General features: G+C 67.7%; 52 protein-coding genes, 3 pseudogenes and 1 riboswitch (1 of these 56 only partly in view). Of the genes and pseudogenes, 25 read left to right on the forward strand and 30 right to left on the reverse strand.

Annotation, left to right across the window (positions count from 1 at the left end; genetic code table 11):
• Positions 1-113: 113 nt before the first annotated feature.
• From ABZ382_RS35155 to ABZ382_RS35180, 6 genes are all read right to left on the reverse strand, one after another.
• The gene (locus ABZ382_RS35155; protein ID WP_357098211.1) at positions 114-1,376 is read right to left on the reverse strand and encodes an acyl-CoA dehydrogenase family protein; all 1,263 of its coding nucleotides are present in this window, start codon (positions 1,374-1,376) and stop codon (positions 114-116) included.
• Positions 1,377-1,394: 18 nt separating this feature from the next.
• On the reverse strand, positions 1,395-2,273 hold the full coding sequence (locus ABZ382_RS35160) for an SDR family oxidoreductase (RefSeq protein WP_357098214.1): 879 nt from the start codon (positions 2,271-2,273) through the stop codon (positions 1,395-1,397).
• 21 nt (positions 2,274-2,294) lie between these two features.
• A complete protein-coding gene (locus ABZ382_RS35165; protein WP_357098217.1) occupies positions 2,295-3,158 on the reverse strand; it encodes a MaoC/PaaZ C-terminal domain-containing protein in 864 nt (287 codons plus the stop codon).
• 1 nt (position 3,159) lies between these two features.
• Positions 3,160-3,597 carry an SRPBCC family protein gene (locus ABZ382_RS35170; RefSeq protein ID WP_357098220.1) on the reverse strand — a complete coding sequence of 146 codons (438 nt, stop codon included), beginning with the start codon at positions 3,595-3,597 and terminating at the stop codon, positions 3,160-3,162.
• Positions 3,598-3,626: 29 nt separating this feature from the next.
• Positions 3,627-4,832, reverse strand: coding sequence for a lipid-transfer protein (locus tag ABZ382_RS35175; RefSeq protein ID WP_357098223.1), 1,206 nt, complete (start codon positions 4,830-4,832; stop codon positions 3,627-3,629).
• Between the two features lie 206 nt (positions 4,833-5,038).
• Positions 5,039-5,686, reverse strand: a complete 648-nt coding sequence (locus ABZ382_RS35180; protein ID WP_357098226.1) for a TetR/AcrR family transcriptional regulator — start codon at positions 5,684-5,686, stop codon at positions 5,039-5,041.
• Positions 5,687-5,928: 242 nt separating this feature from the next.
• Between ABZ382_RS35180 and crcB (ABZ382_RS35185) the strand changes: the two genes are divergently transcribed.
• Positions 5,929-6,426, forward strand: a complete 498-nt coding sequence (gene crcB, locus ABZ382_RS35185) for a fluoride efflux transporter CrcB (protein ID WP_357098229.1) — start codon at positions 5,929-5,931, stop codon at positions 6,424-6,426.
• Positions 6,423-6,782, forward strand: coding sequence for a fluoride efflux transporter CrcB (gene crcB, locus ABZ382_RS35190; RefSeq protein ID WP_357098232.1), 360 nt, complete (start codon positions 6,423-6,425; stop codon positions 6,780-6,782). Before crcB (ABZ382_RS35185) ends, crcB (ABZ382_RS35190) begins: the two co-directional genes overlap by 4 nt.
• Positions 6,783-6,820: 38 nt before the next feature.
• Here the strand turns inward: crcB (ABZ382_RS35190) and ABZ382_RS35195 are convergent, their stop codons facing one another.
• The 5 genes from ABZ382_RS35195 to ABZ382_RS35215 form a co-directional block, all read right to left on the reverse strand.
• Positions 6,821-7,057 carry a hypothetical protein gene (locus tag ABZ382_RS35195; protein ID WP_357098235.1) on the reverse strand — a complete coding sequence of 79 codons (237 nt, stop codon included), beginning with the start codon at positions 7,055-7,057 and terminating at the stop codon, positions 6,821-6,823.
• Between the two features lie 200 nt (positions 7,058-7,257).
• Complete coding sequence (locus ABZ382_RS35200; protein ID WP_357098238.1) at positions 7,258-7,695, reverse strand: ester cyclase; 438 nt, start codon at positions 7,693-7,695, stop codon at positions 7,258-7,260.
• Between the two features lie 108 nt (positions 7,696-7,803).
• Entirely contained in the window at positions 7,804-8,946 is a 1,143-nt protein-coding gene (locus tag ABZ382_RS35205; protein ID WP_357098366.1) for an MFS transporter, read from the reverse strand.
• Between the two features lie 367 nt (positions 8,947-9,313).
• Complete coding sequence (locus tag ABZ382_RS35210; RefSeq protein WP_213557881.1) at positions 9,314-10,531, reverse strand: NADP-dependent isocitrate dehydrogenase; 1,218 nt, start codon at positions 10,529-10,531, stop codon at positions 9,314-9,316.
• A gap of 356 nt (positions 10,532-10,887) precedes the next feature.
• The gene (locus ABZ382_RS35215; RefSeq protein ID WP_357098242.1) at positions 10,888-12,384 is read right to left on the reverse strand and encodes an MFS transporter; all 1,497 of its coding nucleotides are present in this window, start codon (positions 12,382-12,384) and stop codon (positions 10,888-10,890) included.
• 137 nt (positions 12,385-12,521) lie between these two features.
• Here ABZ382_RS35215 and ABZ382_RS35220 point away from each other — a divergent pair, with 137 nt between their 5' ends.
• The 4 genes from ABZ382_RS35220 to ABZ382_RS35235 all read left to right on the forward strand — a co-directional run bounded on the left by ABZ382_RS35220 (position 12,522) and on the right by ABZ382_RS35235 (position 16,430).
• The gene (locus ABZ382_RS35220; protein WP_357098245.1) at positions 12,522-13,259 is read left to right on the forward strand and encodes a TetR family transcriptional regulator; all 738 of its coding nucleotides are present in this window, start codon (positions 12,522-12,524) and stop codon (positions 13,257-13,259) included.
• A 33-nt stretch (positions 13,260-13,292) separates the two neighbouring features.
• Positions 13,293-13,404: riboswitch (SAM riboswitch) on the forward strand.
• 96 nt (positions 13,405-13,500) lie between these two features.
• Positions 13,501-14,850 (forward strand): bifunctional o-acetylhomoserine/o-acetylserine sulfhydrylase, encoded by a 1,350-nt coding sequence (locus tag ABZ382_RS35225; RefSeq protein WP_357098248.1) that lies wholly within the window; start codon positions 13,501-13,503, stop codon positions 14,848-14,850.
• 8 nt (positions 14,851-14,858) lie between these two features.
• Complete coding sequence (locus ABZ382_RS35230) at positions 14,859-16,010, forward strand: homoserine O-acetyltransferase (protein WP_357098369.1); 1,152 nt, start codon at positions 14,859-14,861, stop codon at positions 16,008-16,010.
• Between the two features lie 258 nt (positions 16,011-16,268).
• Entirely contained in the window at positions 16,269-16,430 is a 162-nt protein-coding gene (locus tag ABZ382_RS35235) for a hypothetical protein (RefSeq protein ID WP_357098251.1), read from the forward strand.
• A 116-nt stretch (positions 16,431-16,546) separates the two neighbouring features.
• Here the strand turns inward: ABZ382_RS35235 and ABZ382_RS35240 are convergent, their stop codons facing one another.
• Entirely contained in the window at positions 16,547-16,792 is a 246-nt protein-coding gene (locus ABZ382_RS35240; RefSeq protein ID WP_357098372.1) for a DUF3017 domain-containing protein, read from the reverse strand.
• Positions 16,793-16,902: 110 nt separating this feature from the next.
• Here ABZ382_RS35240 and ABZ382_RS35245 point away from each other — a divergent pair, with 110 nt between their 5' ends.
• Positions 16,903-17,367, forward strand: a complete 465-nt coding sequence (locus tag ABZ382_RS35245) for a tRNA (cytidine(34)-2'-O)-methyltransferase (RefSeq protein ID WP_357098254.1) — start codon at positions 16,903-16,905, stop codon at positions 17,365-17,367.
• Here the strand turns inward: ABZ382_RS35245 and ABZ382_RS35250 are convergent, their stop codons facing one another.
• On the reverse strand, positions 17,368-17,595 hold the full coding sequence (locus ABZ382_RS35250) for a DUF167 domain-containing protein (protein ID WP_357098257.1): 228 nt from the start codon (positions 17,593-17,595) through the stop codon (positions 17,368-17,370).
• 41 nt (positions 17,596-17,636) lie between these two features.
• Positions 17,637-21,008, reverse strand: coding sequence for an error-prone DNA polymerase (locus ABZ382_RS35255; RefSeq protein WP_357098260.1), 3,372 nt, complete (start codon positions 21,006-21,008; stop codon positions 17,637-17,639).
• Positions 21,009-21,261: 253 nt separating this feature from the next.
• Between ABZ382_RS35255 and ABZ382_RS35260 the strand changes: the two are divergent.
• Positions 21,262-22,185, forward strand: a pseudogene (locus tag ABZ382_RS35260) (SDR family NAD(P)-dependent oxidoreductase); the annotation flags it as partial.
• 34 nt (positions 22,186-22,219) lie between these two features.
• Here ABZ382_RS35260 and ABZ382_RS35265 read toward each other — a convergent pair.
• The 3 genes from ABZ382_RS35265 to ABZ382_RS35275 are packed head-to-tail and all read right to left on the reverse strand — an operon-like array spanning position 22,220 to position 24,542.
• Complete coding sequence (locus ABZ382_RS35265) at positions 22,220-23,215, reverse strand: sucrase ferredoxin (RefSeq protein WP_357098263.1); 996 nt, start codon at positions 23,213-23,215, stop codon at positions 22,220-22,222.
• Between the two features lie 13 nt (positions 23,216-23,228).
• Positions 23,229-23,789 carry a YdeI/OmpD-associated family protein gene (locus ABZ382_RS35270; RefSeq protein ID WP_357098266.1) on the reverse strand — a complete coding sequence of 187 codons (561 nt, stop codon included), beginning with the start codon at positions 23,787-23,789 and terminating at the stop codon, positions 23,229-23,231.
• Between the two features lie 24 nt (positions 23,790-23,813).
• Positions 23,814-24,542 carry an alpha/beta hydrolase gene (locus ABZ382_RS35275; RefSeq protein ID WP_357098375.1) on the reverse strand — a complete coding sequence of 243 codons (729 nt, stop codon included), beginning with the start codon at positions 24,540-24,542 and terminating at the stop codon, positions 23,814-23,816.
• Between the two features lie 276 nt (positions 24,543-24,818).
• Between ABZ382_RS35275 and ABZ382_RS35280 the strand changes: the two genes are divergently transcribed.
• Positions 24,819-26,387: a glycosyltransferase family 39 protein gene (locus ABZ382_RS35280; RefSeq protein WP_357098269.1), complete on the forward strand. Its 1,569-nt coding sequence runs from the start codon at positions 24,819-24,821 to the stop codon at positions 26,385-26,387.
• Between the two features lie 5 nt (positions 26,388-26,392).
• Here the strand turns inward: ABZ382_RS35280 and ABZ382_RS35285 are convergent, their stop codons facing one another.
• Together ABZ382_RS35285 and ABZ382_RS35290 are read right to left on the reverse strand one after the other, a co-directional pair.
• On the reverse strand, positions 26,393-28,045 hold the full coding sequence (locus ABZ382_RS35285) for a DNA polymerase Y family protein (protein WP_357098271.1): 1,653 nt from the start codon (positions 28,043-28,045) through the stop codon (positions 26,393-26,395).
• A 20-nt stretch (positions 28,046-28,065) separates the two neighbouring features.
• The gene (locus ABZ382_RS35290) at positions 28,066-28,818 is read right to left on the reverse strand and encodes a hypothetical protein (RefSeq protein ID WP_357098274.1); all 753 of its coding nucleotides are present in this window, start codon (positions 28,816-28,818) and stop codon (positions 28,066-28,068) included.
• A gap of 381 nt (positions 28,819-29,199) precedes the next feature.
• Here ABZ382_RS35290 and ABZ382_RS35295 point away from each other — a divergent pair, with 381 nt between their 5' ends.
• Entirely contained in the window at positions 29,200-30,360 is a 1,161-nt protein-coding gene (locus ABZ382_RS35295) for a serine/threonine-protein kinase (RefSeq protein WP_357098277.1), read from the forward strand.
• A gap of 20 nt (positions 30,361-30,380) precedes the next feature.
• Here the strand turns inward: ABZ382_RS35295 and ABZ382_RS35300 are convergent, their stop codons facing one another.
• From ABZ382_RS35300 to ABZ382_RS35310, 3 genes and pseudogenes are all read right to left on the reverse strand, one after another.
• On the reverse strand, positions 30,381-31,022 hold the full coding sequence (locus tag ABZ382_RS35300) for a response regulator transcription factor (protein WP_213557894.1): 642 nt from the start codon (positions 31,020-31,022) through the stop codon (positions 30,381-30,383).
• A 70-nt stretch (positions 31,023-31,092) separates the two neighbouring features.
• On the reverse strand, positions 31,093-32,391 hold the full coding sequence (locus ABZ382_RS35305; protein WP_357098281.1) for a PspC domain-containing protein: 1,299 nt from the start codon (positions 32,389-32,391) through the stop codon (positions 31,093-31,095).
• Between the two features lie 171 nt (positions 32,392-32,562).
• Positions 32,563-33,104, reverse strand: a pseudogene (locus tag ABZ382_RS35310) (helix-turn-helix domain-containing protein).
• Here ABZ382_RS35310 and ABZ382_RS35315 point away from each other — a divergent pair.
• Entirely contained in the window at positions 33,044-33,442 is a 399-nt protein-coding gene (locus ABZ382_RS35315) for a TauD/TfdA family dioxygenase (RefSeq protein WP_357098284.1), read from the forward strand. The pseudogene ABZ382_RS35310 and the gene ABZ382_RS35315 sit on opposite strands and share 61 nt — an antisense overlap.
• Before the next feature lie 157 nt (positions 33,443-33,599).
• On the opposite strand, the gene ABZ382_RS35320 is transcribed toward ABZ382_RS35315, so the two are convergent.
• The gene (locus ABZ382_RS35320; protein ID WP_357098286.1) at positions 33,600-34,403 is read right to left on the reverse strand and encodes an aldose 1-epimerase; all 804 of its coding nucleotides are present in this window, start codon (positions 34,401-34,403) and stop codon (positions 33,600-33,602) included.
• Positions 34,404-34,531: 128 nt separating this feature from the next.
• On the opposite strand from ABZ382_RS35320, the gene ABZ382_RS35325 reads away from it, so the two are divergent.
• Genes ABZ382_RS35325 through galK form a run of 5 tightly spaced genes read left to right on the forward strand, consistent with a single transcriptional unit; the run spans position 34,532 to position 39,563 of the window.
• Positions 34,532-36,235, forward strand: coding sequence for a sodium:solute symporter family protein (locus ABZ382_RS35325; RefSeq protein WP_357098289.1), 1,704 nt, complete (start codon positions 34,532-34,534; stop codon positions 36,233-36,235).
• A 35-nt stretch (positions 36,236-36,270) separates the two neighbouring features.
• Positions 36,271-36,543 (forward strand): hypothetical protein, encoded by a 273-nt coding sequence (locus tag ABZ382_RS35330; protein WP_357098292.1) that lies wholly within the window; start codon positions 36,271-36,273, stop codon positions 36,541-36,543.
• Positions 36,544-36,595: 52 nt separating this feature from the next.
• Positions 36,596-37,390 (forward strand): DeoR/GlpR family DNA-binding transcription regulator, encoded by a 795-nt coding sequence (locus tag ABZ382_RS35335; protein WP_357098295.1) that lies wholly within the window; start codon positions 36,596-36,598, stop codon positions 37,388-37,390.
• Positions 37,387-38,478 carry a galactose-1-phosphate uridylyltransferase gene (galT, locus tag ABZ382_RS35340; RefSeq protein ID WP_357098298.1) on the forward strand — a complete coding sequence of 364 codons (1,092 nt, stop codon included), beginning with the start codon at positions 37,387-37,389 and terminating at the stop codon, positions 38,476-38,478. Before ABZ382_RS35335 ends, galT begins: the two co-directional genes overlap by 4 nt.
• Positions 38,475-39,563 (forward strand): galactokinase, encoded by a 1,089-nt coding sequence (gene galK / locus ABZ382_RS35345; RefSeq protein WP_357098301.1) that lies wholly within the window; start codon positions 38,475-38,477, stop codon positions 39,561-39,563. Before galT ends, galK begins: the two co-directional genes overlap by 4 nt.
• A 62-nt stretch (positions 39,564-39,625) precedes the next feature.
• Here the strand turns inward: galK and ABZ382_RS35350 are convergent, their stop codons facing one another.
• The 3 genes from ABZ382_RS35350 to ABZ382_RS35360 form a co-directional block, all read right to left on the reverse strand.
• Positions 39,626-39,778: a DUF202 domain-containing protein gene (locus ABZ382_RS35350; RefSeq protein ID WP_357098304.1), complete on the reverse strand. Its 153-nt coding sequence runs from the start codon at positions 39,776-39,778 to the stop codon at positions 39,626-39,628.
• A 76-nt stretch (positions 39,779-39,854) separates the two neighbouring features.
• Positions 39,855-41,198, reverse strand: coding sequence for a family 1 glycosylhydrolase (locus ABZ382_RS35355; RefSeq protein WP_357098307.1), 1,344 nt, complete (start codon positions 41,196-41,198; stop codon positions 39,855-39,857).
• A 459-nt stretch (positions 41,199-41,657) separates the two neighbouring features.
• Positions 41,658-42,269, reverse strand: coding sequence for a TetR/AcrR family transcriptional regulator (locus ABZ382_RS35360; RefSeq protein WP_357098310.1), 612 nt, complete (start codon positions 42,267-42,269; stop codon positions 41,658-41,660).
• A 244-nt stretch (positions 42,270-42,513) separates the two neighbouring features.
• Here ABZ382_RS35360 and ABZ382_RS35365 point away from each other — a divergent pair, with 244 nt between their 5' ends.
• Complete coding sequence (locus ABZ382_RS35365) at positions 42,514-44,016, forward strand: glycoside hydrolase family 30 beta sandwich domain-containing protein (protein WP_357098313.1); 1,503 nt, start codon at positions 42,514-42,516, stop codon at positions 44,014-44,016.
• Between the two features lie 384 nt (positions 44,017-44,400).
• Entirely contained in the window at positions 44,401-45,018 is a 618-nt protein-coding gene (locus ABZ382_RS35370) for a TetR/AcrR family transcriptional regulator (protein ID WP_357098316.1), read from the forward strand.
• An 81-nt stretch (positions 45,019-45,099) separates the two neighbouring features.
• Here ABZ382_RS35370 and ABZ382_RS35375 read toward each other — a convergent pair whose 3' ends face one another.
• The 3 genes from ABZ382_RS35375 to ABZ382_RS35385 form a co-directional block, all read right to left on the reverse strand.
• Positions 45,100-45,924, reverse strand: a complete 825-nt coding sequence (locus ABZ382_RS35375) for a pentapeptide repeat-containing protein (protein WP_357098319.1) — start codon at positions 45,922-45,924, stop codon at positions 45,100-45,102.
• A 1,584-nt stretch (positions 45,925-47,508) separates the two neighbouring features.
• Positions 47,509-48,213, reverse strand: coding sequence for a hypothetical protein (locus ABZ382_RS35380; RefSeq protein WP_357098322.1), 705 nt, complete (start codon positions 48,211-48,213; stop codon positions 47,509-47,511).
• Positions 48,210-48,485, reverse strand: a complete 276-nt coding sequence (locus ABZ382_RS35385) for a hypothetical protein (RefSeq protein ID WP_357098324.1) — start codon at positions 48,483-48,485, stop codon at positions 48,210-48,212. Before ABZ382_RS35385 ends, ABZ382_RS35380 begins: the two co-directional genes overlap by 4 nt.
• Before the next feature lie 540 nt (positions 48,486-49,025).
• Between ABZ382_RS35385 and ABZ382_RS35390 the strand changes: the two genes are divergently transcribed.
• From ABZ382_RS35390 to ABZ382_RS35420, 7 genes and pseudogenes are all read left to right on the forward strand, one after another.
• A complete protein-coding gene (locus ABZ382_RS35390; RefSeq protein ID WP_357098327.1) occupies positions 49,026-50,222 on the forward strand; it encodes a CoA transferase in 1,197 nt (398 codons plus the stop codon).
• Entirely contained in the window at positions 50,222-51,628 is a 1,407-nt protein-coding gene (locus ABZ382_RS35395; protein WP_357098330.1) for an MFS transporter, read from the forward strand. The genes ABZ382_RS35390 and ABZ382_RS35395 overlap by 1 nt, the downstream gene beginning before the upstream one ends.
• Before the next feature lie 15 nt (positions 51,629-51,643).
• A complete protein-coding gene (locus ABZ382_RS35400; RefSeq protein ID WP_357098333.1) occupies positions 51,644-53,056 on the forward strand; it encodes an amidase in 1,413 nt (470 codons plus the stop codon).
• 59 nt (positions 53,057-53,115) lie between these two features.
• Positions 53,116-53,367 (forward strand): annotated as a pseudogene (locus ABZ382_RS35405) (DUF202 domain-containing protein); the annotation flags it as partial.
• A 119-nt stretch (positions 53,368-53,486) separates the two neighbouring features.
• Positions 53,487-53,855 carry a DUF202 domain-containing protein gene (locus ABZ382_RS35410; RefSeq protein ID WP_357098336.1) on the forward strand — a complete coding sequence of 123 codons (369 nt, stop codon included), beginning with the start codon at positions 53,487-53,489 and terminating at the stop codon, positions 53,853-53,855.
• Positions 53,856-54,356: 501 nt separating this feature from the next.
• Positions 54,357-55,025 (forward strand): hypothetical protein, encoded by a 669-nt coding sequence (locus tag ABZ382_RS35415; RefSeq protein ID WP_357098339.1) that lies wholly within the window; start codon positions 54,357-54,359, stop codon positions 55,023-55,025.
• Between the two features lie 120 nt (positions 55,026-55,145).
• Positions 55,146-56,012, forward strand: a complete 867-nt coding sequence (locus ABZ382_RS35420; protein ID WP_357098342.1) for an SDR family NAD(P)-dependent oxidoreductase — start codon at positions 55,146-55,148, stop codon at positions 56,010-56,012.
• A 334-nt stretch (positions 56,013-56,346) separates the two neighbouring features.
• Here ABZ382_RS35420 and ABZ382_RS35425 read toward each other — a convergent pair whose 3' ends face one another.
• Positions 56,347-56,697: the 3' end of an NB-ARC domain-containing protein gene (locus ABZ382_RS35425; RefSeq protein WP_357098345.1), read on the reverse strand. Its footprint extends 2,106 nt past the window's final position; 351 of the gene's 2,457 nt are visible here — the last part of the coding sequence; its start codon lies beyond the right edge, outside the window; the stop codon is at positions 56,347-56,349.

The following is a 56,697-nucleotide window of genomic DNA, read 5'->3' on the forward strand; positions in this document are numbered from 1 at the left end:
CCGCGCCCCCCCCCCCCGCGGCCCCGCCCGCCCCCCCGCCCCCTCCCCCACCCCCCCTCCCCCCCCCCGGCGCCCGCGCCGCCCCGGCCGGCCCCACCGCTCTCGTCCTGCGTTCACCGGCCGAGCAGGCCCTTGGCGACGTGGGTCACCTGGATCTCGTTGGAGCCGGCGTAGATCATCAGCGACTTGGCGTCCCGGGCCAGTTGTTCGACGTGGTATTCGGCCATGTAGCCATTGCCGCCGAATAGCTGGACCGCGTCCATGGCCACGTCGGTGGCGACCTCCGCGCAGTACAGCTTCATGGCCGACGCCTCGGCCAGGCTCGGAGGCTTGCCCGCGCGGTTGCGTTCCAGGGCCATGAAGACCATGTTCTGCACATTGATCCGCGCCACCTCCATCTTGGCCAGCTTGAGCTGCACCAGCTGGAAACGGCCGATCTCCTGCCCCCACAGCTTGCGGGTCTTCGCGTAATCCACACAGAGCCGGTGGCATTCGTTGACGATGCCCAGCGCCATGAAGGCCACGCCGATCCGCTCGGCGGTGAAACTGGACCGCGCGCTCTCGCGGCCGTCGCCGCCCTTGTGCTCCTCGGTCTCGCCGAGCAGCCGGTCCCGGCCCAACCGGACATTGTCGAAGAACAATTCGCCGGTGGGTGAGGCGTGCAGGCCCATCTTCTTGAACGGCTTGCCCTGGGTGAAGCCCTCCATGCCCTTGTCCAGCACGAAGGTCAGCACCCTGCGGTCCCGTTTGTCCGCGCCGTCGCCCTCGTCGAGTTTGGCGTAGACGACCACGGTGTCGGCGTAGGGGCCGTTGGTGATGAAGGTCTTCTGGCCGTTGAGAATGTAGTCCTCACCGTCGCGGCGGACGTAGGTCTTCATGCCGCCGAACGCATCGGACCCGGAGTCCGGCTCCGTGATCGCCCACGCCGCAACCTTTCTCATGGTCACCAGATCGGGCAGCCAGCGTTCCTTCTGCGCGAGGGTGCCGCGCGAGAGGATGGTGGTCGCGCCCAGGCCGATGCTCACGCCCATGGCGCTCACCAGCCCCATGCACACCCCGGACAGCTCGCTGACCAGCACCGCCATCATCGATTCCTGCCCGGAGAAGGGGCTGCCGTCGCCGGAGCGTTCCTTCTTCTCCGGCAGCGGCTCCCCGGCCGCCAGAGCTTCCTCCCGCTTGCGCTGCCGGGCCAGCAGTTTGGTGATCGCCTCCTCGCCGAGCGCGTCGATCCCGAACTCGCCGAACAGCTTCCGGATGATCGGGTACGGCAGCATCTCGCCGCTGTCGAGGGCGTCGAGATGCGGCCGCACCTCCTTGGTGATGAAGCCGCGCACCGCGTCGCGGATCAGCTCATCGGTCTCGGACCATTCGAACATCGTTGTCCGCCTTCCTGATCACGGCAGTCGCCCCGCGATATCGTCGATGGCCCACGGGCCCTCGGTCTCGATGGTCTTCACGTCGTGCCAGCCCGCCAGCTCCGAGATGGCGCCGCCCTGCACCGCGAACACCTTGCCGGTGATCGGGCACTTCTCGGTGGCCAGATACGCCACCAGCGGGGAGATATTGGCCGGGCTGAAGGCGTCGAACTCGCCCTCCTCCAGGCCCGCCTGCTGCGCCGCCATCATCTCGCCCATACCGGGGGTGGCCAGGGTGAGCCGGGTCCGGGCGATCGGCGCGATGGCGTTCACGCGCACGCCGTAGCGGGCCAGCTCGTCGGCCGCCACCAGGGTGAGCGCCGCGATCCCCGCCTTGGCCGCCCCGTAATTCGCCTGCCCCGCATTGGGAATCGTGGTGCCCGACGCGGAGGCGGTGTTGATGACCGCGGCCGCGGGCTGATTACCCGCCTTGGACTGTTCCTTCCAGTACCCGGCCGCGTGCCGCAGCACCGCCGCGTGCCCCTTGAGGTGCACGGCCAGCACCGAATCCCACTGCGACTCCTCCATTCCCGCGACGAAGGCGTCGCGCAGGATGCCCGCGTTGTTCACCACGACATCGAGCCGCCCGAACTCCGACACCGCCTGATCCACCAGGCTCTTCGCGCCCTGCCAGTCCGCCACGCTGTCGGTGTTGGCGATCGCACGCCCCCCTGCGGCGATGATCTCCTCGGCCACCTGCTGCGCCGGGCCGGCGTCGGCCCCCTCACCGGCATTGCTGCCGCCGAGGTCGTTCACCACGACCGCCGCGCCCTCCCGGGCGAACAACAGCGCGTGCTCACGGCCGATACCGCGCCCGGCACCGGTGATGATGGCAACCCGTCCCTCGAGTGCGCCCATGAATGTCTCCTCAGTTCTCGATCAGTCGGCGATCTCGGCGAGTCCGTCGCTCAGGACGGTGTCGTCGCCGCGCACGGTGCGAAAGGCGTAAGTGGTGATGCCGTCGGCGGAACCGACCTTCCAGATCCGCGTCTCCAGGTCGTCGTTCGGGAAGACCATCTTGGAGAACCGCACCGCGTACCGGCGCAGCTTCGCCACATCCGAACCCGCCACCTGCGACAGCACACCCCACGACGACATCGCCATGGTGCACAGGCCGTGCGCGATGATGCCGGGCAGACCGGCGTCCTTGGCCACCTGGTCATCCAGGTGCAGCGGCACCGGATCACCCGAAGCCGGTGCGTAGCGGTAGGTCTGGTCCGCGTCCACGTGCGCCGCGACCGTCGCCAGCGGCGGCCGCTCGGCCAGCTCGGCATCGAAGCGGTGCGCCGGAGCGGCCGCGCCGACCTGCCTGCCCGCGTCGACATTCCGGAAGAACGCGGTCAGATACTGCTCGTTGACCAGTTCCCCGGCATCGGAACGGGTTTCGATGTGGATGGTGATGGTGGACCCGTTGTCCTTGCCCTCGAAACCGATGGCGCGAGCCCGGGCGACCAGCCGATCGCCGGGCCGGATCGGGCGATGGAAGTGGAAGTCCTGCTCCCCGTGCACCACCCGCCCGAAGATGTTCATCGGAGCCACGTCGATGACCGGGGCCATCATGGCGTCGAACACCGGGACGATGGCGAAGACCGGCGGGGCCACATCGCCTTTCAGGTGCGCGGCGATGGGATCGTTGGTGGCGGCCGCGTATTCGGCGATGCACTCCCGGGTGACCTCGAAGGACTCCTCGTCGGACCAGGTGTTCAGCCCTGACTCATCGAATTCTACTGTCTCCGAAGCCATTTCAGGCCGCCGTCGCCAGCGCGTCGAGGGCGGTCAACGTCTTGTCCAGCTGGTTCAGGCCGTCCTTCTCGACCGCTTTGCCCAGCGCGCCCTTGATCAGCGCGCCCTCGAAGTCGCCGGCGACGGAGAACTTGCTGCCGCTGCCCTCGGGGGTGATGTCGAACGAGAACTGCACCTTCACCCCGGCCATGCCGGTGCCGCTGAGCACCAGCTTGTTCGGGGTCTCGACGCTCTCCACCACCCACTCGATCTTGTTGGCCATGCCGAGCATGAGGATCTTGGCGGTCAGCTTCGCGCCGGGCGCGAGCACGGCGGGCGGCTCTTCCATCCAGCGCTCGTGGATGGAGAACCACTTGTCCCAGGTCTGCGGATCCGAGACCACCGCCCACAGGGCATCCGGGGTCGCGCTGAGGTTCTTACCGGCTTCGATGTGTCCCATGATGTTTCGCTCCTCGTCGAGTCAGGTGATCAGCGCTCGGCGCGCTGGTAGGCGGTGACGACGGCCGCGCCGCCGAGCCCGATGTTGTGCTGCAGGGCGGCGGTCACGTTGTCGACCTGACGCTGGTCGGCGGTACCGCGCAGCTGCCAGGTGAGCTCGCTGCACTGCGCCAGACCGGTCGCGCCCAGCGGGTGCCCCTTGGAGATCAGGCCGCCGGACGGGTTCACCACCCACTTGCCGCCGTAGGTGGTCGCGCCGGAGTCGAGGAGATGACCGGCCTCGCCCTCCTTCGCCAGCCCCAGCGCCTCGTAGAGCAGCAGCTCATTGGCGGAGAAGCAGTCGTGCAGCTCGATGACCTGGAAGTCCTCGGGACCGAGACCGGCTTGCGCGTAGACCTTCTCGGCCGCCTGCACATTCATGTCGTAGCCGATGAGGTTCTTGGCGCTGCCGTCGAAGGTGGTGCCGAAGTCGGTGGTCATGGCCTGGCCGACGATCTCCACAGCCTGCCGCGACAGGTCGTGGCGGTCCACGAAGTCCTCGCTCGCCAGAATCACCGCGCCCGAACCGTCCGACGTCGGCGAGCACTGCAGCTTGGTGAGCGGGTCGTAGATCATTCGCGAGCCCAGGATGTCGTCGAGCGAATACTCGTCCTGGAACTGCGAATACGGGTTGTGCACCGAGTGCTTGTGGTTCTTGTAGCCGATCTTGGCGAAATGCTCGGCGGTGGTGCCGTACTTCGCCATGTGCTCACGCCCGGCCGCGCCGAACATCCACGGGGCCACCGGGAACAGCACCTCGGAGATCTCCGCCAGCGCCATGATGTGGCGCGCCATGGGCTGTTCGCGGTCGTCCCAGGTGGAACCGAGCGAGCCCGGTTGCATCTTCTCGAAGCCCAGCGCCAGCGTGCAGTCGGCCAGGCCGCCCCGAATCGCCTGCGCCGCAAGGTAGAGCGCGGTCGAACCGGTGGAACAGTTGTTGTTCACGTTCACAACTGGGACGCCGGTCATGCCCAGCTCGTAGACCGCGCGCTGACCGGAGGTGGACTCACCGTAGACGTAGCCGACGTAGGCCTGCTCGACCTCGCGGTAGTCGATTCCCGCGTCCGCGAGCGCCTTGGTGCCGGACTCCCGGGCCATGTCCGGGTAGTCCCAGGCACTGCCGTCCTCGTTCTTGCGCCGCCCCGGCTTCTCGAACTTCGTCATGCCGACGCCGACGACGTAGACCTTGTTCGTCATCGAACTCCTCACATAAGGGAACGAAAACAAACATACAAAGCTGTATGTAAGGCCGCAAGGGGGCCGCCAGATATTCGGTGCGGCATCCAAGATCGGCAGTTCGACGCGGTAACGATCGGCATACCGCCGATGCGGTAGCCGCACGCCCATCAACGCCGAGGGCCCCCACCGCACACCGCGATGGAGGCCCTCGACAGGGCGATCAGCTATTCGTCGGCGACCCGGAAATCGGGCATCAACGGCTCCGCCGCCACGCGCAGCTGCGCCGAGGCCCGCAGCCAGCGCCGGTGCGCCCGCTCGGGATCGGGGGAGATGAAGTTGGTGACCAGGATTCCGCGCAGCGTGTCCATGGCCGTGTAGGCGAAGTCGCGGACGTTCTTGCGGTCCAGCTCGTTCGGCACCAGCTGGGCCACCGCCATCAGCACCGCGTTGTTCACGAACGGCTCGACCTTCTCCATCTCCACCGCGAGCACCCGATCGGTGCGGCTGGCCACCCACAACTCGATGGCCGCGATGAACAGCGGGCCCTGATGCAGCTCCCACATGGCCTCGAGGGTCGCGGCGATCGGATCGTCCGTGCTGCGGACCCGCCCGATCTCCTTCATGGCCGCCTCGGTGCGGCGCTGCGCGAGATGACTGATCGCGGCGACGACCAGCTCACTCTTGGAACCGAAGTGATGCACCTGCGCACCCCGGGTGACACCCGCGCGCTCGGCCACCCGCGGCGTGGTGGTTCCGGCGTAGCCGTACTCGACCAGGCACTCGATGGTGGCGTCCAGCAATCGCGTGCGCGTCTCGGTGCTGCGTTGTTCCTGGGTGCGGCGCGGCGGCTTCGAGACGGCGGAGCTGGTCATGCCGGAAATCCTACACTTACATACACCCGTGTATGTTCGCGCTCGGTTCGCCGGCCGCCGGACGGCGTGGACGCGGTGACGTCACCCACTTCGGTTCCGCGTGACGACCCGAGCTGGTTACCCTGAGCGATGCGGCGGTGGGGCTCGCCGCTCCGGACACCGGAACAACCGCGGCGACACCGCCGACGACAGTCCCTACCCCACGAAAACACCGAACGTGTGCGCTGGAGTAGGAGACCCGTGTGACCCGAGAGCTGGACGCGACCGCCCAGGCGGCCGAACCCGTCGACCCCGACATCGATCTGCATCGACCCGAACAGCGGCAGGAACTGCCGCACTCCCAGGGCGCGATCCTGACCGTCATCTCGATCGGCGGCGCGATCGGCGCGCTCGCCCGCTACGGCCTCGCCCAGATCTGGCCGACTCCCGCGCACGGATTCCCGTGGGCCACCTTCGCCACGAATGTGCTGGGCTGCTTCCTGATCGGCGTGCTCATGGTGCTCGTCACCGAACTGCGCACCGCCCACCCGCTGGTGCGGCCGTTCCTCGGCGTCGGCATCCTCGGCGGGTTCACCACGTTCTCCACCTACGCCAACGAGACCCGCGCGCTGCTCGAACCCGGCACTGTCGCAACGGCATTCACCTATCTGGCGGCCACGCTGGTCTGCGCGCTCCTGGCCACCCTGCTCGCGGTGCGGCTCACCCGCGCGGCGGGCGGCTACCGGAAGGCGGCGGCATGACCGGGCTGCTGGTGATTCTCGGCGCGATGGTCGGCGCACCCGTGCGGTACCTCACCGACCGCGCCATCCAGACCCGCCACGACAGCGTGTTCCCCTGGGGCACCCTCACCGTCAATCTGGCGGGCTGCCTGATCCTGGGCGCGCTCACCGGCGCGGCCGCCTCCTCCCCCACCTTCGCCCTGCTCGGCACCGGCTTCTGCGGCGCGCTCACCACCTACAGCACCTTCGGCTACGAGACCGTCCGCCTCACCGAGGAACGGTCGTACCTGTTCGCCGCCCTCAATGTGACGGTCAGCCTGGTCGCCGGTCTGGGCGCGGCGCTGCTGGGCTTCACCACGGCACACGCCCTGGTCTGACCCGGCCGCTGCCGGGTCGTCCCAGAGCCGCCGGGCGCTCAGGTGTGCGAGTTGTACATGCAGGCGGAACAGGTCCAGCCCGCTTCGGTCATCGCACAGTCGGTGAGGCGGATGTAGGAGTTGCCGATCCGATCCCGGCACGCCGTGGCGCAGCCGTTGAGGTCCTGGCCACAACTGATGGCGTCGGCGGAGGCGATGGCGGGCACGGCGAGAGCGGGCACGATCAGCCCAGCTAGCAAACTCGCGGCGAGGACGGCGGTTCTGACTGCGCGCATGACGGGAAGTCCCTTCTCGGAAGAACGATGTCAGCTCAGCGAAACGCGTGCTACCGCTCCCTACTGGACACTCGAGCGGATTGCCAGCACTGTTTCAGCAAACAACATTCGCGCCGGTCACCGCAAGACCGGCGCGCACGTGATCGGGGCGGTGTGATCCGGCCCGCAGGCCGCACCACACCGCCCGGACAGCGGACGAATCAGGCCGTCGCCGACTGCGCCGCCGGAATGACACCGAGCTGCTGCAACATCCCGAGCGTGTCCCAGTTCGCCCAGCTCTCGCCGACCTTGCCGTCGGTCTGGAAGCGGGTGACGGTCATGCCCGCGATGACGACCGGCTTGCCGGTGGCGGGCATCCCCATCAGCGGGCCCTGGTTGGTGCCCGACGCCGTCCACCGGGTGAGGACGAAATCGCCTTCCGCGAACTGCTCGTTGACCAGCATTCTGGTATCGGGGAACGCGGCGAGGTACATCTCCGCCTGCCGCCTGAGCGCCGCGGGACCGTGCACCTCCGCGTGCGGATTCTGTGGATCGTGATCGATGGCGTCCGCCGCGATCACTTCATCGAAGACATCGAGATCCCTGTTGTTCCAGGCATCGAATATGCGCTTGGCCGTGGCTTTGTTCTGCTCTGACATGTCGTTCCCGTCCTTTCGTGCAGGAAACGTTCCACTGGTAATTCGGCGCCATATTCATGATCCACCCGCGACCTCAGAAGGCGAAGGGGCCGAACCGGAAATCCCCGGCTACCGGCGCTCCGGCCGGCGCGCGAGGGACACGGTCACCACGAAGACCAGCACGCCCAGCACCGCCAGCCCGGCGCCGACCACCGCCGGGGCGGTATAGCCCAGGCCCGCGGCGATCACCAGGCCGCCCAGCCACGCACCCGCGGCGTTCGCGATATTGAGGGCCGCGTGATTCAGTGCGGCGGCGAGGGTTTGCGCGTCGTGGGCGACATCCATCAGACGGGTCTGCAGGGCCGGAGCCAGCGCCGCGCCCGACGCGCCGACCAGGAACGCCCCGACCGCCGCCGTGTACGGATTGTGCGCCGCCGCAACATAACCCGCCAGAATCACCACCATCGCCAGCAGCGAGACGAACACCGCCCGATCCACGCCGCGGTCGGCCAGCACGCCGCCCGCGATATTGCCCGCCACCATGCCCAGCCCGAACAAGGCCAGCACCAGCGGCACCAGGCCGATCCGCACGCCGGCCACATCGGTGAGAGTGGTGGTGATGTAGGTGTAGACCGCGAACATGCCGCCGAAGCCGATCGCGCCGACCAGCAGGGTCAGCAACACCTGCGGACGCCGCAACGCGGTCAGTTCGGTCCGGGGATCGGTCATGCGAATGCCGTGCAGCTCGGGCACGAGCCGGGAGAGCGCGGCCACCGTCGCCAGACCGATCACGGCGACCACCGCGAAAGCGGCCCGCCAGCCGAGATTCTGGCCCAGCCAGGTCGCTGCGGGAACGCCGACGACATTGGCGGCGCTCAATCCCAGCATAACCGCGGCCACCGCCTTCGCCCGCTGCCCCACCGGGGCCAAGGACGCCGCCGCCAGCGAGGCCACCCCGAAATACGCGCCGTGCGGCAAACCCGAAACGAACCGCGCGAGAGTCAAGGTCGCGAACGTCGGTGCGACCACACTGGCCGCGTTGCCCAGCGTGAACGCCACCATCAAGGCCATCAACAGTCGTTTGCGCGGGACCCGCGCGCACAGCGCCGCGATCACCGGTGCGCCCACCACCACGCCCAGCGCGTACGCCGAAACGATGTGTCCCGCAGTCGGTTCCGACACCTTCATAGCGTCGGCGATATCGGGCAGCAGACCCATGGTCACGAACTCGGTTGTGCCGATGCCGAATCCGCCCGCGGCGAGCGCCAGCATGGCCGCCACGGGCCACCGTCGAGTCTCGCCGGAGACGACGGCCCCGCCCCCGGCGGGAGCGGTCCCGGCGGAAGCCGCGTCGGGCACGTCGGTCGCGGATACAGAGTTCGCCATGGAATTGCGCAACACCGTCCGCGGCGTCCCGCTTCCCCCTTCGCCCGTGAGTCCGCTCACCCCGCGGGCACCTCCCCCGGAAAACAGTTCGGGCACCCGCCCACCCACCGGTTCCGGTGGGGGCAGGTGCCCGTTGGGCGCGGTGGATGTTCTGGCCGGGACTGTGGTCCCGGCCGCCATCGTCACCGCTTCGCGCTGTTCACGTTCGCGCGGCTCTCCTCGGACGTCGGAACGTCCACCCGGAGTGGGGGTTTCAGCGAATCTCGCGAGCCAGGTTGGCGTCCAGCACGCCGAGGAACTCCTCGGTGGTCAGGTAGCCCTGGTCGCCGCCGACCAGCAGCGCGAGGTCCTTGGTCATCTGACCGGACTCGACCGTCTTGATGACGACGTCCTCGAGGGTCTGCGCGAAGCCGATGACCTCGGGGGTGTTGTCCAGCTTGCCGCGGTGGGCCAGGCCACGCGTCCACGCGAAGATCGAGGCGATCGGGTTGGTGGAGGTGGGCTTGCCCTGCTGGTGCTGACGGTAGTGACGGGTCACGGTGCCGTGCGCCGCCTCCGCCTCACAGGTGCGGCCGTCCGGGGTCAGCAGCACGGAGGTCATCAGACCCAGCGAGCCGAAGCCCTGCGCCACGGTGTCGGACTGCACGTCGCCGTCGTAGTTCTTGCAGGCCCAGACGTAGCCGCCCTCCCACTTGAGCGCGGAGGCGACCATGTCGTCGATCAGGCGGTGCTCGTAGGTGAGACCGGCCGCGGCGAACTCTTCCTTGAACTCGGTCTCGAACACCTCCTGGAAGGTGTCCTTGAACATGCCGTCGTAGGCCTTGAGGATGGTGTTCTTGGTCGACATGTACACCGGGTAGTTCTGCTGCAGGCCGTAGTTCAGCGAGGCCCGCGCGAAGTCCCGGATGGACTCCTGGAAGTTGTACATGCCCATGACCACGCCGCCGTCTTCCGGCATGCGCACGACCTCGTGCTGGATCGGCTCGGAGCCGTCCTCGGGCGTGAAGGTCAGGGTGACGGTGCCCGCCTGGTGCACCTTGAAATCGGTGGCGCGGTACTGGTCACCGAAGGCGTGACGGCCGATGATGATCGGCTTGGTCCAGCCCGGAACCAGACGCGGGACGTTCGAGATGATGATCGGGGCGCGGAAGATCGTGCCGCCCAGGATGTTGCGGATGGTGCCGTTCGGCGACCGCCACATCTTCTTGAGGCCGAATTCCTCGACTCGGGCCTCATCGGGGGTGATCGTCGCGCACTTGACGCCGACGCCATGCTTCTTGATGGCGTTCGCGGCGTCGATCGTGATCTGATCATCGGTCTTGTCGCGGGCTTCGATGCCGAGGTCGTAGTACTCGAGGTTCACGTCGAGATACGGATTGACCAGCTTGTCCTTGATGAACTGCCAGATGATCCGGGTCATCTCGTCGCCATCGAGTTCGACGACGGTCCCTTCAACCTTGATCTTGGACATGGATCTTCGTGTCCTCCTAGGAAGGTGGTGCTCCCATTGCACGGCCGGTGAGCACCGCTTGTAGCGGACCCCAGCTGTTCAACAGACAACGTATACGCATGACTCCTGGCACGGGACCTGTGGTGCCAAGTCCACGTACGCTGTGGCGTCAAGCAAGACAAGCGTACTGCTGCTATCGATCTCACCGCGCGGGCGGCCCCCACTGTGCGGGAATTGAGTGCGGTTACCGATAAGTAGCTTTTTGGGTGACTTACCGCACTTCCCAGCATGCGAAAAGCCGAGGGCCACGGCAACCCCCATTCCCGCCGAACAGGAACGCGGGTCGCCGTGACCCTCGGATATATCTTCTTCGCCGGTCACACGCCCACGTGGACGGCGTGCTCGTCGCCCTCGAGCAGGTTCTGCGGCTTGTCCCGGACCATGAACGCCGCGATCGGAACACACAGCGCGAAGAAGACCGCGCCGATCAGGAACGCCACGTTGTAGGAGTGGATCGAGGCCCGCTCCATCACGTGGTCGACGGTCACGTTGTTGCGCACGTACCGTTCGGCCACCTGCACCGAGATGGTGGTCAGCAGCGCGGTGCCGATGGAACCACCCACCTGCTGGGCGGCGTTCAGCAGTGCGCTGGCCACGCCCGAGTCCTCGGCGTCGACCTGGTGCAGCGCGGTGGTCTGCATGGACACGAACAGGAAGCCCATGCCGAGCGCGATCAGGATCATGGCGGGCAGCAGGGCGACGGCGTAGCTGTCGCCGTACTCCAGCCGCGACAGCCACACCAGGCCCGCCGCGCCCAGCACCGAACCCGCCAGCATCAACGGCCGCGGCCCGATCCTGGGCAGCACCGTCGAGGCGATACCCGCCGACACCACGATGCCCGCCGGGAACGGCAGGAACGCCACACCCGTCTTCAGCGCCGAGTAGTGCTCCACGATCTGTAGGTAGAAGCTCAGGTTCAGGAACATGGCGAACATGGCGATCGGCACCAGCAGCGCGATGAGATACGACCCGCCGCGGTTGATCTCACCCGGAATACGCAGCGGCAGCAGCGGATTCGCGGTCCGGGCCTCGATGGCCACGAATGCCGCCAGCAGCGCCACACCCACCACGAACAGGGCCAGCGTGGTGGAGGCGGTCCAGCCGTCGGAGGCCGCGCGGCTGAAGCCGTACACGATCGAGATCAGGCCGAGGGTGACCGTAACCGCGCCGGGCAGGTCGTAGCCGCCGGTTCGGGGTGCGGGCACGTCCTTGACCACGAAGGCGAACGCGCCGACCAGGGCCAGCAGTGCGACCGGGGTGTTCACCAGCAGCGACCAGCGCCAGTTCGCGTATTCGACGAGCGCGCCACCGGCGATCAGGCCGAGCGCGGCGCCCGCCGCCGACACACCGGCGAACACGCCGAAGGCCCGGGCCCGTTCCTTGGCCTCGGTGAACGTCACCGACACCAGCGACAGCGCCGCCGGGGCCAGCAGCGCGCCGAACGCGCCCTGCAGCGCGCGGCCCGCGAAGAGTTCGGCCTGGTTCTGGGCGAGTCCGGCCAGCGCGGAGGCCGCGGCGAAGCCGATCAGGCCGACCATGAGGATCCGCCGACGGCCCAGGTAGTCGGCGAGGCGGCCGCCGAGCAGCAGCAGGCCGCCGAAGATGAGGGTGTACGCGGTGAAGATCCACTGCTTGTCACCGTCGCTGATGTGCAGATCCTGCTGCGCGAACGGCATGGCGATGGTGACGATCGTGGCGTCCAGGACCACCATCAGCTGCGCCATGGCGATCACGCCCAGCGCCCACCAACGCCTGGAATCTTTTGCGGGACTTGCTTTTTCGTCTATACCGAGAGCGTCCGTCGCTACGGTCATGAGCCTCTCCTCTGGAGTTCGAAGGCACCTTTCACCATAGTGACCCCCACCGACAATTGGCGTCAAGGGAAAAATGTCGCAGCGCGACAGTTGTCATACTGGGACAGGAAAACGCATCAAGGACCTACGATGGAGGCATGTCGGAGTTGTCAAGTCACATCGGTGTGATCTCGCGTCACCGCCCCGGCCTGCGTGAGCGCAAGAAGCAGCAGACCCGGAACCGGATCATCGACGTCGCCCTGCGGTTGTGCGACGAACAGGGATTCGACGCCACCACCGTCGAGCAGATAGCCGATGCCGCCGACGTCTCCCCGCGCACCGTGAACCGGTACTTCGACAGCAAGGAAGCCATCGTCATCGCCCCCATCGAGGGGTGGGGACAGGCCCTCGCCGACCAGCTGCGCGCCCAGCCCGTCACCGGCGACGAGATGGAAGCGCTGCTCGGCGCGTTCCTGGCGGTCGTGGACCAGATCATCGACTCCGACGCGCCCGTGCCCTTCCGCTGGTTCCAGCAGATGCAGCGCATCACCCGCGACAGCGTCGCCGTCCGCGCGCTCAGCATGGAATCGGCCGACACCAAGACCCGGGCCATGTCCGAGGTGCTGGCCGAACGCCTGGGACTGCCCGAGGACCACCTGACCGTGCGGCTCATCGCCACCACCTGGCACGGCATCGTGCGGGTCGGCATGGAATGCGAGTTCGAGGACAGCGACGAGTTCCCGGACTGCACCACCGTCACCACCGCCCGCATGCTCGCCGACAGCGTCCAGACGGCATTCGACGAATTCCGGCGGGTCTGTTGTGGTGCGACAACGCCATTTCCCCCCGCAAACGGGGGAAATGCCGCCGAGAATGCGACAAACCCCACTGCGTAGATCGGGCCGGACGGCCGCTAGAATCCCGCATTAGGTCAAGAGCATCAGCGTTAAGGCCCCGGCTTGCTGATCGGCAACCCTCCAGCTGCGGTGGGGTGCTCCGGGTGCAGACCGGGCGTTCGAGGGCCGAACGCAAGCGCAACTAGGAGGTCTACCGAAATGTGTTGTTGTCGAAGCCCATTCGCTTCTCGATAACGTCAAACTTCCGCCATTCGGCGACCTTGTTTTTGGAGCAGAACACATGAGTGACTCGACCGCGCCCGCGGCCGTCCCCGCTGACGGCACCCTGGATCCGGCCAACTGGTCCTTCGAGACCAAGCAGATTCACGCCGGCCAGGCTCCCGATTCCGCCACCGGAGCCCGCGCCCTGCCCATCTACCAGACCACGTCCTACGCGTTCCGCGACACCGACCACGCCGCCGCGCTGTTCGGACTCGCCGAGCCGGGCAATATCTACACCCGCATCATGAACCCCACCCAGGACGCGGTGGAACAGCGCATCGCCGCCCTCGAAGGCGGTGTGGCCGCACTGCTGCTGGCCTCCGGGCAGGCCGCGGAGACCTACGCGATCCTGAATCTCGCCGAGGCCGGGGACCACATCGTGGCCAGCCCGCACCTGTACGGCGGCACCTACAACCTGCTGCACTACTCGCTGCCCAAGCTGGGCATCCAGGTCAGCTTCGTCGAGGACCCGGACGATCTCGAGCAGTGGCGCGCGGCGGTGCGGCCCAACACCAAGGCGTTCTACGGCGAGACCGTCGCCAACCCGAGCAGCTCGGTCCTCGACATTCCGGGCATCGCCGAGGTCGCGCACGCCGCCGGGGTGCCGCTCATCGTCGACAACACCGTCGCCACCCCGTACCTGATCCAGCCGCTGGCGCTGGGCGCGGACATCGTGGTGCACTCGGCCACCAAGTACCTGGGCGGACACGGTTCGGCGGTCGCCGGCGTGATCGTCGACGGCGGCTCCTTCGACTGGACGGTGCGGAACGAGGCGGGCGAATCCCGCTTCCCCGGCTTCACCACCCCCGACCCGAGCTACCACGGCGCGGTCTTCGCCGACCTCGGCGCTCCGGCCTTCGCGCTCAAGGCCCGCGTGCAGCTGCTGCGCGACCTGGGCGCGGCGGTGTCGCCGTTCAACGCGTTCCTCATCGCGCAGGGTCTCGAGACGCTGAGTCTGCGCATCGAGCGGCACGTGGCCAACGCGCAGGCGGTGGCCGAGTTCCTCGCCGGGCAGCCCGGCGTCGAGAAGGTCTACTACGCCGGACTTCCCACCTCGCCCTGGTTCGAGCGGGGCAAACAGCTGGCGCCGAAGGGCGTGGGCGCCATCGTCTCCTTCGAGCTGGCCGGCGGGGTCGACGCGGGCAAGAAGTTCGTGGAGGCGCTGGTGCTCCACAGCCATGTCGCTAACATCGGGGATGTGCGCTCGCTCGTCATCCACCCGGCATCCACCACGCATTCCCAGCTGACCCCGGCCGAGCAGCTGGCTTCCGGCGTCACGCCTGGTCTGGTGCGGTTGGCCGTGGGCATCGAGGGCATCGCCGACATCCTGGCGGATCTGCGTGCCGGACTGACGGCGGCGGCAAGTTGACCGTGAACATCGAATCGCGAGCGTCCCGGCACGCGGCGGAGCTGTTGCTGCCGCCGCCCGACGGGACACTCGGGAGCATCGCCATCGGCGATGTGGAACTCGAGAGCGGGGCCGTGGTCCCCGACGCGACGCTGGCCGTCCAGCGGTGGGGCGAACTATCGGCGAATGCGGACAACGTGGTGCTCGTGGAGCACGCGCTGACCGGCGACTCGCATGTGGTGGGCCCCGCCGACGTGCACCACAACCAGGCCGGCTGGTGGGACGGCATCGTCGGCCCCGGCGCGCCCGTGGACACCCGCGAATGGTGCGTCATCGCCACCAATGTGCTCGGCGGCTGCAAGGGCAGCACCGGCCCGGCCTCGCTGGCCCCGGACGGGAAGCCGTGGGGCACCCGGTTTCCCGCGCTGTCCATCCGCGACCAGGTGACCGCCGAGGCCAAGCTGTTCGACCTGCTCGGCATCGACCGCCTGGCCGCCGTGATCGGCGGCTCGATGGGCGGCATGCGGGTGCTGGAGTGGATGATCGGCCGGCCCGAACGGGTCGGCGCGGCCCTGGTGCTGGCGGTCGGCGCGCGCGCCACCGCCGACCAGATCGGCACCCAGACCACCCAGATCGCCGCCATCAAGGCCGATCCGGACTGGCAGGGCGGCGACTACCACGGCACCGGGCGCGCGCCCATGACCGGCATGGGCATCGCCCGCCGCATCGCGCACCTGACCTACCGCACCGAGGGCGAGCTCGACCACCGCTTCGAGAACCACGGCCAGGGCGACGAGGATCCGCGCGCGGGCGGCCGCTACGCGGTGCAGAGCTACCTGGAGTACCAGGCGGACAAGCTGATCGCGCGTTTCGATCCGGCCACCTACGTGCTGCTCACCGAGGCCATGAACCGCTACGACGTGGGTCGCGGCCGCGGCGGCGTCGCGGCGGCGCTGGCCTCGACGCCGGTGCCGTGCGTGATCGGCGGGGTGGACTCGGACCGGCTCTACCCGCTGCGCACCCAGCAGGAGCTGGCCGATCTGCTGCCCGGTTCCAAGGGGCTCGAGGTCATCCACTCCAAGGACGGGCACGACGGGTTCCTGACCGAGACCGAGGCGGTCGGCAAACTCATGCTGGAGACCATGGAACTGGCCCGCGCCCAGCGCGTGTCGGGTCACTGAGCCGACGCTGCCCGAACGGCGGCGCCACCGCTGCCTTCGCGCCGGTGTCGCCGCTGCCCGAATGGGGTGTCGCCGCTGCCCGAATGCCGTATGTCCGCTGCCCGGCCGCTGCCACAGCCGACGGCACGTTACGCGACGTATCGCGCCTGTTTCCAGCGAATTGTCCTGACGCGCTTTCGGTTTCGCGCGCATGACGCCTCCGTAACCGGTGCTCCGGAATACGTGTGCCGCGGGCATTTCAGCCGTAATGTATTCGGCATGACCGCCGCATTCGATGACATGGATCTCCGCGATCTCGTCGATCTGCTCTCCGATGACGAGCAGCGAGAACTTCGCCCGGCCATACTCCGTGTCCTACACAGACTCCCGGACCAGGAAGTGCTGCGGCGTGAACTCGGCCGCCGCATGACCTCGGTCTAGCTATCCCCCAGCGCCGCCGGTTCGCCCCGGCGGCAGAAAATCTCGCTCATCTTTTCCAGCGCCGCGACTCCGGTCGCGGCCCCGGCCCCGCGACCCGCGAGGCCCCCCGGCTCCGGCTACGTGACGCCGAGACTGCTGATGGTCGCCGCCAGCACGATGATCGCGACACCCAGCACGGTCAGCCAGACCACATCGAAACCCTTGCTGCGCACCGCGAGCAGACCCACCCGATCGGTGGGCAGCGTCAGCCGCAACGCCGCCGCGAGCAGCGTCGCGCCGCCGAAGAAGAACGTTCCGCGCCGCCAGCGATCCCAGGCCAGGAAGACCACGGCCACCACCAGCACCGCGCCCACCAGCAGCATGGGCAGATTCTCGCGGGCGAACTCCCCCGCACGACTGCTGCGACTCTGGGGTGCGGCATGGGCTGGACTCACCGCACGAGCTTAACCGCCGCTCTGCAATGCTGGATCCCGTGTTCCATCTCGTGTTCTTCGAACCCCGCATCCCGCCCAATACCGGCAACGCCATCCGATTGGCCGCCGGCACCGGCTGCGCACTGCACCTGATCGAACCGCTCGGCTTCGACCTATCCGAGCCGAAGCTACGCCGGGCCGGGTTGGACTACCACGACCTGGCCGTCGTCACCGTGCACGAGAGTCTCGCCGCCGCATGGGAGGCCATCGCCCCCGAACGGGTCTTCGCCTTCACCGCCGCCGCGACCACCCGCAACACCGATATCACCTACCGCGACGGCGATGTCCTGCTCTTCGGCCCCGAACCCACCGGCCTCCCCGAGGAGGTGCTCGCCGATCCGCGCGTCACCGACCAGCTCCGCATCCCCATGCTCCCCGGCCGCCGCTCCATGAACCTCTCCAACGCCGCCGCGGTCGCGGTGTACGAGGCCTGGCGGCAGATGGGATTCCCGGGCGCGGTCTGACTAGTCGTCGACCTCGAAACGTTTGAAGCGGGAGGTCGCGCCACCGGTGAGGCGGACCGCGGACTTGGGGACGCCGAAGTGGGCGGCCAGCAGTTCGATGGCGGCCTTGTTCGCCTTGCCCTCCACCGCGGGGGCACGGACGTACAGCTGCAGCGCGCCGTCGTCGAGGATCTCGACGAGCGGGCCCTTCTTGCTGCCGGGTTTGATGGTCGCCCGGACCACTGTCACGCCGCTCTCCTTCCCGCTCCCGCGAGCGATTCTCCCGGGTCTCAGCGGAAGTCGCGGGAGCGGCCCTCGATGCGCAGGTCCATGCGTTGCAGATGGTCGGCGACGATGGTGACCGCGCCCTCCGCGTTCTGCACCCGTCCGCGGATGAGCAGGGCGGGGGCGGTGGTGGCCAGGCGGCGGTAGCGGGCCCACAGGCCGACCGAGCAGACCACGTTCACCATGCCGGTCTCGTCCTCCAGATTGAGGAAGGTGACACCGCCCGCGGTGGCCGGGCGCTGCCGGTGGGTGACCGCGCCGCCGACCAGCACCCGGGTTCCGTCGCGGATGTCGAGGAGCCGGTCGGCGGGGACGACGCCGAGCGCGTCGAGCCGTTCGCGCAGGAATTCGGTCGGGTAGCTGCCGGGCGAGACCCCGGTGGCCCACACGTCGGCGGCGGCCAGTTCCAGTGCGCTCATACCGGGCAGGGCGGGGGCCGCGGTGGCCGCGCCGGTGCCGGGCAGCCGGTCGGACCGTTCCCCCGCGGCCGCGCCCGCCGCCCACAGCGCCTCGCGGCGGGTGCCGCCGAGACTGTCCAGCGCGCCCGCGGTGGCCAGCGACTCGGCTTGCGGCACGGTCAGTTCCACGCGTCCGGTGAGATCCAGGAACGAGGTGTAGGGCCCGAGTTCCCGGGCGGCCACGATCTGCTCGGCCAACTCGGTCCCGATGTGCCGGACCGCGGCCAGCCCCAGCCGGATCGCCATCCCCTTCGCCTCCAGGGTCGCCTCGGCCAGGCTGTGGTTGATGTCGGGCCCGTGCACCGTCACCCCGTGCCGCCGCGCGTCGGCGACCAGCGACTGCGGCGAATAGAACCCCATCGGCTGGGCGCGCAGCAGCCCGGCGCAGAAGGCCGCCGGATGATGCAGTTTGAACCACGCCGAATAGAACACCAGCGAGGCGAAACTCTGCGAATGACTTTCCGGGAAACCGAAATTCGCGAAGGCGTACACCTTCTCGTAAATGCGGTCGGCCACTTCCCCGGTGATGCCGTGCAGGTCGCGCATGCCCTGATAGAAGCGGGCCCGCAGCCGCTCCATCTTCTGTGTGGAGCGTTTGGATCCCATGGCGCGGCGCAGCTCATCGGCTTCGGCGGGCGTGAATCCGGCGACGTCCACGGCCATCTGCATGAGCTGTTCCTGGAACAGCGGCACACCGAGGGTGCGCGCCAGCGCGTTCTCCAGTGACGGATGGTCGTAGTCGGGTCTCTCCCGCCCGTTGCGGCGGCGAATGTAGGGGTGCACCGATCCGCCCTGGATCGGCCCGGGTCGGATCAGCGCCACCTCCACCACCAGGTCGTAGAAGTTGCGCGGCCGCAATCGCGGCAGGGTCGCCATCTGGGCGCGCGACTCCACCTGGAACACGCCGACCGAGTCGGCGCGGCACAGCATGTCGTAGACGGCGTCCTCGCCCAGGTCCAGCCGGTGCAGTTCGACGGTCTGGCCCTTGTGCTCGGCCACCAGGTCGATCATGTAGTGCAGCGCCGACAGCATGCCGAGTCCGAGCAGATCGAACTTGACCAGCCCGGCGGACGCGCAGTCGTCCTTGTCCCATTGCAGAACACTGCGATTCGCCATGCGCGCCCATTCGGTCGGGCACACGTCGGCGATGGGCCGGTCGCAGATCACCATGCCGCCGGAGTGGATGCCCAGATGCCGGGGCAGCCCCTCCAATTCCCCGGCCAGCGCGAGCACGTCGCCCGGGATGTCGGTGTGCTGTTCCCCCGCGACCCCGGTCCACCGGCTCACCTGTTTGCTCCAGGCGTCCTGCTGCCCGGTCGAGAAGCCCAGGGCGCGTGCGGCATCGCGCACCGCGGAGCGCCCCCGATAGGTGATCACATTGGCCACCTGCGCCGCGTACTCGCGCCCGTATTTGGCGTAGACGTGTTGAATGGCCTCCTCGCGCCGATCCGATTCGATGTCGACGTCGATATCGGGCGGCCCGTCCCGCTCCGGCGACAGGAACCGTTCGAACAACAACTTGTTGGCGACCGGATCCACATTGGTGATGCCGATGGCGTAGCAGACCGCCGAATTCGCCGCCGAACCCCGGCCCTGGCACAGGATGTCGTTGTCGCGGCAGAAGCTGACGATGTCGTGCACGACCAGGAAGTAGCCCGGGAAGTTCAGGGTGGCGATGACGTTCAGCTCGTGTTCGAGCTGCCGGTAGGCGGGCGCGTTCCCGGCGCGCGGACCGTAGCGGCGGGCCGCGCCCGCGAAGGTGAGCTCCCGCAGCCACGAGTTCTCGTCGTGCCCGTCGGGCACGTCGAAGGGCGGCAGTTGCGGCGCGATCAGCCGCAGGTCGAACGCGCAGTCCCGACCCAGCGCAACGGCATTGGGCACGGCCCGCGGGCAGGCCGCGAACAGTCGCGCCATCTCGTCGCCGGAGCGCAGGTGCGCGCCGCCGGTGGGGGCCAGCCAGCCCGCCATGTCGTCGAGGCTGGAGCGGGCCCGCACCGCGGCCAGCGCCATGGCCCGGCGGCGGTGCGGCGGGGCCGCGAAATGCGCTCCGGTGGTGGCGATCACGGGCAGCCCGGCCCGGTCGGCGAGGGCGAGCAGCCGGGCATTGCGCTCGTCGTCCTCGGGGATGCCGTGGTGGGTGAGTTCCACGCTCACGTGGTCGCGGCCGAAGCGGGCGATCAGGTCGCGCAGCGCCGCCTCGGCCGCCGCGTCGCCCTGCTGCAGGGCTTGTCGCACAGTGCCTTTCCGGCAGCCGGTGAGGATGTGCCAGTGCCCGCCCGCGGCCTCGGTGAGCCGGTCCAGGTCGTAGCGCAGGATGCCCTTCTCCCCCGCCGCCATGTGCGCGGCGGCCATCTCCCGCGACAGCCGCCGGTAGCCCTCCTGCCCGCGTGCCAGCACCAGCAGATGTGGTCCGGCGGGGTCGGGGGTGCCGGTGCGGGGTTCGGAATTCAGTGCGTCCGCGTCGTTTTCGCGGCCGCGCCGCCGGGAGCCCGGGCCGCGTCCGCGCGGCGCGAGATGCGCTCCGGCGCGGGCGGCGGTGCCGATGGACAGTTCGGCGCCGAAGATGGTCGGCATCCGCCATTCCCGGGCCGCCTCGGCGAACCGGACCACCCCGTAGAACCCGTCGTGGTCGGTGAGCGCGAGGGCTTCCAGCCCGAGCCGCACCGCCTCCTCCACCAGTTCCTCGGGCTGGCTGGCCCCGTCGAGGAAGCTGTAGGCGGAGTGGGTGTGCAGTTCGGCGTAGGGCACCGTGGACCGGGCGGCCCGCTCGATGTCCCCGGCCTCGTACTTCTCGCGTTTCCGCGACCAGGCCGGGCTGTCGCCGCCGTCGCCCTCGACCTGTTTGCGCGTGGGATCGGGTCGCCCGGACAGCACCCGTTCCAGCTCCGCCCATGTCGGCGGGCCGTTGCCCCATCCCATCGGCCCACCTCCTCCGCAATCCGACCGGTCTCGAGTATCGAACATACATTCGAAACCGATCGGTCTCTACGGCGGCACGCCAGATGACCGTGGCGCGGTAACTTACTTTGGAGTAAGTTCGAGGCAATTCCACCTGCAAGGGAGCAGAAATATGGCATCGCGAAGCGATTCGAGTAGGGGTGGCGGCGGAGCGACCGGGCCCGACACCTCGGCCGACAACGGCTACCTGGCCCGTCGGCGCGCCCGCCGCGATCTGACCGGCAAGCACGTCGTGATCACCGGCGCGTCCTCCGGCATCGGCCGGGCGGCCGCCCTCGCCGCCGCGCAGAAGGGCGCGCTCGTCATCCTGCTGGCCCGCCGCGCCGAAGAACTGTCCACCGTGGTGGACGAGATCACCGCCGCGGGCGGCGCCGCCTTCGCCTACCCGTGCGACGTCACCGACCAGGACTCCGTCGACCGGACCATCGAGACCGTGCTCGCCGCCCACGGCCACGTCGACATGCTGGTCAACAACGCGGGCCGCTCCATCCGCCGGGCCGTGCACCGCTCCACCGACCGCATGCACGACTTCGAACGCACCATGGCCGTCAACTACTTCGGCGCGGTCCGCATGACCCTGGGCCTGCTGCCCGGCATGCGCGAACGCAAGGACGGCCACATCGTCAATATCTCCAGCGCCGGCGTGCAGGTCGCCACCCCGCGTTTCGCCGCCTACCTGGCCAGCAAGGCCGCCCTCGACAAGTTCGCCGAGGTGACCGCCGCCGAGATGCGCTCCAGCAACATCACTTTCACCACCATTCACATGCCGCTGGTCCGCACCCCCATGATCACCCCCAGCGGCGATCAGGGCACCGGCACCCAGTCCCCGGAATGGGCCGCCGCTCTCATCGTCCGGGCCCTCACCGAACGGCCCCGCCGCATCGACGTCCCGCTCGGCACCCTCGCCGAATACGGCAACCTGGTGGCCCCCGGCATCAAGGAGCGGGTCCTGCACCGGTACTACCGCGCCATCCCCGACTCCCCCGCCGCCAAGGGCGAGACCGTGTCCGAGCCGGAGACCACCGACGTGGAAATCATCGTCCCGCAACGCCATCGGCGCACCGTGCCCCCGGCCGTCCGCGCCACCGGCACCGCCCTGCGCCGCGCCGCCCGCCTGGTCCCGGGCACGCACTGGTAATCGATCGCGCGGCCTGGGCGGGAACCGTTGCCGCTCAGGCGAGTTGCCGGAGACTGTCCAGCACCACCGCGGTGGCGGGTTTGGGCGCCGCGCCGCAACTGGCCTGCCGCGGCGAGTAGGCGGCGGTGCGGGCGGTGACCAGCCAGCGGCGGCCGTCCCGATGCGTCACCACGGCCGCACCCGCGAACGTGGCCGGATCGGTCGGGTTTCCGATATCGGCCGGGGCGGCCGCGACGATGAGGTCGTCGATACCGGCCGTCGGGTCGACATCGCCGGACACGACGGTCCGGCCGGTGCTGTCGTCGGTCGAGGTGACCCGGGTGAACGTAGCGTCGGCGATACGCTGGCGGACCGCTATTTCCGCCACCTGCTCGACCGGGCCGTAGCAGCTGCGGCCGCGCAGGCCGGTGAGCGAGACCTCGCCCTTGTCGGCGGCGGCGAGCATGGCGTGCGCCGAATCCTCGTCCAGGCGGCCGTAAGTGAGACCCGTGGGCAGCACGATGACCGCCGGGGCGAAGCGGTGGCCGCCGGTGTGGGAGCACTCCCACACCCGTTCGGGGTGGGCGGCGGACAGACTCGCGGCGATGGGGCGCCCCAGCAGCGCGCAGCACTGGTCGCGCTTGCCGTGCGCGCAGACCAGGACCAGCGGATCCGTCACGGCCGCACCGATTCCCGGCGCGGGCCCGTCGACCAGATGCAGATCGATGTCCAGCAGTTCCCGCAGGTCGGTGATCTCGAGCCGTTCGCACCACGACCCCTCGGGCCGCGAACTGGCGAGCAGAACCGTTCGGACGCCGGTGAATTCCCGCCGCCCCGCCCGCCGGATCAGGGTGGGCCGCACGTGCGCCGCCTTGGTGCGGGCGGCCAGTTCGGGGGTGATGTCGGGTCCGAGCACCTGGTCGCCGATCACGTCGCGCCCCCACGCCCCGGGCTGTTCGACGCACAGCCAGCCGGTGATGCGGGTCGCGCTCCCGGGTAGGGGAACCTCCAGTGCCGCAGCCGAACACGACAATCCTTCGAACCCCGTCACAGCCGTCCCTCGGTCACAGTGGTTTCCCGTCGATCAGTTTCGCGATCACCTGCTCCAGCCGCCGCTGCCGAGCCTCGGGCCGCACCGCGCTGCCCAGGTGGTAGCCGACCGCGATCCGCGATGGCATGGGCAGGGTCTCGAAGAACACGGCGGCCTCCGGGTGCCGGGCCAGGGCGTCCAGGAAGTCCTGCGGCAGGTCGTGCCCGACGGCGTTGTCCCAGCGCCCGTCCGCCTTGGCCCGGTCGATCTCGTCCTGCCCGGCCGGATGCACGATCCCGGCCTCGATCAGTTCGCCCGCCAGCCCCACATCGCGCTGCGACCACCGGCTGCGCGGGCGGCGCGGGGTGAATCCCATGACGAGGAAATCGTCGTCGAGTTTCCTGGCCTGCCCGTCGATCCAGCCGAAGCACAGGGCCTGTCGCAGCGCGCCGTCATGGTCGAGTGAGGCGTAGGCCGAGCCCTTCTTCGCGAACTTCAGCCAAATGCCGTCCACCGCCGCGTGATTGGCCGACAGCCAGTCCCGGAACGCGGACTCGTCGGGAAACCACAGCGTGGGTCGCTCGGATGCGGACACCGTTCAACTCTAGATACCGGCAGCTCAGTGCCCCAGGAAGGGGAGCACTTCGGCCTCGAAGGCGGGGTAGCGGTCGCGGTGGATGCTGTGCCCGCAGTCGAAGGCGCGGACGGTGCAGTCGGCGAGGCCGGCGCGCAGCTGCTCGAGCTTGTCGGGGTCGACCATGCCGCCGGGGCCGCCGCGCAGGAACAGGGTGGGGGCGGTGATGTCGGACAGCCCGTCCCACCATTCGGGGTAGGGCTTGCGGAACTGTTCGAGCGCGTCGCCGGTCATGGATCGGTCGAAGGCCAGTACCGCGCGCGGGTGCCGCAGCAGGCTGGTGGTGGCGTGCCACAGTTCGGGGATCGACGGCAGCCTGCGGGTGAAGCTCACCTGTTCGTCGCCGGAGCGCAGCGGCAGCGGCTGTTCCTCGATCACCAAGCGCCGGACCAGTTCCGGGCGTTGCATGGCCACCCAGGAGATGGCGTAGCCGCCGAGGGAATGCCCGACCAGGTCGACGGTGTCGAGCCCGATCCGGTCGCACAGCGCGAGGATGTCGGAGCCGAATTCCTCGAATCGGTAGGAAGCGGTGTGCGCGCTGCGCCCGTGCCCGCGCAGGTCCGGAATGATGACCCGGCGGCCGCGGCGCACCAGCTGGGTCGCGAACCGGTCCCAGGTGTGCCCGTCGCCGCCCATGCCGTGCACGAGGACCACCGGCGTGTCGCTGTAGAGATGGCCGCCCGTGGCGCCGGAATCGCGATAGGCGATCGACACGTCATCGAACTCGACCCGGGTGACCGTTGACTCCACGATTGTCCAGAGTACGGATCGCTGAGTGGTCGCCGCCGCAATTTGTGTGCTCCGCCATATCGAATACAGATACGGTTGCCTATTCATTCACTTGACGAATGAATGTGGAACTGCGCAGGTCCAGGCGTGATACCAAGCGGTTTGCCGTGTGAAATAGATCACTTTCACATTTTTCGGTAATCGGTCAGCCCTGACGGTAGCGTGATCCCCGATTTAGCAATACTTGTTTGTCGGGGAAATATGGTTCTCAATGCTGCCGCCCCCGCGGTCGAACTCGATGAACCGAGCCCGCCGCGGCCGACCTTCGCTACCGCCTGGGTCCTCCTACTAGCCGCGCTCTGCGGGACCTTTCTCGCCGTCCCGACACTGCGCTACGACTTCTTCGGTGACGAACTGTATTTCATCGCCGCCGGAGCCCACCGTAGTCTCACCTACGCCGACCAAGGCGTCCTGATCCCACTCGTCGCCCACCTGGCCGACGCCGTCGCTCCCGGCTCCGCGCCGATGCTGCGATTACCGGCCGTCCTGATGACCGCCGCCGCCGCCGTGATCAGCGCCGCGGTCGCCTACGAACTCGGCGGCTCCCGCACCGCCCAACTGATCGCGGCCGCCGCCTACGGCATCTCCCCGCTCGCCGCGACCCAGGCCGTGCAACTGAGCACCTTCTCCTTCGACGCCACCCTGCAGGCCGCCATCATCTGGCTGCTCATCCGCTGGATCCGCACCCGCGACGACCGGCTGCTCATCGCGATCGGCGTGGTCGCCGCCGTCGACCTCCAGGTCAAGTGGTTCATCCCCACCATCCTGCTCTGCCTGGCCGCGGGCATCGTCGTCGCCGGACCGCGGGAACTGCTGTGGCGGCGCGGACTCTGGATCGGTGCGGGCATCTTCGCCGCCTCCGCCCTGCCCGGCCTGTGGTGGCAGAACCAGCACGGCTGGCCCGCGCTGGCCATGAGCAAGGTGATCGGCGCCGAACAGGACGCCGCCGGCGGCGGACCGCTGGCCTGCCTGCCGCAGATGATCGGACTGGCCGGACTGCTCGGCGGCCTGCTCGCGGGCTGGGCGTTCTGGAGCCTGGCCCGGGAACGCTGGCTGCGGCCCTACATGTTCATGCTCGTCGCCTCCGGCCTGCTGGTGGCCGTGGTGCTGTTCGGGCACGGACGGCCGTACTACACCGCCGGATTCCTGCCGGTGCTGTTCGGCATCGGCGCGGTCGCGCTGCCCTACTACCGCGGCGAGCGCGGTAATCGGGTGCTGCGAGTGGTCGCGCTGCCGGTCATCGGGTTGTCGCTGGTGATCATCGCGGCGCTGGTGGCCGCCCTGCCGCAGCCGCCGTCGCGGGTGCACACCGCCATCCGCACCCAGGCCGACTTCGCCATGCGGACCAGCATCTACGGCTACTCGGGCTGGTCCGAGCTGACCGCCAAGGTCGCCGACGCCTACCGGCAGCTGCCCGAATCCGAGCGGCCCAAAGCGATCGTCGCCCAGAACTATTGGCAGGCCGCCGCCATCCAGAACTTCGGCCGCGACTACGGCCTGCCGCCCGTCTACAGCCCCAACCGCGGCTTCGGCTACTTCGGCCCGCCGCCCAGCGACATCGGCGCGGTGCTCTACGTCGGCCTCGACAGCACCGAACCGACCCTGCGCCGCCAGTTCGGCAATGTCCGGGTCCTCGACCACCTCGACAACCCCAACGGATTCCCCGGCGTGAACACCGGCATCGCCATCACGGTCTGCCGCGGCCCGCTGCACCCCTGGCCGGAACTCTGGCCGGACATGATGGATCTGCACCTGCCGCTCGGCATCTGAGACCGCTACTCGTATAGACCCTCCACGTGCCAGACGTTGTCGTAGCCGATCAGCAGTAGCGCGCGCAGCCGGGTGGCGTCCTCCGCGTCCAGCTGCACCTGGGCGCGCGCGGCGAAACCGTCCTCGAACCGGTGCGTCCACCACCGATCGTCCACCGGCCACGGTCCCGCCCAGCCCGACAGCCGCCAGGAACTACTGCCCCAGTGCAGCTGAACCGGATCGGCCGTGAACATGCCGCGATCACTGACCCAGACCGGCGACCCGTCGACCCCCTCCAGCCGCACCTCCGGATGATGCGTGAGCACCAGCGCCGGTGCGGGCTCGGGCAATCGGCCCGGCCACGGCTGCGCCGGATCGTTCGCCGGCACCGGCTCGTCCCCGAGCGTCACCATGGTGATCCGCTCCTCCGGCCCCCGCCCGCCACTGAGCACCCCCATCCGCACGGCGTCCCCGCCCAGCAGACCCTGCACCCGGATCAATGCCCGCCGCGCCCGCTCCTCGTCCTCCCCGACCCCACCCCACAGCCCCAGCTGCAAGGCCCCGGCCGACACCACCTCCACCGGTTCCAGCCGCAGCAAGATGATGGCGGCGTTCGGCCCGGACTCCCAGTCCTCGACCGGATCCGGTTCACGCTCAGAGGGCTTCGCCCTGTTCCGGTAGGTGTGGGCGCGGTCCAGGGCGCGGCGGGTGAGCCAGCCGTCGAGCTGCCAGCGGATGCGGTCGGCGGTGCTGTCGGGGGTGAGGGGTTCGGCGCAGCGCCAGATGCGGGAGAACTCCTCGCCCGCCTCGGTTTCGGCGTGGATCACCAGGCGGGTGCAGGCCACCGCGGCCGCGGCGAGTTTGGTGTGCAGTTCGGCGGCGAGCATGCGGCCCGCGAAGGCCGCCATGTCGACGCGTTCGATCGGCGGGTCGCAGCGCTGTTCGACGGTGAGGTCGGCGGCGGGCAGGCGGGCCGCGGGCGGGCGCTCCGGCAGCGCGCGGGCGCACCGGTGCGCGACGATGGCGTCCGCCCCGAACCGCGACGCCACCTCGGCGGGCGTGAGCGCCGCGAAGTCGCCGATCCGGCGCAGCCCCAGCCGGTGCAGCAGATCCACCAGCTCGACCCGCTGCGCCGCGGCCAGCACCGGCTCCCCCGCCAACTCCGAGATCGGCATGGGCGCAAGGAATTCCGCCCCCTTGCCGGACGGCACCAGGGTGGCGCGGCGGGCGGCGAAGACCGCGGTGGACAATTCGTCGGCGATGCCGATCTGGCATTCCACCCCGACCGCGGCCACCGCGTCGACCAGTCGTTCGGCCGCGGCCTCCTCCGATCCGAAGAACCGCGCCGCGCCGCGCGCCGACAGCGCCAGCATGCCCGGCCGCAGCACCTCGACCCCCGGCACCGTCGCGTCCACGGCCGTCACCACGGGTTCGAACAGCCGCGCGTCGCGATCCGGATCGTCCTGTGCCACCAGCAGTTCCGGGCACCGGCCCTGCGCCTCCCGCTTCCGCAGCCCGCGCCGGATCCCCTCGGCCCGCGCGGTCGCCGTGCACGCGATCGCCCGATTGGCCGCGAGCACCGCCACCGGCCGGGTGGCCTCGGCCCCCGCGTCGGCGGCGGCCGCCACCGCGGGCCAGTCCGGGCACCAGACGACCAGGACCCGCCTAGGCCGGGACATGGCAGCCGCCCGCGGTGCGGTCAGGACGCGGCATGGCGAGCGAGCCGTAGCTCGGGCGCGGCGGGGACGGCGGTGTCGGCGTCCGCGGTGGACACCCATTCGACGCGGCCGTCGGCCGGACTCAGGGACAGGTGGCCGAGCCGGGGCTGGGCGGAGCGGCCGCGGACCGAGACGTCGAGGCGGACGGTCCGCAACCGGCCGCAGCCCCGGCCCAGTCCGCTGTACCCGGCGACCCGGGTGTCGATGTGCAGCGCGGAGCCCGACCAGGAGCCGTTGGTCACCATCAGCGTGGAGTTCTTGCCGCGGGCGCGGGCGGCCAGGACGCGGGCGCGGGACATCGGCACCGCCAGCCCGTTCAGCCCGAGAACCACCAGGTCCAGGCCATCGAGCAATACCGAGGCAACTTCGAGGGGATCGGGCCCGGGATCGGAGACCACGGCCAGCCGGTCCAGCCGCGCCCCCATCTCGGCGGCGGCCAGCAGGCCCAGCCGCGGCAGCCCGACCACGGCGGCGTGCCCGCCGGCGCTCGTCACCGCGGCCAGCAGCCCGGAGATCAGCGAGCCGGCGCCGTTGTAGACGACCACCGAACCCTTGGCCAATCCGCCGTCGGGCAAAAGGTTTTCGAGTGCCGCCGGCACCGGCAACGGCTCCCGCCGCGGCTCCGCCGCCACCGGTACGCGCGCCGCGACCTCGGCGCCGCGCGCCGGGACCGCGGCCATTCGTCGCCGCAACTCCGCCAGCTGTTCCCGCCTGGCTTCCGCCGCCGCACCCATCCAGTGACCACCTCTCCCAGTCGACGGGCTAGCACCGATCCAGCTACCTGACATAATCGAACTGTTGTTCGATCAATGCACAGTAGAACTCGAGTCCCGGGACGCGTCAAGAGTCAGTGGCCCCCACCACGGCCACACAACCTGTGCGGCCTCGCCCCGCCCGCCGCCCGGCCCGGCGGCAACCGGCTGTCCAGAAGGGAGCGTGCGCGGGTCACGTGTCGTTTCGTCCGGAAGATCCCCGGACCTCCGAGAATCTCCCACCGCTCCCCCGGAATCGGAGGGCATGCGAAACACGGTGTGTCCGTATAGGTCTGGAAAGGAATCCGCGAGACCGCGCCGCAAGACCCAGCAAACCCCGGGTTTCGAACCAGGCCAGTCAGGATGGTTTTCCGCTACCCTGCACCCGTGACCGAACGCGCTCGTCCCATTGTCGGCCCCGATTATCTGGTGGCCGGCCGCTACCGTCTGCAATCCAAGCTCGGCGGCGGCGGCATGGGTGCCGTCTGGCTGGCGACCGATCGCCTGCTGCACCGCGATGTCGCCATCAAACAGGTCCTCACCACGCAGGGCCTGAGCGAGGACGAGGCGCGCGAGGTCCGCAGCCGGATCATGCACGAGGGCCGGGTCGCGGCCAAGCTGTCACACGAGCACGCCATCGCCGTCTACGACGTGGTGCTCGAGGCCGGTGAACCCTGGCTGGTCATGGAGTACCTGCCCTCGCGCAGTGTCGCCAAAGCCCTTGCGCTGGCGGATCAGTTGTCCCCGATCGAGGTGGCGCAGATCGGCGCGCAGGTGGCCGACGCGCTCGCCACCGCGCACGCCGCGGGCATCGTGCACCGCGACATCAAGCCCGGCAATATCCTGGTCGCCGACCGCGGCGACGAGGTCGGCATGGTCAAACTCTCCGACTTCGGCATCTCCAGCGGCGCCAACGACACCAGCGAGGAGATCGGCGACGTCATCACCGGCACCCCCGCCTACCTGCCGCCGGAGGTCGCCCGCGGGGCCCGCCCCACCACCGCCAGCGACGTATTCTCGCTCGGCGCAACGCTGTACACCGCCATCGAGGGCCAGCCGCCCTACGGTTTCGACGAGGACAGCAATGTCATCGTGGAGCGCGCCGCCATGGCCCAGATCACCCCGCCCGCCCGCAGCGGCCCGCTCACCGAGGTCCTGCTGCACATGATGGAGCCCGCCCCGCAGCGCCGCCCCACCATGACCGAGGCCCGCAACGAGATCCTCACCGCCGCTTTCGGTCCCGGCACCGCGCCCTACATCCTGAACGCACCGGTCCGCACGGAGGACGGGACGATTCCGGCGTGGGCGGCCCGCAATTCCGCGGCCGGACTGCGCAGCCCCAACTCCAGCCCGCTGCCCCGCCCGCAGCGCACCACCCCCGCGGCCCCGGTCGCGGCACAGCCCAAACCGAAGGGCTTCGAGTTCGATTTCAGCAAGCTGGGCCCGAACGCGGGCCCGCTGGCGGTGGCGATCGGCCTGCTCATCGGCCTGCTGATCATCATCGTCATCCTGGTTGTGCTGTAAGCGCTTCCGACGGATCCGGATCAGTCGATGCGACGCCGGTGCGCCCACCGGGTGAGGGCGTTCCGGTTCGACTGCTGGGTCTTGCGCAGCACGTTCGAGGCGTGGGTCTCCACCGTCTTCACCGAGATGAACAGCGTCTCGGCGATCTCGCGATAGGTGTAGCCGCGCGCCAGCAGCCGCAGCACCTCCAATTCGCGCGGGGTCAGCGAATCCAGTTCCGGATCCAGCGGCGGTTCGGGGACCTGCGACTTGCCGGTGAACGAGTCCAGCACGAACCCGGCCAGCCGCGGCGAGAACACCGCGTCCCCACCCGAGACCCGGCGAATGCCGTCGGCCAGTTCCGGCCCGGAGATGGTCTTGGTGACGTATCCCCGCGCGCCCGCCCGGATCACCGCGATCACGTCCTCGGCCGCGTCGGACACGCTGAGCGCCAGGCACACCGGCCCGGCGTCGATGCCCTGCAGCACCGCGACCCCGCCGCCGTCGGGCATGTGCACGTCGAGCAGCACCACGTCCGGCGCGGTCGCCTTGATCCCGGCGATGGCCTCGCCGACGCCGCCCGCCTCGCCGACCACCTCCATATCGGATTCACGGCTCAGCTCCGCCCGCACCCCGGACCGGAACACCGCATGATCGTCGACCAGAAAGACCCGGACGCTCACCTAGTTCTCCTCACCTGACGAACCCTGCCCCCATCGGTACCACAATCCCCGGCCCCCGGCGCCCCGGAACTCACAGCTGCGTGGCGTCTTCCGGGCTGTCGGTCTGCACCACCAGCCGCTCGTCGCCGCCGTCCTTGCGCGGCATGAAGATTCGCACCTCGGTGCCGTTGCCGGGCGAGGACTTGATCTCCACGTGCCCGCCGCGCCGGTCGATGCGGGCGTGAATGGACTTGGCCACGCCTTGACGGTCCTTGGACACCGCGTCCGGGTCGAAGCCCTTGCCGCGGTCGCGCACGAAGACACTCACCTGATGCGGCTCCACTTCGGCGTACAGGTCGATGGTCGGCACCCCGGCATGCTTGGCGGCATTGACCAGCGCCTCCCGGCTGGCCCCCAGCACCGCGGTGAAATGCTCCTTGGGCAAACCGATTCCGCTGTCGTCGAGATCCATCGACACATCGCCCACGGTGACCGGGGTGACCTTCACCCCGTGCTGATCCTCCACCTCGCCCGCGATGGTGCGCAGCGCCGCGGCCAGGCTCGACTGCGCGGGCCCGGCGTCCTCGAACAGCCACTTGCGTAGCTCGCGTTCCTGGCTGCGGGCCAGCCGCACCACTTCCTGCGGATCGTCGGCCTGGCGCTGGATCAGGGCCAGCGTCTGCAGCACCGAGTCGTGCAGGTGCGAGGCGATCTCCTCGCGTTCGTCATTGCGGATCCGTGCCGCCCGTTCGGAATTCAGCGCCCGCACCATGCGCAGCCACAGCGGCACGGTCAGCAGTCCGGCGCCCACCAGGGTCACCGCCACCGCCAGCAGCGCCGACCCGAGCGAACTCAGATTGATCCGCCCCAGCACCACCACCCCGAGCCCGACCACGATGAGCGTGGCCCCGCCGACGATGCGCGCCCACGTCACCACCGACGGTTTGGCGGGCAGTCCGATGACCGATCTCGGTCCGTCCGCGTCGAATTCGCGCCACACCAGCGCCGCGCCGACCGCCACCACGATGATCGGCCCCACCACGTGCGCGGCCGTCCCGTTGAACAACCACGCGGTCGACACCGACAGCGCCATACCGAGCAGAGCCATACCGATGGCCTGCCGCCGTTCGGATCCGGTCGGCGGGGCCGCGTCGGCGCCCGCGGGCGTGAAGATCCACAACATGCCGTAGGCGACGATCCCGGCCCCGGCGAGCGCGGACAGCAGCACGAACGCCATCCGCACCTTGAAGACATCGATCCCCAGGTGATCCGAGAGCCCACCCGCGACCCCGCCGACCACACGCCCACCCGTGCGCCGCACCAGCTTGGGCTGGGTCGCCACGGTGGCGGCCCCGCGGGCAGGGTCGAACAAGGGCGCGGACGGATACATGCCTTCGATACTGGCACGGGTATCCGACACCCGACATCGGGAACCACCCCGATTCGCCCCCTGATGTGACGACAGGTTTTAGTGCCGGGCCGCGTCCTCTCAGTCGGGCCATGTCTTCGTGCGCGTTCATTTTCAGCAACGCTCAACGCATCGTGTGGGGCACGGCGAGAGCTAGGTCCTCGCCGAGGTGCTCCGGATTCGCCGTCGCCCTACTCCCCCGGAGAATTCGAACGGCCTCGCTGTCGATGCGCGCTGCAGTTCCGCCTCGGGCACATCGCCCAACCCGGTGGCCGCGCGCAAGAACGGTCCGAACAGCTTCCATCCGAGTTCGAGCGCGGCGACGTTCGCCACGGCGATCGCCGCTTGCCGTTCATCGTCGTGGTGGCCGCGCGCCTGCTCGAGTAGCAGGGACATCACCGGGAACTGATCCTGCAGCGAGGCGATGTCGAACCCGTCGAGAATGCAGCGGACCAGCACGACCCAATGGCGTTGCCAGCGCGGGTCGGCGGCGGTCAGCGGATGGTCGGCGTCCAGTGCCGCCGATTCGGTTCCCAGATAGGTGAGCACGGCCGCCACCAGTTTGTCCTTGGCGCCGAAGTGCCGGAACACCAACCCGTGATCGACCCCGCGCGGTCGGCGATATCGCGGATCGATGTGGCGGCCGGACCGCGTTCGGCGAACAGATCAGCCGCGCTGGTCAGCACCGCTGCCACGACCCGCCGCCGCGCTCGACGTCCGCGCCTACGACTCCCTCGACGAGGAGACCAAGAACCTCATCGACGGACGCGACGCCATCCACGACTTCAGCCGGGCCTTCGGGCACGCGCTGCCCGAGGACAAGCGCGATGAGATGCGGGCCGCGCACCCGATGGTCGCGCACCCGATCGTGGCGGCACACCCTGAGACCGGCAAGAAGCACCTGTACGTCAACCGGATCTTCGTCGAGCAGATCGAGGGCATGGACCGCGACGAAGGCGCGGAGCTGCTCGACCGGATCTGCCGTAGTTCGGTGGGGCAGGTGTCGCCGTTGGTGGTGGCGCCAAGAGTGTGACCGGGTGTGCCCGACCGGATTCCACGGTGACAGAAGAGAACTGCGGACACAGGCAATCGAAGCACCGTACTGCTTTGAAGGCATCACGAGCGCTGGCGCATGGACCGGTCGGCGTTCTTCGGCGCCGCCGTCTCACCGCACGGTCGGCGATGCCTTATCAGCCGTGCACGTGCCAACCCCAGCGGCTCCGGACACAGAGGGGGGCGGCTGGAGTAACACTGTGCGGCAGGGTATTCAGGCCGTCCGGGGGACCCGACTGCGGTTCGATGCACACGCCCTCTGGGCGCTCGTCGTAGACGACGAGCCACTGCACCGGGCTGGTGATCCGTAGCTCCAGGCGGTCCGGCCAAGTGAGCGTCACTTTGACGCCGTCGGGCATGCCGAAGCAGTCGTCCCACGGTCCCGGTCGCGGCGCGATGCGCTCGCCGGTGGGCAGGTAGTCGGCGCCACGTACCTCTTGCCAGGCCGCAGCGAAGTCGATTCGGACGGGTGCGTCGCCCGCATAGAGAGTGCGACGGAACCAGGGGTGCCAGCCAGCTTGGGCCGGAAAGTCCACGGCGGCAGTGGAAATCGTCATCTCCAGGTCCAGGCCGTGGTCGTCGATCGAGATCCGCTGGGTGGCAGTGCCTGCGAACGGCCAGGATGCACCGAGGTCCAAGGACAGCTCCGCAGTGGTTTCGGTGGACGCGGTGACGGTCCACGCGCGTGTCCAGCCCAGGCCGTGGAGGGCATGTCGTGGGGCATCGCGCGGGAACGGGTACGAGCGCCCGGCGTGGTGCAGCACACCGTCGCGCAGCCGGCCGCACCACGGAACCATCGGGAAGCTCCCGTGTGGGTCGCCGTCGAGCAGAAGCTCGTGCCCGGCCACCGTGAAGCTGCGGATCCGGCCGCCGGTGCCCGGGGTGATGTGTACGGCGGCATCAGCGCTACGCAGGCTGACCTCGTTCGGCGGAAGGCTCATGGCCGCGGAATATAGCAACACGCGCACCAGAATCAGACGGGTATCAACAGTTTCGCGCAGTCAAATGTTCGGACCTGTTAGGTTCTGGGGCGATCTACTCGAACTTCTCTGTGAGGAGGTCGTCGGCTGTGCCTCTCGCATTCGACGCTCCGCTCCGGCTCAACGTCGGCGCTCTCGACTACTCGCTGATCGCGATCTACTTCGTGTTCGTGCTCGGCATCGGCTACCTGGCCCGGCGCCAGGTGTCCTCCAGCCTCGACTTCTTCCTGTCTGGGCGGCGCCTCCCGGCCTGGGTGACGGGTATCGCGTTCGTCTCCGCCAATCTCGGCGCGGTCGAGATAATGGGCATGTCCGCCAACGGCGCCCAGATCGGCATCGCGACCGTGCACTACTACTGGATCGGCGCGATCCCGGCCATGGTCTTCCTCGGCCTGGTGATGATGCCCTTCTACTACGGCTCCAAGGTGCGCAGCGTGCCGGAGTTCATGCTCCGGCGCTTCGGCCCCGGCGCGCACCTGGTCAACGCGCTAAGTTTCGCTGTGGCGCAGGTTCTCATCGCCGGGGTGAACCTCTACCTGCTCGCGACGGTCGTCAACGCGGTGCTGGGCTGGCCGCGCTGGGTGTCTCTGATCGTGGCGGCGGGGGTGGTGCTCACCTATACCGCGCTCGGTGGGCTGTCCGCCGCGATCTACAACGAGGTACTGCAGTTCTTCGTGATCCTCGCGGCGCTGGTGCCGCTCACCGTCATCGGCCTGATCAAGGTCGGCGGCTGGAGTGGTTTGCGGGACAAGCTGATCGACACGCACAATGCCGACGGCGCGGTCACCGCGACCGCCGCCGAGCAGATGCAGACCTGGCCGGGACAGGCGCTGAGCGGGTTCTCCTCGCCGGTGTGGTCGGTGGTCGGGATCGTGTTCGGTCTCGGGTTCGTGCTGTCGTTCGGCTACTGGACCACCAACTTCGTCGAGGTCCAGCGCGCGATGGCCTCGGAGTCGCTGTCCGCGGCCCGCCGGTCACCGATCATCGCCGCCATCCCGAAGATGCTGATCCCCTTCGTCGTCGTGGTGCCGGGCATGATCTGCGCCGCCATGGTCGGCGACATGATCAATCTCAAGAACACCGGCGCGTCCGACGGGGTGACCTACAACGACGCCATGCTGCTGATGATCCGCGACATCCTGCCCAACGGGCTGCTGGGTATCGCGGTGGCCGGCCTGATCGCCTCGTTCATGGCCGGGATGGCAGCGAACGTCTCCGCGTTCAACACCGTGTTCAGCTTCGACCTGTGGCAGCGGTACGTGATCCGCGACCGCGAAGACCGGTACTACATCCGGGTCGGCCAGGTGGCCACCGCGGCGGCGGTGCTGCTGGCGATCGGCACCGCGACCATCGCCGCGGGCTACTCCAACCTGATGGACTACCTGCAGACCTTGTTCGGCTTCTTCAACGCGCCACTGTTCGCGACCTTCCTGCTCGGCATGTTCTGGAAGCGGATGACCGCGACCGCGGGCTGGGTGGGGCTGGTGGCCGGAACCGCTTCCGCCGTGACGGTTTTCGTGCTGCAGGAGACCGGGGTGATCGACCTGCCCGGCCAGGGGATGGCCTTCGTGGCGGCGTCGGTGGCGTTCGTGACCGATATCGCGATCTCTGTCGTGGTGTCGCTGGTGACGACGCCGCGCCCGGAGTCCGAACTGGCGGGCCTGGTCTATTCACGCACGGACCGAACCGCTTCCGCCGGCGACGCTGCGGGCGCCGCGTGGTACGCCCGTCCGGTGCCGCTGGGCTTCGTGGTGCTGGGGGCGGCCGTCGCGCTCAGCCTCGTCTTCCGCTGACCCGTATCCCGTTCACGCACAGAAGGAGTCGTATCGTGAACACCCCCGAGAAGCCGAGCCCATGGGCCGCGCTGTTCGACATCCGGTCCATCGTCGCCGCACTACTGGGCGTGTACGGCGTGCTGTTGCTCGTCGCCGGGCTCGCACCCGCACTGGCGCGAGTCGGCGCCGGCACCGCATCGCACTCGCCCGATCGCGCCGACCTCGCGGCCGGCAGCGGAGCCAACCTGTGGGTGGGCGGCATTCTGTTGCTGGTCACCCTGGCCCTCGCCGCCTGGGTCGCGCTGCGCCCCGCCGGTCGCGACTGACGGACCATGTTCGGAATTGTTGATATGTGTTCGATGGTGATAGTTTCCGCGGATGCTCGCTGCTGAACGCCGCCGCCGGATCCTCGACGCCGCCATCGCCTACGGTGCCGTCCGGGTGCTGGACCTGTCCACCGAGTTGAACGTGTCGGAGATGACCATCAGGCGCGATCTGGACCGGCTGGCGGCGGCCGGAGAACTGGTCAAAGTCCATGGCGGCGCCATTCTTACCGGTGGTGGTTCGGCCATCCGGGGCCTCGAGCCGACCTCGGCTCGCAAGGCCGAACGCGAAATCGCCGAGAAGCTGGCCATCGCACGGACCGCGGCGACCCGGGTCGAGGACGGCATGACGCTGGCCATCGGCGCCGGCACCACCACTCTGCAACTGGCCCGGCTGCTGCGCGGACGGGAGGTCTCGGTGGTGACCAACTCCATCTCGATCTTCCACGCCCTCACCGATCCCGACGACAATCATCTGCCCGCCGGCGAGGTGCAGCTCACCGGCGGGCAGCGCACACCGTCCGACGCCCTGGTCGGACCGGTCGCCAACGCCATGCTGGAACGCGTACGCTGCGATCTGGCGCTGCTCGGCACCCACGGAATCGACCCCGCGGCCGGCTTCACCACCCCGAATATCGGTGAGGCCGAAACCAATCGGCGCCTGATCGGCGCCTCCCGCTCGACGCTGATGCTGGCCGATCACACCAAGTTCGGCGAGATCGGCACCCATCTGTTCGCCGATTTCGACGCCGTCGACGGCCTGATCTCCGACGCCGGACTGAGCACCGCGGCGCGGGAAGTACTCGATGCGGTACTGCCGCTGACCATCGCGGAAGGAGTCTCGGCATGAGCCGCGTGCTGCCGACCCCGGTCCGCGGCCGGCTCGCCGACGATCGCGAGATCCTGCTGTTCGACACCGACACCGCGCTCGGCGTGGACCGGCGCGACCTGCCGCTCCGACCGGCGTTGCCCACCACCACCGTGCGCCGTGATCCGCGCACAGGGGACCACGTGATCCTGGCGCCCGCCCGGCAGGAACGCACCTACTTCCCGCCCCGGCAGATGTGCCCGCTGTGCCCGGATCCCGAGGGACGCTCCAGCGAGATCCCGGCCGCGGACTATCGGGTCGCGGTGCTGGAGAACCGATTTCCCTCGCTGGACACTCCACAGCGGCCGTATCCGGCCGAGTCGCAGCAGGATCCGCTGCGCCACGAGCAACGCGGCACCGGCCGCTGTGAAGTGGTGTGCTTCAGCAGCGATCACGACGGCTCCTTCGCCGCGCTCCCAGATGCCCACGCCCGCTTGATGATCGACGTGTGGGCGCAGCGCACCGCCGAGCTGTATTCCCGCGACGACATCGCCGAGGTGTTCTGTTTCGAGAACCGCGGCACGGAAATCGGTGTCACCCTGCCGCATCCGCACGGTCAGATCTACGGCTATCCGTTCCGCACCCGACGCACCCGAGCCCTGCTGCGCACGGCCGCTGAATACCGGGCCGAGCACGGCGCAGACCTGTTCGAGGCGCTGCTCGAGGCCGAGATCGCCGACGGCACCAGAGTGCTGGTGCGCACCGCGCACACCACGGCGTTCGTCCCCTATGCCGCGCGCTGGCCGGTCGAGGTGCACGTCCTCCCGAATCGCCACGTGCACAACCTCACCGAGCTCACCGACGACGAAGCCGACGATCTGGCCCGGGTCTATCGCACGGTGCTGCGGGCCTTCGACGCCCTGTACGCGCGGCCGCTGCCCTACATCGCGTCCTGGCACCAATACCGGGCGGACGCCGCGGAGGGCTATCTTCACGCCGAACTGTTCTCCATCCGCCGCAGCGAAGACAAGCTCAAGTACCTCGCCGGCTCGGAATCCGGGCGGGACACCTTCGTCAACGACAAGACTCCGGAAACCATCGCCGCTGAGCTGCGGGCGGTGCTGCGATGACGCGGGTACGGGCGTACGCGCCAGGGCGCGTCAACCTGATCGGCGAACACACCGACTACAACGCGGGATTCGCGCTGCCGATCGCGCTCGAGGCCGGCACCGTCGCTGACTTCGAGGTCAGCGACCGGGCCGCGACGATCCGTGTCGAGTCCGACCGGCAGCCCGACACCGTGCCGGTCCCGCTCGACACGGCCCCGGGTCCGGACCGGATCACCGGGTGGGGCGGCTACGTGGCGGGCTGCGTGTGGGCGCTGCGCGAATACGGCGTGGCAGTGCCCGCCGGGCAGATGCGGATCACCTCGACGGTGCCCGTCGGTGCGGGCCTGTCCTCGTCGGCAGCGTTGGAGTGCGCTGTGCTGTCCGCGCTGACAGCGGCGGCCGGCGCCGATGTCGATCGCATCGAGCTGGCCCGGATCGCGCAACGGGCGGAGAACGAGTACGTCGGCGCGCCGACCGGGATGCTGGACCAGCTCGCCGCGCTGTACGGCGCCGTGGACACCGCACTGCTGGTCGACTTCCGGTCCGTAGAAGTGACCCCGGTTCCGCTGGAACCCGCCGAGGGCGCGTGGCTGGCCGTCGACTCGCGCACCCCGCACCGGAACGCTGCCGGCGAGTACGGCCGTCGTCGCCGGGCCTGCGAGCAAGCCGCCGAACTGCTCGGCGTGGTATCCCTGCGGGAAGCCGACAACGATGCCTGGCGTCGACTTACCGACGACGAGGTGCGCCGCCGCGCCCGGCACGTGCTCACCGAGAACCGCCGGGTTCTCGACGGCGCCGCCGCGCTACGGGCCGGTGACGCCGCCGGTTTCGGTGCGTTGATGACCGCTTCGCACGCTTCGATGCGCGACGACTTCGAAATCACCACCCCCGCAATCGATCTCATTGTCGAAAGCGCGGTAGCCGCAGGCGCGTACGGTGCCCGCATGACCGGAGGTGGCTTCGGCGGCACCGTGATCGCCTACGCCCCGGCCGCCGCAGCGGCCCGCATCGCCGCGGAGCTACCGGACGCGGTCGCCGCCGCCGGGCATCCACGGCCGGTATGCACCCGGATCCGCCCGGGTGCCGGCGCGCACCTGCTCCCGTAGCCGTGAAGCCTGAGTCACTGCCGACTCGCTCCATGAACAGCTCCGACAGCTCCGCTGGGCCATCACCACACGAACAATGCCGTGCCGGTCGGGTAGATGAGCTGATGGAGTGCGAGGGCACCAGCAAAGAGCCACAGGACGGTGCGTAGCCAGGCAAGGAATGTGCGACCGGCTGGGTCACCAAAGATCCACAGGATGTTGCGTGGCCGAGGCATTCACGTCGGACTTTCTCTCGGACTCACGCGCCCCGTGGACACCCACGGGGCAGGTGAGTACTGCTGCGGGACAGGGTTATCGCGGCAACGAGACCGGATCGATGCAGCTGTCGATCAGATTGACCAGCGAGCAGAAGGTCGGCTTGCGCGTCGGGAGATAGTTGGCTGGGACGCCACCCTGCTGGGTGATGGCACGGTAGGCGTCGACCGCGTCGGTGGGACGGCGGGTCAGCGTGGGGTCGGTGAGCCCGTCGATGGTGTAGAGACCGAAACGCGGTGAGAAGGAACCCCATTCGTAGTTGTCGGTCAGGCTCCAGTAGTTGTAGCCGATGATGTTCATGCCATCGGCCTTGGCGCGTTGCAGCCAGTAGACGGTATCGCGCAGGTTGTCGGCGCGACCGTACTTGTCGGACCGGACCGCGCCGTTCTTGGTCGGCAGACCGTTCTCGACGATGTAGAGCGGCTTGCCGGGGAACTCCTTGGAGAAGCGGCGCAGCGCGTAATAGATTCCGTCGGCCTGCACCGGCATATCCCAGAACGCCGAGTTGATCAGGGCGCTGTACTGCAGAACGGTGTCCGGGGACAGGCCGTAGTAGTAGTCGATACCGACGTAGTCGAGCTTGTTGCGGATTTTGGTGAGCAGACTGCCGTTGACGAGCGAGTCGACGCCGGCGACGAACGCGACATTGCTGGTGACCATCGCGCCCGGACTCACGGAATGGATGTAGTCGTAGATGCTGTTGTGTACATCGGCCATCTTGTTCTGCATGGTCGGCACGTTCAGCAGGCTCAGCCCGCCGTTCTTGACCTCGTGCTGGACATAGGCGATCGGCTCGTTGATGGTCACCCACAGCGGGTCCGCCGAGGCATAGCGATCGACCACCTTGCGCATGTTGGTCAACCAGTCCGACGCGAAGTCCTTGCCGGCCCACCCACCGCGATCAGCTTCCCAACCGGGGTAAACCATGTGATCGAGGGTGAGCATGGGCCGCATGCCCGCGGCGCGGATCGCGGCAATCACCTTGTCGTAGAACGCGAATCCATCCTCATCCCACACCCCCGGCTTGGGTTGCACCCGCGCCCATTCGACGCTGAGCCGGTACACGTTGAGGCCCAGGCCCTTTGCCAGGTCGATGTCTTCGAGGTAGCGGTCGTAGAAGTCGACCATCTCACCGGGGCGGTCGTAATCCTTATGGGATTCGACATAGCGGCGCCAATTGCTGTCGGGGGTGTGGCCCTCGTTCTGGAAGCCCGCTGCTGCGACACCCCAGTAGAAATTGGGGCCGAGCGAGTCCACCGTCGCGGGCGCCGGCTTCGCGGGCAGCGGCTTCGCGGAGGCCGGGGCAGCGACGGCCAGCAGCGCGGCTACCGCCGCTACCGCGGCAGTGGCCAGGGTTCGTTGACGGGACTTTGGGTGCATGGGACTCCTCAGAAGGAACAGCGAATCGAGACGGCACGGCCGAAGCGGCGCAAGTCGATTGAGCGTTTCGCGGCCACCCGATGGTTACCTGTCGGCGCCGCCGACACAGACAATACACAGAGGATTGTTCGTGTCCAGTCGTTTCATCGAGTTGCAGCGCTTGGAATTGCCGAGGCCACGTAATGAGACCGGTTCGGTCAATTGGGCGATGTCACGTAAACCCAGGCACATAGGGGCACCAGTTCTAATACCCAACCGGTAGACCTAGTGCGCCGCGCCAGACAGGCGGGCACGCTCACACCGAGGGTCGAGATGCGCTATGCCGCGCGTGACCGACGCTCGTCGTGCCAAGTTGAGCGAAGAGTCAGTCACCCGCAACGCCGCTGCTACCGCCCGATCCGGGCAAATCTGCGCCTTCACTGCCGCTAGGCCGGGGCATCAGGCCACCCGGAATCGCGGTTATTCAGGAGAGGTGGCGGTTGGGATGATCGCCGGCGCGACCCATCGGCGAAGGTAGCGGCGCAGGTCGACTCCGGTATGTGAAGAGTGGCCGGATTCCAGCAGGAAGGACTGGATGACTCGCAGGCAGTGTTCGACCAGCTCGTCGAGCTCGCTGTCGCGCCAACCGTGGCGCTCCCAGTCGACATCGAGTCCATCGAGGATCGAGCGGGCCAGGCCTGTCGCCGTGTTGTCGGTGACGCTCCCGGCGAACCGTCCGTGTTGAGCGGGGCGGAACAGCAGTCCGACGCGGGGGTGCCCGCCGACCAGCTCGACGGTAACGGCCATCGCCTCGACCATGGCCTCGGCCGGGTCGGAGATTCCCCGCAGCGAGTCGGCGAGATCGTTGCGGAAGTTGATGGCCACCTGTTCCGCGGCCGCTACCAGCAGTGCGGCGGTGCTGTCGAAGTAGCGATACACGGTCTGGCGGCTGACACCCAGGCGCTGGGCGACTTTCAGGATGGTGACGTCCTCATCGGAGGTGTCGATGAGCTCACCGGCGGCGGCGAGGATGCGCTCTACGGCCTCATCGTCGCTGCCCGGTGTGGAACCCGACCATCCGTGCGTACGCAAACAAACCCCTGACATATGACGACACAACCTCGTCAGCCTAGCGATCGAAACCAGCGAAACGACTGGACACAGATTCGTCTGTGTGTATTGTCTAATTCGGCGGCGCGTGCCCTCGATCACAAAGCTCCGACGAGGAGTCATATTGCTCCCACGAAGCCACCGATCCCTGGCCAGAGGGGGTGTGTCCGTGGCCGGGTTCAGAAACAATGAGCATGTTCCGGCGCGCCGGGACATAAGGAATAGCATGCGAATTCAGCGAGCCCTGGTCTGCTCGGCGACCGCGATGGTCATCGCAGCGGCGCAGCCCGCAACAGCGGTGAGCGAACCAGCCGATCCCGTCGCCGTCTATCTGACCACCACGGATCTGCGAACGACATTGCAGCGGCAACCCGACCTGGAGTTCACCACCGGATCGATTCCCAATGGCGAACGGGTCGTGGTCAACCCGGCGATGACCGGTCAGGTTCTGACCGCCGGATTCGGTGTAGCGATGACCGAATCGTCGGCGTACCTGCTTTCCGATCACCTGCCGAAGGCGCAGCGCGAGGACGTGATTCGAAAGCTGTTCTCCCCCACGGAGGGAATCGGACTGTCGTTTCTGCGCCTTCCGATCGGTGCATCCGACTACGTGGTCGGCGAACTCGGTACACCCGATGATCAGCCGCCCGGGGGCGCCGACCCGTCGCTGCGGGACTTCTCGATCGACCGGGACATGAAGTACGTGATCCCGGCGGCCCGTGCGGCCGTGGAAGCCAACCCGAACATGACGGTCATGGCCAACCCCTGGACCCCGCCAGCGTGGATGAAGACCGACGACACCCTCGTCACCACGACCGGACCACTGGGGCACCTCAAACCCGAGTACTACCCGGCGTTCGCTCAGTACCTGGTGAAATTCGTTCAGGCATACCGTGATCAAGGTATCCCGATCGACTACCTCGGAGTGCAGAACGAACCGATGACACCGCTGGCAATGGTCGTGGGAATCCCCGAAAGCTACCTCGACCCGGTCCAGCAGGGGATCCTGATTCGTGACCACATCGCGCCCGCTCTGGCCCAGGCCGGGTTGTCGATCGGCGTGATGGCCTACGACGACGGTTTCCAACGGTCGGAGGTCTACATCCCCGGCGTCATGTCACAGGCCCGGGACCAGGTCGCCGGATTCGCGTACCACTGCTACCTCACCGATCCCTCCAGCATCGACATCCAATCCCGCGCATACCCGGAGAAGGCGCAGCTGGTCACCGAATGCTCGAGCAAACTCAGCAATGTCGACCCGCAGCAGATGATGATCCGCTCGCTGCGGGCGGGCGCACAGGGGATCCAGCTCTGGAACGCGGTCCTCGATCAGAACGGCGGCCCCAAGATGGGCAACGGCTGCCGCGGGCTAGTCGGACCTTCTGCGGGACAGGACTGCATCGCACCGGTCACCGTGAACACCGACCACAACGACTACAGCTTTACCTCCGACTACTGGGCCTTGGCGCACTTCAGCAAGTTCATCCAGCTCGGCGCCAAACGAGTCGACACCACCACCCCCAGCGCCTGCCCGACCACGCCGGTATCCGGCTGGCAATGCGGGCTCGAAGGCGTCACGTTCGACAATCCTGACGGCAGCCGTGTACTGGTCGTAACCGCCAACGACGGAACCGATCACACATTCACCCTCAGCGACTCCGGCCGGAAGACCACCTACACCCTCCCCGCCGGAGCCACTGCGACCTTGGTCTGGAAACCGGTGGCGTAGAGCCAACATGCAACGGCGAGGTGCGAGTCACGGCCCGACCACTCGCACCTAGAGTTCCAGCACTCCATCATCACACCAAGACCGAGCAGGCCGAACTCGTCCCGGAGGACCATAGGGCCTCATTCGTTCTCCTGCCGGATGGACGCGCGGGCTGTCGGCAACCGCTGAAGCGGCGGTGTCTCGGTCGGCCCCAGTCCACCGACGGCGAGCAGCTCGGAGTCCCTGCGGTCGACGCACACCTTCTAGGACGGTCGCCTCAGGCCCTCGTCCAGGTCGTCGGTCTCGCGCGGGCAGCTCGACCTTGGATGTACGGATCGTTAGTAACGGTCCGTATACTTCATGGTCGGGTGGGTCGCGTAGGTGATGGGTTGAAAGGTGGTCACGATGAGTCAGCCGCAGGGGGATTTGCCCAAGGCGCGGCGGCGCAGGGGGACGCGGGAAGAGACCGAACGAGAACTGTTCGGCGCAGTACTGCGGCTGCTCGCTCGTGATGGGGTGTTGGCCGGAATCACGCTTCGGGAAGTGGCCAAAGAGGCCGGCGTCAACCATGGGCAGATCTACCAGTACTTCGGATCGCGTCAGGCGCTTGTACGGGCTGCCATCTCTTTCCTGGTCGAACAGCAGCGGCCCGATCCGGATACACACTGGGAGATGCCTTTTCGTGAGCGTCGCCGCGCGATGTGGCAGCTGGCCATGCGCAGCTCGGATGTGATCAAACTCGAGGCATTGCTCGCACTGGACGGTGACGAGGAGTTGCACCCCCTTCCCGAGTTGGAGCGCACCCGCAAGTCGCTCGAGCGCGACAGTGCATCGGGCGCGTTGCCGGCCAGCGCCGATGGTGAGGTTTTGCACGTACTGAGTACGGCGACCTTGCTGGGGTACGGCATCTTCCGGGAGAGCTTCGCCCGCGACCTCGGAATTCCAGTTGCCGAGCTAGATGCGCGTGCTGCCGCTGCGTATGACCGCGTGCTGGCAGCGTTGGAAGACGCCCCCAAACTCTGACCGCGCCTTCGGGGTGCGAAAACCCCACCTAAGTCGGAGGTTCTGCGCATCCGAGCCGATTCGCGTGGGCGATAGTAAGTTTCATCGTTGTGCTCGGCTCGGTGGCGGCGTGAACCCTGCTGGCCAAACGGTGTCCCTGTCGAAGTAGACGTTGGTCAGGTCGACACCCGTGAGATCGACGCCGCTCAGGTTCGTACCCGCCAGGATCGCACCGGACATGCTGGTGCAACGGCGGTTCTGCCACGGGTCGACGATGCACCCGAACTTCGCGTTGTTGAATCTGGAGCGGCTGAGGTCGGCGTCGTCGAAGCTCGCGCCGCGCAGATCCGTGTTCGTGCATCCGCTAAATCCGCAGTCGAACAGGGTGTCTTCGACGAACGCCTCGCGAAAGGAGGCCAGGCGCAAGTCAGCGCCCGAAAAGTTCGACAGAGCGATGTGCGCCGCTATGAAATTGGCGTCGAACAGGCGGGCATGCCAAAAATTTGCAGTGGTCAGGTTCGACTCCGCGAAGGAGACGATCTCGAGGCCCGTGGATGTCAGATCCACCCACGGTAGGCAAGTGTCATCAAGGTTGACGAAGTCGGAAAAGGTCGGGACCGCGGGTGCCCGGTGGAGGTGACCGATCGCGGTGAGCGCGGTCTGAAGATCGCGGACCAGTTCATGGCTTCTGCCCCCTTTGATCAGGAGGGCGCTGTCATCGGGATCGCCCTGGCAGCTCGCAGGCGTGGAATGGTTGCGCACGAAGGCCGCCAGCGTCGCGACGACCGTGGCTCGATCTTGCTCGGACTCCTGAGCAAGATGCGACAGAAGGTAGACCCCGGCGATCCGTGCATCGATCTTGTCCGAGGACAGCAGTTCAGCGCCCTTCTGGAACCGATCGGCAGCCGCGGTCTGCCGCGACAGCACGAACTGGTCCGAGGTTGCCCGCAGCGACTGACTCGTGAACCACAGCGCCGCTACCGCGGCGATAGTCGTGACGATCGCCGCGACACGTGTCCACCCCGACCACCCGACAACGGTGCGAATCGCACGCCCGACCCACCGTGCCGAGGACCCCGGGGATGGCTCGGGCGGCCTCTGTGGTTCTGGCGGTTCTGCCGGCGGTTGTGGTGCCAACGGCGGTTGGGGTGGCCGCCGTAATGAACTTCCACGCCCTGCGACCTGGTGCCGCCGCCGTGGTACGGGTGAGGCCCCCATGCTGACCGCCTTTGGCCTTCGAAACGGCAATGCGACTTCAGGCTAAGCGAAGCACCTCAGCGTTGACGCAAGATCTGTTGCGGCGCAAAACATAGGAGCACGAAGTAGCGCCGTTGCCAGGCCGAGGAGCCCCTTGGCCGGCGGCACCAGCCCATCGGCGTTGCGGCCGCGTAGTGGCCTTGGCACCCAGAAGGGCGAACCGAGCGACACTGTTGCGGAGACCACCGCGGGGCCGGGCAAGCAGGGTGCGCCACCGCGTTCGTCCCCGAACGACCGTGGACGACTCGAACCGAATGCCCTGCGCGAGTGCACAGTTCGGTCGAGTAGTTGACGGTGTTGGTGAGGCGGCGCATGTACAACTGCCCAATGCCAGTCCGCGGGAAGGGGACGGCTGCAGGCAGAACCCCTGCCGATCCGTCGACGGCATACCTGGTTTCGATCTGGCGACATTGTTGGGTGTTGTCAGTGAGAACCTTCACCAACTCACCGAACTGTGCCGAGGACGTGGTTTCAGCCGTCGGTTGGTCGAATACCTAGCTGGAGCTGGGATTTCGTGCATGCACCGAAGGTGCCGGTGTGCGTCCGTGAAACATTGGCGTGAAACATTCGCCTGTGGATAAGTCGGCCCGCGAAGTTACCACAAGAAGCCGACATATCCTCCACCTGCAGTTTCTTGCTCGAACACGGATTGTCGGCGCCTCCCGCAACGTCGCTCGTAACCGTCGGTGCAGCTGCATAGGATCTGCGATCAGGTTGCCTGCCCGGCAACCATTCTCGGGCCCGCTTCGGTCCTGAGAACGAGATGCGGCCCCTGCCCAGGATTGGCAGCCAGGAGGCAGGGGCCGCAGCGCCACCCGTTACCGATTGAGGAGGTACCAGGCACCGATGAGGCTAGTCACCTCGGCAGACAAAAATGGCTCACCCCGCTCAATGCGCGAGATCTACAGGAAATACCAGCAGCCACCGGGCGATCAGACCCCGGCGTCAGCGGCGGACAGCGGGGCGCCACATGGGCACTGTGATCGCTTCCCTCGCAGGCGCGGGTGGTGTCGCCGGCGCGATCGGCGTCGGCGTGTGGTGGATGCATACGGATGGGCCGACGCGTCTTTGCGCAGGCTTGGTCGCGGTCTTCCATTCCAGCCCCGACCGCCGCAAGGACGCGCGCGCCGTTCTCACCGCCACAAAGCGGCGAGAACGGCTGTGACAGAAGGTGGTCCGGCGGTCCAGATCGATGACCGCTGGACCGCCGTGCCAGCTCTTGATCCGCAAGATCACACGGATCTGTGAGGAGATCTAGCAGTTGGCGCGGCTCGGTTCGGCTCTCACGACTGACCTGATGCTGGTCCTGTGTTCGGGAGGGAGCGGGACCGGGTCGTCTGCCCGCCCCATCTCCCGGATAGGAGTGACTATCTGTGGGTCGCGCTCACCACGTTTCCTCGCCCGGTGGGCTGCAACACGGCAATAGGTGCTGCAGTATTTCGCGGGGCGACCAGTTCCTCGCGGAGTTATCGGACACGGGCATTGGAAACAGTCCCGTACTCGGACAACTCGGAAGTTCAGGAAGTCTGGGTCTAGAACCCAGCCGTGGAAGCTGCATCGGAGCAGGTGCCCACTGTCGAATGGTCGTTCCTTTTGAGACCCGGGAAGGTTCAGCCATTCGACGTTCCGGATCAATCGGTCGAGATCGGCGGGATCGAGGTTCAATGCCGAGCTGACACGGGTGACGAGTTCGTGCAGTTCGTCCACGAAGAGACCTGTATCGAACAGGTCCAGGGCTGGCTGCTCTGCGTCGGGGCCGTGTGTTTCGGCGTATTCGAGCAGGATCTCGTCGATCCCCTCGTCGTGGCCTCCGCGGAGCAGCTGCCGAAGTATTTTGCCGAAGCTGCCGCGCTGGTAGGCCAGCGCTACATAAAGCTGTACGTTGAGCTGCTCGAAGTCGACACGATCGGTGGCGTAGTCCTCCACCGGCCGTCGACCGGTGGATCGACGCTTGCTCATCGCTCTTCCTCCAACACCGCGGAGGAACGATCCTCGCGGGCCGCTCGGGAGCCTTGTCCCACACCACGATTGCGGGGCCGGAACCACTCTGGCCAGCGGCCGAGACCTGCCGTGATCATGCCGAGCAGTTTGGGAATATCTTCCTGTTTGGCACGAAGCAGCGCAATGACCACCGCAGACAGGACCGCCAGCGCCAGGACCAGCAGCGGCAGCTGCAGCCAGACGATGGCCCAGCCTCCCGATTGGGTGGCCACAGAAACGATCGCGGACAACAGAACCTCCTTTGGGCACAAAAAAGCCCCTGGCGTGCGCCAGGGGCTGGGGTTGGGGTTGGGAACAAAAAAGCCCCGGTCAGACGGACCAGGGCTATCGGGGGCATAGAAAGGCCCGACAGTCAGCGACTGTAGCAGACACTAGCCCCGGGCTTCTCGCAGATCAGAGACTTGGTGAAAGAAGTGTGGGTTTCGTTTCACTTCCCGCGCGAACACCACACTGCGGGGTGGGTGCAGATGCCTCGGCGGTGTTCGAAAGCGCTGACGCCCGAGCGCGGCGAGTTCGGCGTGGATCTACGCCGGAGACATCGATGTCTCGCAGCGCGGGCGAGATGCGGGCGAGCAGGTCGTCGTTGATACGGCTCTCACCCCGTCGCGCCGCACCAACCGGCCACGGGTCGCGGTTGCGACAGCGGAAATGACCAGGTGACGCGATTCTTGGCGCTCCTACTTGTAAACCACGTCACAGTGAATTAACGTAACGTTAGTAACGGTTCGTTAATTAAGGTTGCCGTGCGGCGGCCGCGAGGAGTGTCCGACATGACCGAACAAGCGTTGAGCGGCATCCGGGTTCTGGATGTGTCCACCGTTCTGGCCGCACCGGTGACCGCGACGCTGCTGGGCGACTTCGGGGCCGAGGTGGTCAAGGTGGAGGAACCCGGGCGTGGTGACTTCACCCGTCTCGGTGCGGCGAGCCCGGGCGGGAGGTCGTTGCAGTGGGCGCAGGAGGGCCGCAACAAGCGCTCGGTCACGTTGGATTTGAGAACCGAGCGGGGGCAGGAACTTCTGCGCGATTTGGTCCCCCATTTCGATGTCGTGGTGACCAACTACCGCCCGCCGACTCTGGCCAAATGGGGCATGGATCCCGAAGCGCTGCAGCGCATCAACCCGAGAGCCGTGCTGGTGTATCTCACCGGCTACGGGTTGACCGGGCCCTATCGCGACCGAGGCGCCTTCGATCGGATTGCCAGCGCATTCTCCGGATTGACTTATGTCAGCGGTGATCCCGACAGTCCGCCGGTGCGGTCGGGATACTCGGTCATCGACTTCATGAGCGCGTACCTGGCAGCGTTCGCCACGATGACGGCGCTGTACCACCGTGACATGCATGGCGGTCCGGGGCAGGTGATCGATCTGGCGCTCTACGAAGCCGGATTCCGGGCCAGCGAGAACGCGCTACTCAACTACTCCGCCCATGGCATCGTGCGTGAACGCATGGGCAACAAGAACCGGTACATCGTGCCTGCGACCGACTTCGACACCGCCGACGGACGACGCATCTCGGTACACGCGGGCACCGACCCCCTGTTCCGCAGGTTGTGCACGGTGATCGGGCGACCGAAGCTGCGCGAGGACGAGCGGTTCGCCACCGTGGCCGCTCGCATCGAGCACCAGGTCGAGCTCTACGCGATGCTGGCCGATTGGGCCGGCGGCGTCACTGCTGATGAGGCGGTGAAGCTGCTCAGTGACAACGACATTCCGGCCGCACCGCTCATGTCGATTGCCGACATCGCCGACGATCCGCACTACCGCGACCGGCAGACCATCGTCGATGTCGACGATCCTGATCACGGGCGTCTGAGCATGGTCGCCCCGCTTCCGCACCTGAGCGCGACCCCGGGCAGCATTCGCAGCCTCGGCCCGGAATTGGGGGCGAGCACCGACGAAATCCTGGGTGAACTCCTCGAACTCGATGGCGACGAACTCGCCCGCCTGCGCGCAGAGGGGATCATCTGATGCGGCCGACACCGACCAGTGGCCGAGATGGCCTCACCGCCGACATGATCGAGCTCGATGACGCCGCCCAGGACGAATCTGGGCGCAGCTCTGAAAGTGTTGCGGCACAGTATGATCCGCGGCGATCCTGGCTCATTATGGCGTTGATCATGGCGTTCATGATGATCAACTTCGCCGACAAGGCGGTACTCGGCTTCGCTGCGGTTCCGATCATGGATGAACTGCACATCAGCAAGAGCACTTACGGTTTGATCGCGAGTTCGTTCTTCCTGTTGTTCGGTATCACCAGCGCCGTGTGCGGATTTGTCTCCACCCGGGTGCGGACCAAGACAATCCTGCTTGTTCTCGCGATGACCTGGGCGATCGCGATGGTTCCGGTGCTGGTCGTGGCGGCGGTACCTACCCTGCTGGCCAGCCGGGTGATCCTCGGCGCGGCCGAAGGACCCGCATCGCCGATGTCCATGCACGCACTCTACGAGTGGTTCCCCCCGAACAAGCGGGCCCTACCCTCCGCATTGCAGGTCGCCGGAGGTGCGGTCGGAGTATTCGTCGCTACGCCGATCCTCGGCGCGATCATCGACCAATACGGATGGCGTGCTGGATTCGCTGCCCCCGCAATCGCTTCGGTTGTCTGGTCGGTCCTGTGGTACCGGGCGAGTCGGAGCGGCCCAAACGCGGCCACCTCGTCGGATCCGGGTGTCGAATCCCCGGCCGATGAGCGATCCAGCGCTGCGCGATTGCCTCTGCGGCGTTACCTGACCACCGCGAGCACGCTCGGCTGCCTCGCCTGCGCTTTCGGCGCCTACTGGGCATTGGCTTTGCAAACCGCCTGGTTGCCTGCCTATTTGGAGTCCGAACTCGGCATGACCGCCCGCCGCGGCAGTCTCGTCGTCGCGACCTGCGGAGCGCTGTCGATTGTGCTGCTCCTGACGGTGGTGCCGCTGACCGGAGCGGCGATTCGGCGCGGGATACCGAGCCGATGGGCGCGCGGGGTCCTGCAGGGCGCGATCTTGGTGGTGTGCGGCGCCTGTGTGCTGGCACTGCCCTTTGTCGACCATCTCGCGATGGTGATCATGCTGTGCGCCATGGCATTCGGTGGACAAGCCGTTGTCTATCCGCTGGTGTACCTGACCGCCGGAGAGATCATTCCGCCCAACTATCGTGGCGCCGCGTTCGGAGGCACGCTGGCCCTGGCGACCCTGCCCGGAGTGATCGCCCCCCTCCTCACTGGCTGGATCGTCGATCATGCCGCCAGTTCAGCCAGTGGCTTCACCCAGGCGTTCATCGTCGCTGCCGTCGTGATGATCGTTTGTGGCGCCATCGCCATGCTCACCATCGACCCGGACCGCGATGGTCGTCGGCTGCACGGTGCAGCAGCCGGTCCCTCGGATCAACCTCTTTCGTGAAGGAGCGCTAAACCTATGGCCGACTTGGCTTTTGCCCCGGTAACAGATTTGGCCGAGATGATTCGCACCCGCGAGCTCTCGCCGGTCGAGCTCATGCGATCCACACTGGACCGGATCGATCAACTCAATGGCCAGCTGAACGCGATCGTCTCTCTCGACGCCGAGCAGGCCGAGGCCGAGGCCGCCGCCTGCGCCGCGCGGCTCGCCTCAGGAGATTCAGTGGGACCGCTCGCCGGAATCCCGTTGGCGGTCAAGGATTTGGAGCACGCGCGCGGCTTCCCCACCAGCCGTGGAAGCCGCGGCTTCCACGACGCCACGTCTCAGACCGCTGACAGCATCCAGGTTGCCAGGCTCCGGGCAGCCGGGGCCATCGTGATCGGCAAGACGAACAGCCCGCCTATGGGCGCCGCGGTTCACACGACCAACGACCTGTTCGGCACGACCCGCAATCCGTGGGCTCTGGACCGGTCGCCCGGCGGGTCGAGTGGAGGGTCCGCGGCGGCGGTCGCGTCGGGCATGGTGGCGATGGCCACCGCGGGTGACGGTGGGGGCTCGACCCGAATCCCGGCTGCCTTGTGCGGCATCGTGGGTTTCAAACCGACCCGGGGCCGGATACCCGACGGACCCTCCGCGGTTCCGGTGTGGCCGCGGCACAGTTGTTCGACGCCGATGGCTCGGACGGTCGCCGACACCGCCCTGCACCTGGACCTGACCGTGGGATTCCATCGGGCGGACCCGTTTTCCCTGCCCAGTCCCGGCTACTCCTATCGCGAACGCCTGACCCACCGGCTACGCCCGCTGCGGATCTGGGTTGGTGCCGGTCTGGGCGTCGCCGATCCTGAGCCGTTCGTCACCGAGACGCTCTCCGTGGCGGTCGCGATGCTGCGGGGTCTGGGCCACCAGATCGTCGATGACATCCCGCCGCTCCCGGACGCCGAGGACTTCCCCAACCAGCTTCTGCTGCGCCAACAGATCCTCGCCAACTACCGTCTGACGTCGCTCGGTGAGGAATTCGAGCGGCGCAGAGACGATTTCGAGCCGTGGTTTGCCGATCTACTGGCCTTTGGCGGCACCGTCGGGCTCACAGAGTTCACCCGGTACTGGCAGCGCCGTGCTCGTTTGGATGCTTGGGCGGCACGCGTATTCGACAGCTGCGATCTGCTGCTGACCCCTGTGACGCCGACGCTGGCCTGGCCGGCCGAGGGGCCCGATATCGGTGCGGCCGTGGAAAAGCGCCAACTGCCGGTGTCCTACACCGCGGTCTTCAACGACACCGGCAATCCTGCGATCGCAGTGCCGATTTCGGTCAGCCCCGATGGCCTTCCCTGCGCGGTCCAGCTCGTCGGCGGCCACCACCGCGACGACTTGGTTCTTCAGGCCGCGTATGCGCTCGAACAGGGCGTCGAGCCCCTGCATCCACCGATCTGAACACACACCCGGCTGCGCAGCCCCGCGCCAGCCACGACCGCGAATGAGAGACGCTCGGCATGACTTGTGCTCCGGAGATCAATGGGCAGGCCGAACCCGTGAACGACGCCGAACCCGACTATCGCTTCACCCTCGCAAATGAGCGGACCTTCCTGGCTTGGATCCGCACAGCGCTAGGGCTACTCGCAGCGGGAGTAGCGGTAGATCAACTGACTGCGCACCGGGGCGGCGGCAATGGCGGTTGGACCGCGGCTGCCGCAGCCTTCGTGGGGCTATCGGTCGTCCTGGCCGCCGGCGCGTACAGGCAGTGGCGGTTGGTGCAGGCGGCGATGCGTACGGGAGACGCCTTGCCCGCCCCACCACTGCTGCCGGTCCTCGGTGTGGGCGTTGGCGTCATCGGGCTGCTGGCCATCACGACTCTGCTGATCGCGTGACCGTCGCGATTCGAGATCCCGGTGCACAACCCGAACGCACCGCGCTCGCATGGCGCCGAACCGCCCTTGCCAGCGCCCTGGTCGCCACGATTCTGCTGCGTCAGCTGATCGCTGAGGACCGGTGGCCGATCTGGGCCGGTGCAACAGTGGTCACGACAGCCACCACGCTGGCCTTTCTCGCCCATCGCAGATCCCGTCACCTGATCGGTTCGATCCGTATCGCGGCCGGAAGTCCGGCCGTGATGGCGACGGTCGCCGCAGCGGTGGCGCTCGCTGCGCTGATCACTCTCATTTCGATCATCTCACCGCCTGCACTCAGCAGCGGATCCGACCGCAAATCGACTGAGCACATCGCAACGGGTTGAATCAGATCGCGGGCTAAACAATATTGAATGGAATAGAACCCGAGACCCGGAGAAGTTTCTAATTACATGACGCTCAATTTCTAGATAGTCGAGCGCGAGGTTGCTGTGAGTGGTTCATAATTTTGAGCACTCACCACTTCGGCGTGTCTGCACACAGTTCCATTGACGGCCGTGGAACAGGCAGGCGTCCGCCATATGGCCTGCTAGAGGACATATCCACAGAACCGATTGCCGCTTCCGCGCGATAGTCAACATCGCCCAGACGTTGGAGATAACACCACTTTCGATGCCTTGGAAAATAGTTATGAAAGATCTGGACACCTACCACCCGGCGTGCGACACTCATCACATCAGCCGAGTGACATTTATGGCTGAATCCCAAATTCCCCAGCCTGAACACACTCAGCGCAATGGCCTATCTGTGCCGAATTGCGCTGCAATAAGAATCGTGCTGGGAGTCAAAAGAAGGACAAAGTGATGAGGACTTACCTATCTGCCGCCGTGCTCGCGACAGTCGCATTGTGTGGTGTGCAGGGGACCGCACACGCCGTCGCCGATGGCGACAGCGTGAACTACACGGCGACCACCACCCCCACCGCCACCATCATCGAGACCGACGCCGGAACCCTGTCTGCTGACGACGGCGTCTTCCGGATCAAAGCAGACAATGGGGCAGACCTCGCCGGCACCCAGCTCTCATTCCGCGTCGACGACTTCGTCTTTCCGATCGCCGCCGAGATCTCCGGCCGCGCCGCGACCCTGACCCCGCAGTTCGACATGGCGCACGCGGTCTACCAGCCAGTGGCGCTTCCCTACGAGGACAAGGCGCCCTGGAAGAACGAGTACGACCGTGAGCTTGCCGCGTGGAGCCGGCTGGCCAGCACGCTCACCGCGGGCGCGACCATCGGCGCGGTCACGGGCAGCCTCGGCGGCGCAGCCGTCGGATGCGTACTCGGAGGGATCGCCGGCGCGACCGTCGCGGCCGCCTCGATCGTCGGCCTCTTCGGCCCCTTCATTCCGGCCGCCGCAGTGGGATGCCTCGGCGGCATGGTCGCTGTTGGGGCCCTGGGAACGATCGCTGGCCAACTGTTCGTGACTGCCCCGATCGCGATTCTCGCTGTGGCCCAGTACTTCCTGACAGTCAACCAGCCGTTCAACCCGACCAAGTAGCCCCGGCCCTCACTCGTACCTCGGGGAGCACGGGCTCTCGAGCTGCTGCGACCTGCGAAGCCGCGTCGCCATACCCACTAGACTGGACACACATTGCAGTGTGTGTATTGTCTAAATCCGGTGGCGCGGTCCGGCAGCCATACCAGTGGCTCCCTGTTTCAGGTCGAGGAGAACGAGTTGGTCAACGCACAACGAACGGTGCTTGTCACCGGGGCGTCCGGCGGGTTGGGAGCTGCGACCACCTCGCGGTTCGTCGAGGAGGGATGGACCGTTTTCGCAGCTGACCTGACGCCGCCGCCCGCCCGACCCGGCGTTGTGCCCGTCCCGATGGACGTTTCCGATACGAGGTCAGTGGACAACGCGTTCAACCAGATTCGCGAACACGCTCCCGGCCTTGACTGTGTGGTGTCCTTCGCCGGCGTCCTGAGCGTGGGCCCGTTGGCGGAAATGGCCGACGACAAGCTGCAGAGAATCGTCGACATCAACATCATGGGCACCCACCGCACGATTCGCGGCGCGTTTCCCGCTCTACTCGCCGCTGGCGGCCGAGTGATCCTGATCAGTTCCGAGACCGGCTGGCAGCACGCCATGCCATTCAATGGCGCCTACGCCCTGACCAAGCATGCGGTCGAGGCTTACGGCGACGCCCTGCGCCGAGAACTCGCATGCGTCGACATGCCGGTCAGCATCATCCAACCGGGCCCATTCCAGACATCCATGACCTCCTCCATCGAGGGTCAGTTCGCCGAATCGACGCTGAGCTCCTCTCCTTTCGCGACCATGGCGGGCCGAGTAGGGCAACTCGCCGCCGACGAACACCGCCGAGCACACCCGCCCGAAGTCCTGGCCGAGGTCGTCGTTCGTGCGGCTAGCGTCGATCGGCCGAGAATCCGGTACTCGGTGCGGCCCGACCGCATGCGCGCGCTGGCAGACAAGCTGCCGGTGCGGCTGGTCGATGTAGCGCTGCGCAAGGTCCTATCGCATTGATTCGCCACCCCTGTCCGGGGAAGCCTGCACTTCCTCGGATCGCGGCCGGTCCATCCCCGCGCCGGGCCGCGGGCCGGCCGCACCTACTTCCGCAGCCAGGGCTAGGCGAGTCTAGTTGGGTCGGAACATTTCTCGGCGGGGGTGGTTTCCCGGCGCTGCCCACGAACCATCCTCGGACGCCGGCCGATCGGCCCGCCGGCGGCCCTGACACCAATCGATGCCGTGGTGACAACTGAAACCTGTCGTCACACCTGAGCCGCCGTTTCGGCCTGATCGGCCGAAAATGGACGCTGACCTGGGCCAGGGATCGCGGGCCCACCCGGTCGCGCCGTGCTCAACCCGGCAGCAGACCCCGTTCCCAGGAGCTGAGCGCGATGTCGGACTCCTCGATGACCTCGATGGCCTGCTGGGAGGTGAAGCGGGCCTCGTCGATCCGGCCGGATTCGCGCAGGGCGGCGGCCAGGAGCAGCAGGGAGCGGCCCTCGATGCCGCGGCCGCCCCATTCGGCGGCGATGATCGCCTCCCGGGCCGTGGTCTCGGCGGCGGGATGGTTCCCGGCCAGCAGGTGAGCGCGGGCGAGGAGCATGAGAGTCCAGCCTTGGATGGAGCGCGCACCCGAGCGGCGGGCGAGTTGAACGGCCTCGGCGCACTGGCGTATCGCGTCGGCGCGGGTGCCACGGCCGGT

The sequence above is a fragment of the Nocardia sp. NPDC005825 genome, from assembly GCF_040630175.1.
GTDB lineage: Bacteria > Actinomycetota > Actinomycetes > Mycobacteriales > Mycobacteriaceae > Nocardia.

Excerpts from the sequence above, each read along its gene's own strand:
- ABZ382_RS35155 (WP_357098211.1), bottom strand. The coding sequence starts at position 1,376 with ATGTTCGAATGGTCCGAGACCGATGAGCTGATCCGCGACGCGGTGCGC.
- ABZ382_RS35320 (WP_357098286.1), bottom strand. The coding sequence starts at position 34,403 with ATGAGCCTTCCGCCGAACGAGGTCAGCCTGCGTAGCGCTGATGCCGCC.
- ABZ382_RS35365 (WP_357098313.1), top strand. The coding sequence starts at position 42,514 with ATGCGAATTCAGCGAGCCCTGGTCTGCTCGGCGACCGCGATGGTCATC.
- ABZ382_RS35355 (WP_357098307.1), bottom strand. The coding sequence starts at position 41,198 with ATGCACCCAAAGTCCCGTCAACGAACCCTGGCCACTGCCGCGGTAGCG.
- ABZ382_RS35305 (WP_357098281.1), bottom strand. The coding sequence starts at position 32,391 with ATGTATCCGTCCGCGCCCTTGTTCGACCCTGCCCGCGGGGCCGCCACC.
- ABZ382_RS35255 (WP_357098260.1), bottom strand. The coding sequence starts at position 21,008 with ATGGGATGGGGCAACGGCCCGCCGACATGGGCGGAGCTGGAACGGGTG.
- ABZ382_RS35285 (WP_357098271.1), bottom strand. The coding sequence starts at position 28,045 with ATGTCCCGGCCTAGGCGGGTCCTGGTCGTCTGGTGCCCGGACTGGCCC.
- ABZ382_RS35195 (WP_357098235.1), bottom strand. The coding sequence starts at position 7,057 with ATGCGCGCAGTCAGAACCGCCGTCCTCGCCGCGAGTTTGCTAGCTGGG.
- ABZ382_RS35400 (WP_357098333.1), top strand. The coding sequence starts at position 51,644 with ATGGCCGACTTGGCTTTTGCCCCGGTAACAGATTTGGCCGAGATGATT.
- ABZ382_RS35280 (WP_357098269.1), top strand. The coding sequence starts at position 24,819 with ATGGTTCTCAATGCTGCCGCCCCCGCGGTCGAACTCGATGAACCGAGC.
- ABZ382_RS35290 (WP_357098274.1), bottom strand. The coding sequence starts at position 28,818 with ATGGGTGCGGCGGCGGAAGCCAGGCGGGAACAGCTGGCGGAGTTGCGG.
- ABZ382_RS35215 (WP_357098242.1), bottom strand. The coding sequence starts at position 12,384 with ATGACCGTAGCGACGGACGCTCTCGGTATAGACGAAAAAGCAAGTCCC.
- ABZ382_RS35315 (WP_357098284.1), top strand. The coding sequence starts at position 33,044 with ATGTGGCGGCCGGACCGCGTTCGGCGAACAGATCAGCCGCGCTGGTCA.
- crcB (WP_357098232.1), top strand. The coding sequence starts at position 6,423 with ATGACCGGGCTGCTGGTGATTCTCGGCGCGATGGTCGGCGCACCCGTG.
- ABZ382_RS35225 (WP_357098248.1), top strand. The coding sequence starts at position 13,501 with ATGAGTGACTCGACCGCGCCCGCGGCCGTCCCCGCTGACGGCACCCTG.
- ABZ382_RS35380 (WP_357098322.1), bottom strand. The coding sequence starts at position 48,213 with ATGAGCAAGCGTCGATCCACCGGTCGACGGCCGGTGGAGGACTACGCC.
- ABZ382_RS35390 (WP_357098327.1), top strand. The coding sequence starts at position 49,026 with ATGACCGAACAAGCGTTGAGCGGCATCCGGGTTCTGGATGTGTCCACC.
- ABZ382_RS35170 (WP_357098220.1), bottom strand. The coding sequence starts at position 3,597 with ATGGGACACATCGAAGCCGGTAAGAACCTCAGCGCGACCCCGGATGCC.
- ABZ382_RS35165 (WP_357098217.1), bottom strand. The coding sequence starts at position 3,158 with ATGGCTTCGGAGACAGTAGAATTCGATGAGTCAGGGCTGAACACCTGG.
- galK (WP_357098301.1), top strand. The coding sequence starts at position 38,475 with ATGACGCGGGTACGGGCGTACGCGCCAGGGCGCGTCAACCTGATCGGC.
- ABZ382_RS35370 (WP_357098316.1), top strand. The coding sequence starts at position 44,401 with ATGAGTCAGCCGCAGGGGGATTTGCCCAAGGCGCGGCGGCGCAGGGGG.
- ABZ382_RS35240 (WP_357098372.1), bottom strand. The coding sequence starts at position 16,792 with ATGCTGCTGGTGGGCGCGGTGCTGGTGGTGGCCGTGGTCTTCCTGGCC.
- ABZ382_RS35200 (WP_357098238.1), bottom strand. The coding sequence starts at position 7,695 with ATGTCAGAGCAGAACAAAGCCACGGCCAAGCGCATATTCGATGCCTGG.
- ABZ382_RS35395 (WP_357098330.1), top strand. The coding sequence starts at position 50,222 with ATGCGGCCGACACCGACCAGTGGCCGAGATGGCCTCACCGCCGACATG.
- ABZ382_RS35210 (WP_213557881.1), bottom strand. The coding sequence starts at position 10,531 with ATGTCCAAGATCAAGGTTGAAGGGACCGTCGTCGAACTCGATGGCGAC.
- galT (WP_357098298.1), top strand. The coding sequence starts at position 37,387 with ATGAGCCGCGTGCTGCCGACCCCGGTCCGCGGCCGGCTCGCCGACGAT.
- ABZ382_RS35160 (WP_357098214.1), bottom strand. The coding sequence starts at position 2,273 with ATGGGCGCACTCGAGGGACGGGTTGCCATCATCACCGGTGCCGGGCGC.
- ABZ382_RS35180 (WP_357098226.1), bottom strand. The coding sequence starts at position 5,686 with ATGACCAGCTCCGCCGTCTCGAAGCCGCCGCGCCGCACCCAGGAACAA.
- ABZ382_RS35220 (WP_357098245.1), top strand. The coding sequence starts at position 12,522 with ATGTCGGAGTTGTCAAGTCACATCGGTGTGATCTCGCGTCACCGCCCC.
- ABZ382_RS35335 (WP_357098295.1), top strand. The coding sequence starts at position 36,596 with ATGCTCGCTGCTGAACGCCGCCGCCGGATCCTCGACGCCGCCATCGCC.
- ABZ382_RS35235 (WP_357098251.1), top strand. The coding sequence starts at position 16,269 with ATGACCGCCGCATTCGATGACATGGATCTCCGCGATCTCGTCGATCTG.
- ABZ382_RS35205 (WP_357098366.1), bottom strand. The coding sequence starts at position 8,946 with ATGCTGGCGCTCGCCGCGGGCGGATTCGGCATCGGCACAACCGAGTTC.
- ABZ382_RS35175 (WP_357098223.1), bottom strand. The coding sequence starts at position 4,832 with ATGACGAACAAGGTCTACGTCGTCGGCGTCGGCATGACGAAGTTCGAG.
- ABZ382_RS35350 (WP_357098304.1), bottom strand. The coding sequence starts at position 39,778 with ATGCCTCGGCCACGCAACATCCTGTGGATCTTTGGTGACCCAGCCGGT.
- ABZ382_RS35295 (WP_357098277.1), top strand. The coding sequence starts at position 29,200 with ATGGTTTTCCGCTACCCTGCACCCGTGACCGAACGCGCTCGTCCCATT.